Source organism: Rhizobium sp. Root482 (assembly GCF_001426565.1).
GTDB lineage: Bacteria > Pseudomonadota > Alphaproteobacteria > Rhizobiales > Rhizobiaceae > Pararhizobium.
Genome location: NZ_LMFA01000007.1, coordinates 14,683 through 72,353, shown reverse-complemented (window position 1 = coordinate 72,353; position 57,671 = coordinate 14,683). Strand labels below are relative to the sequence as shown.

The following is a 57,671-nucleotide window of genomic DNA, read 5'->3' as shown; positions in this document are numbered from 1 at the left end:
ATTGAGAATTGAGCATGTGAACCTTCCCCCAACGCGGTGAGCGACGGGGGCAACGGAGTGATCCACATGGGACTTTTAAACATCATCCGTCGGATGGCGCTGCGAGAGAAGCAGTCGATCCGTGAGATCAGCCGGCGCACCGGGCTGTCGCGCAACACGATCGCGAAGTATCTGAGCGCTGGTACGATCGAGCCGACGTTCACGATACCAGAACGACCGAGCAAGCTTGATCCTTTTGCTGACAAACTGGCGGCCTGGCTGAAGAAAGAGACCGGAAGATCGCGCAAACAGCGCAGGACGTTGAAGCAGCTCCATGCCGATCTGGTGGCTCTCGGCTTTACCGGCTCCTATGGCCGGGTCGCGGCCTTCGCCCGTGATTGGCGGGCTGATCGGCAACGTGAGCAGCAGACGACGGACCGCGGCGTATTCGTTCCGCTGTCTTTCCGCCCAGGTGAAGCATTCCAGTTTGATTGGAGTTAGGACTATGCCGTGATCGGCGGCGAGCGCACGAAGCTACAGGTCGCTCACATCAAGCTGTCGCACAGCCGCGCCTTTTTGGTCAGGGCCTACCTGCTGCAGACGCATGAGATCACCCGATTTGGCGTCCGTTTCCTGGCTCTATCCGCCCATTGGCCCACGTTGCGGAGCCAGCGCCTGTGTCTGCGCATAAGCAAGCGGTGAACGGTTGCCCGGGAGATTGGCGTCGAGGACGAGCGTCTTGACGTCGTCGGCACGGATGTCGAGCGCAACGACCACATCGAGCTTGTCGATTTGCCATACGGCATATCCGAGCTTGGGCTCGTATCCGCAGTCGCATCCGCAATCGTCCTGCACGATGGTGCGAGCCTCTTCCGGCAAGAACATGATTTGCGGTTTTGGCAACCGGTAGCAATGGCCTTCATAGGCATATCCGTAGATGACGCCGATGCTTTTCATGCATTGCCGGACTTGCTTGTGGAGCGTCTGACCACCAATGGTAATTGGCAGCGCATAAATTCCGTCGTCACCAAGCGCAGTGAATGTTATTCTTCCGTTCAAGAGGGAAAGGATGACGTCCTCGCCGGTTTTTCTCTCAATCTCTCTTATTAGGTCGTCGATTATTCCACCGACTTCTTTTTTTGCTTCCGGATTCAGGTTGTTTATTGTTTCGTTCGAGTTCATCGCGGCATAAATTTTCTCCTTTAGCATGTTGTCGTTGATTGCAGATAGAAGAGTGGCAGGTCGGCCATACAGTTTCACTTCTCCTGGGTTGTAGGTACTGTAGTCAGGAACCTGCAGGCCTTTCGGCTCCTCCCCCACGCCCGGATAGGGACCGCAAAAGTCGCTCATTGTTTGCCCTCCTAGAGTTCATCTTGGACCGATGATTTCACGCCACACAAAATTCGCTTCGAGCGCATCGGCGCCGCCACGGCTGGCAGCTTGGATGACGGCCCGTGCTACTTGCTCGAGAGTCATGGTGTTGGGATCAAGTGTACGCAGCGACGCGGCGAGTGCACTGCCGACCTGGTCACGCGCGGTCTCGAGCGCCAGCTTGAAATACAGCGGCCGGTCGCGAAATGACCGTTCGGTCAGCGAGCGGAACTCGTCGAACTCGCTCAGCGTCAAGTCACGCAAATCGGCGTTCAAAAGGCGCCTGTCGGCAAAGCCGTCCCTGACCAATTGCCGATGATAGATCTCCACGATGCTGTCGAAGATCGCGCCGAGGAAGGGGAGCGAGCGGTCGTGCGGCTCGCGGGTGGTTTCCGACATGCGGCGGAAGTTGGTGGCGAGACGGATTTGCGTCTCGGGACTGGTCTCGGCGAAGCGGTTGAGCTCGTTGGAAAGTAGGAGATTGCCCTGTGTCCGACGCAGCAGCCGGTCGACGGCGGAACCGAAATGCAGCAGCGAAATCAGCGACACGCAGTCGGAAAAGGCTTCGGAAAACGGGAAGAAATCGGCCTCGCGCGACGTGATCATCGGTATGCCGAGTTCCGCCAGGCTGATGAAATGGCCGACCTCGTGTGCGATTGTGTCGAAGTTCAGCGCATAGGGCCGCAGCACGCCGCCGACATCGGAGGCTCCCAGCTCCAGATAGCCGTAGCCGGCATGGGCGTTGTCCCAGTCGACCAGGGGAATGATTTCCAGGCGGCGAAAGGCCGGGTCGAAGAACCAGCGGATGCGATGACCCAGATAGCTTTGCCAGATGTCGAGCACGAAATGTACGCAGGCATAGACGTGGACGCCGAGGTAGGCCCGTGATTTCGGGTCCATATTGTCGAAGTTGCGATCCGGGCCAGATCGTGCCGCCGGGCGCCGCTCGCCTTCGAACGGCGGCAGATCGTCAGGACCATAGGGCTGTTTTTCGATCAACGGATCGACCACGTATACCCACTGGTCGCTCGGTCCGTCACGGATCTCGTCGGGCAGGATCGAGAGCCAGACGCGATCGGGCTCTTCGTAGCCGGGGATGAAGGGAGGTTGGGGGAAAATCCAGAATCGTGTTCCGATGCGTGGGTTCACGCGTTCCGTTACATTGTTCGGATACGGTTCCATGTCACAATCGCTTTCGAAGAAGAAGGATTGAGCAACCACACGTTTATTTAGTAATTTCGTATCAAGTCGATGTCAATATGCGAGGCTTCCAAATCTCTCATGAAAGTATTGGTCGCTACCCAGGCGCGATCAACGTCGTTGCCCTGCCGCTCTACTATTAGGGAAGGCGCCTTACGTAACGTAAGGAGGGCGTCCTGGCGCTTTTGCCCGGTCATGTCTTTCCGAAATGCCGAAATACGGTCACTGGAAAATCCCCCAGCCCGCAATAGGGCTGCGAGCGAGCGATCGCGAAAGTTCGTCCCGCGCGCCAATGATGTAAGCTGGTCGCGCTCATCGGATGTCATCATATTTTGGCGGGCAAGCTTCGAGAACGTCCGTTGAAGGTCGACCAGTGCGTCCGTGAGCGGCAGAAAGCCCAGTTCGGCGGGCCCTGACTGCACGGCGACCGCATCCTCCGCCGTCAACGGCCAGCGCCGGTACCACCTATAGATCAGGCCGACGCCGATCATGCCATAGGGCGCAAGCTCGGCCGCCCGCAAGGCTCCCATGCTGGCCGCGCCGATCATGACGATGCCTTGTGCCATCGCCCAGAGAATTTCCTTATGGCGGACGGCGGGACGGTCCTCGAACTGTCCGTCGATTAGCACCATCGCACGTGGGCGGAAGGCATGGGCGGCGAGTATGACGTCCCCTTGGGATACGGGCCGAAGATAGATCGCGTCGAGCACCGCCTGCACCTCGTCGAGACGCAGCGTGGGGCCGAGAAAAACCAGAATTGGACCTTCCTTGCCGGCATTCGTCATCGGCAACCCCTCAACGCAAAATTGAAAACGGCCGCGCACCCGCAAGAATGGTTCGCACGCAGGCCACGCCTGCTTCGGCGTCCGCTCCGACCGGTACGGCGAGAACAGGTCCAAGCCCGCAGGCGGCAACCCGGTCGACGACGTCGCGCAGGCATGTTGGGGCGAAGGGCGACGCTGCCGTGCCAGCAGCCGTGGATTCGAGGATCAGGCGGCGGGCGTCCGCGGCGAGCGGGTCGGTGCTCTTGCGATAGTGTTTGCGCGTCTGGTCGTCGCGCGCGCCGGAAATCGCCCCGGCGCGCGCCGACAATGCCTCCAGCATCGCGCTCGCCGCGGCTGTCTCGACGGTAAGGTCCGCCGAATAGCCCTCCGTCGGCAACGCCAGGGTCGGCTCAGCCGCGCCGGCCTCGATCGCCTGGCACCAGATCACCGGTAGGTCGGTGGGCGAGGGAGCGTGCCAAAGCGCGAAAGCGATGCCCTGCGTCCGGGTGACCGAAAGGATATGCTCGACCTTCGGCCCGATGTGCGATGTCGCTATGCGGCGACGATCGAAAAAGCCGTGGGTGGTGAAGGCTCGCGCGATCGCGTCGCGTTCGATGCATTCGAACAGTCCATGCGCGAAGGCATCGCGCGTTGTGCTGTGGCAGGCAAGGCCGGTGGTGGTGCGGATGAACAATCCGTCGCCCTGTGGCTCGGGATCGGTATAGCAGGTGTGAACAAGTTCGAGCGGCACCGGCTGCAGCGCTCCGCTCGCGACATCGACAGCCAAGGTCCAGGGAATTGGCAGCGATCGCCATGCGGTGCCGGCGTGGGGAAGCAGCAGGTTTTCGAGCAGGGCCGCATCGATCAGAAGCTCGTCGGCGGTCGCAAGAAAGCAGTCCGAGGAGGGAATACGCTCGGCGAAGAAACGCTCGAGACCCTCCATGATCGCCCCGACCGCCGCCTCCATCAGGGTGAGGCCGCGGCCAAGCGAGGTCACCTCGGAAAGCGCGGCCGGCCGGATGGCCTGCGCCACCGGCAGACCGAGACGGTCGAGCCCGGTCAGGTCGGCGAGACGGGAGATGCCGGCCCGGCGGCTGAAAGGGAGTAGCCTGCGAAAACATGCCTCGGCGGCGCCGAGGTCGGCCGGCGTATCGAGCGGTTGCCTCAAGCCGGCGGCAAGCTCGTCGCGAAAGTCGGCAATCCGTCCGTCGATCGCCGGCGGGGCAGGGGTCAGGCCTTCGGCCGTGTCAGCGTCCGATAACAACGCCCAGCTCCCGGGTTGAGCGGCTCGCCCTTTGCAGCAGAGCCATGGCACCCTGGCTTTCGGCGATGGTCACGGCGGTCAGCAGTTCGGCGGCGACAAGATTGGTTTTCACGTTTCCCCGAGCGCGCAGCACGGCCCGGCAACGGTAGAGTTCGGCGAGCCAGTAGGCATGACCGGTTTCCTTGGCCTGCCGGATGGCGTCGGTGACGACGTCGATGGCCTGCTCATACTTGCCGGCAAGGCCGAGCAAGGTCGCGTGCATGTAGAGATAGATCGGCAGGTCGGCGACGGCGCCGAGATCCTTGAGCAGCGCCAATCCCTCGCCGAACATCTCATGGCCGGCGAAGAGGTCGTCGCTGTGGGCTTTGGCCCAGCCGCCGAAAAGCAGCGACATGCCAGCGAGCGACTGCATCTCATGTTGCTGGGCAAAGAGCTGCATCCGGCTCGAAACATCCGCCAGCCGCTCGAAATCGTCGCGGTAGAAGGCGGAGACCGCCTCGGTATCGAGCGAATGGGCGGTACTCGGAACATGGCCGATGCGCTCGACCAGGTCGACCATGTCCGCAAGTGCTGTGTCCGAGGCCGAGCGCTGTCCCGTCAGCCAGAGCGACAGAGCGAGTTGTCCGAGGCCGCAGACCTTGGCGTCGTGGCCGCCATAGAGCGTTCGCGCGGTTTCGGCCGATCGCTCGTCGTAGAGCGCAAGCCCCGCCGCGATCGCCTCCTGCGTCTCCTTGTGCCAGCCGAGATTGAAGTCGATCGCCCAGATGCAATGTTTGACCTGCAGGGCGATTTCGCGATCTTCGGTGCCAAGCATCATCATCTGCACTTCGAGTGCGCGGTCGTGCATGACGAGAAAGTCAGGCCCGGTCAGCCACCAGCCCCAATAGATCGGAAACCACTTTGGCTGGTCTTCCTTCGGCTGGCGGCGGGCGATGGCGACACCGTCTTCGTACAGCTTGCGGGCGGGCGGAGAATTGGCGCCGACAAGGCCAGTGAGGATCGAGCCGAGCCTGGTGAAGGCGGAAAGCCGCAAGGCGTCGACCGCCTCGCTTTCGTCCATCTCGGCGCAAAGGGCCAACGCGTGCTCCAGATGGTGGCGCGCCTCGATCATCGCTGAGCGGCCGGCACTCTCGGAGCCGGCGGCGATGAACAGCCGAATTGCCTCCTCCGTAAGCCCGGCGCGTTCCGCCTGGTCGGCGAGCCCGCCGGTGTCGATCCATTCCGCCAGCCCACGGTCGTCGCTGACGGCGTTAAACAGCCGCCGGTGCAGAACCTGCCGTTGCTTGCGCAGCAGTGCCTTGTAGATCGTTTCCTGGATCAGGGCGTGGCGGAAGCGGTAGATCAGGGTTCCGCCGGCTCGGCCACGCGTCAGAAAGCCGGTTTCGCACAGCACATCCGCCGCACTCGCAAGCGACCGCCTGGCGAGATCCGGCAAAAGCGCGTGAAGCAGCGGCATCGTCGTGCGGCCGCCGGTGATCGCCGCGGCTCGCGCCACGTCCCGCGCCGGTCCGAGGCGCGCGAGCCGTTCGTCGAGCATCCCTTCGAAGGCAAGCGCGTGCGTGTGAGAGACCTTGGCCTCGCCGTCATGCGCGATTGCCTCAGGAATATTCGCCGCATCCGCAGGCGCGATCTCCGTGATCCACTGGCAGATCTCCTCGATGAACAGCGGAACGCCGCCGGAAATCCGCTCCGTCGCCTCCAGAAGTTCCGGAAGTGCCGCGCGCTTGTGTGCCGGCCAACTCGCTTCGATCGCCTGCTTCGTCTCGTCGCGATTGAGTGGCTTCAACGACAGGTGCACCACGTCGGCACCGTCGGCCCAATCCATCGCGGCGCCGGGGCGCAAGGTGATGACGAGAAGGATGGGAAGTCGTGAAACTGTGCGGGCGATTTCCCCAAGAAGGTCCTGCGACGTCGGATCGATCCAGTGAATATCCTCGACCGCCATGATCAGCGGACCGCGGGCGCCGACGGTCTCCAGCGCATGGATGGTCGCCCGCCGCGCCCTGTCGCGGATTGCCTTGGGATCGCTGCCGGAGAGGGACTCGTTTCGGCCCGCAGCGCCGAGCAGATACGAAAACAGTTCGGCGACGTCTGGCTCTTCTATGCCGTGGCGCGCGAACGCGGCGGCGACGGTTGTCGCTGTCAGGCGTGAGGGGCCAGCCGCCTTGGACGCCGTGCCGGGAAAGCCATGCATGAGCGGGTGAAGCGTGGAGCGCGAGCCTCCGGGCGCGCACTGAAACAGGAAGGCCCTCGATCGCTCCTTGCGGGTAAGCTCGCGGATCTCCCGCAAAAGCCGTGATTTGCCGATGCCGGCGTCGCCTTCAATCGCCAGGATCTGGCCTTTTCCGGCCAAGACCTCTCGCCAGCAACGACCAATTGTCTCAAGCTCGGCGGCACGGCCGATGAAGGAACCGGCAAGCCGTCCGAAGGCGTAGAAGCGGGTGACTTCGGCACGATGTTCGAGCGCCCGCCAAACCCTTTCGGGCTCGGCAAATCCCTTTAGCGACCGGCTGCCCTCGAAGATGAAGGCGTAGGCGCGTCCAGCAAGGGTCTTCGTTTCCTCCGAGACGAGAATGCTGTCAGGGACCGCGAGCGCTTCCAGCCGCGTCGCCATGGCGAGCGCCGCCGCCGTCACCGGCTCCTGCGAAGGGACTTCCTCGCGCGGTTCCTGAACCAGCGCGATGGAGGTGGCGATGCCGACGCGGACATGCATGTCGCTGCGCCGCGCCTCGCGGCCGATGCGCCGGCAGGCCTCGACAACGTCGAAGCCTGCGCGAATCGCCAGCGACGCGGCATCGCGCGAGCCAAGTTCCGTCGGGAAAATGGCAACACCGCCGTCACCGGCCTCGACCCGCATCACGCCGGAACGCGCGACGATCGCCGACCGCACCGCCTGCTGAAAGGCGGAAATCAGCTCCTGGAAGTCCTCGATATCGAGTTGATGGAAAAGATTTGTCGATCCGACAAGATCGTAGCAGAGCGCCGTGATGAGGCGCCGCTCGCTGCCCTGTTCCGCCGGCCGCGCGCCCCCGCCCGGCGATTTTCGTGGGTGCTTCGGTGAGTTGATAGGACTTTCGCTCGCCATCGCCGCCCCTTGCGTGTCCGCTATGTCCTGCACCTGACAGAGCGACTATAACACAGGCCGACACGATGTGTCGGTAGCCAAAAGTTGAAAGAAGATCGGATTGTACGCGTCACGAAATGCCGTGTGGCGGGGCAGACCCGCACGTCGAAATTACGCAACGATTTCAAAGAGAGTGGCACGCCCCAGGGGAGTCGAACCCCTCTTCCCAGAATGAAAATCTGTTTCTGACGCTGACAAGCAGTGGCACTTTGCGACTTCCCCATGCGCCTACAACAGCCCAGCGGCACCCGAGGCCATGGCACGGATCGCGGCGGCGATCGGTGCGTCCGACGCGTCGATCGGGCTGGACCGGTTGGCAGTCAGACTTTGCGTCCCCACAGCACTGCGCGACCTCGGTGTGAAGGAATCTGACCTCGAGCGCGCCTGCGAGATCGCCCTTTCTAATCCGTATTGGAACCCGCGTCCAATCGAAGCCGCCCCCCTTGCGCGATCTGCTACAGCGCGCCTGGGAGGGAGCGGAACCCAAGCCCTGAGGGAAGCGGCGTAGCGCGACATCGCTCCTCGCCCGGCGAAGAAAATGGATATGAAAGAGCCTTGCATAGTCTGCGTCGCGATCACCGGTTCGCTTCCGCAAAAGACCAACAACCCATCTGTGCCGATCACGGTTCCTGAGCAGATCGAGTCCACCCGAGAGGCCTTTGAAGCAGGAGCGAGCATCGCCCATTGCTACGTCCGCAATTCTCACGGGTCGGCGACCTCCGACCCCGAGAAGTTCGCTTCGCTGCTTGAGGGATTGCACACGCACTTCGCGGCCTGATGTTCAGTTCTCGACCGGCGGACGCTCGGGCGCGGGCCCGGAGCGCGGCGGCATGTTGCCGCTGCGGCCGGTCACGGGGCCGGTGCTTGTCTTAATCCGCCATCAGGGGATTAAGCCGCGCAAAGCCCTGTTGCCGTTGGTACGGGGAATGGGGATAGGGCGCCGTCACGGCGCTGGCCTCGTCCAGCTTTGCAATCTGATCTGACGTGAGCTTCCAGCTCGCTGCGCCGAGGTTTTGGCGGAGCTGTTCCTCATTGCGCGCGCCGACGATGACCGTGGAAACGGTCGGGCGCTGCAGGAGCCAGTTCAATGCGACCTGTGGGACCGTCTTGCCGGTTTCCTCCGCCACCGCGTCGAGCGCATCGACCACGCGATAGAGATATTCGTCTTCCACCGGCGGGCTGAAGCTGGCGGTCTCATGCAGGCGGCTGCCTTCGGGTACCGGTGTGCCACGGCGGATTTTACCGGTCAGACGACCCCAGCCGAGCGGGCTCCAGACCATCGCGCCAAGACCCTGATCCTGCCCCAACGGCATCAGGTCCCATTCGTAGTCGCGCCCGACGAGCGAGTAATAGACCTGATTGACGACATAGCGCGGCCAGCCATAGCGGTCGGCGACGGCCAGCGACTTCATGATCTGCCAGCCGGAGAAGTTGGAGACGCCGACATAGCGGACCTTGCCAGACCGCACGAGCGTATCGAGTGTCGAAAGCACTTCCTCGACTGGCGTGAACGCGTCGAAAGCGTGAAGCTGGAAGATGTCTATACGATCCGTCTGAAGACGGCGCAGCGCGTCCTCGATGGCACGGATCAGACGGAAGCGGGACGATCCGGCATCATTCGGCCCTTCGCCCATCGGCAGACTGGCTTTGCTCGAGATCAGAAGGCTGTCGCGCCGGCCCTTGATGGCCTCGCCGAGCACTTCTTCCGACGTGCCGTCCGAATACACATCGGCGGTGTCGAACAGGTTGACGCCGGCTTCCAGGCAGATGTCGACGAGCCGGCGCGCTTCCGTGGCGTCCGAGTTGCCCCAGTTGCTGAACAGTGGGCCGGAGCCTCCGAAGGTGCCTGCGCCGAAGCTCAGGACCGGCACCTTGAGACCGGATTTGCCAAGAGTGCGATATTCCATGGGATGTTCCTTTCGTTATGGCGAGGATGGTCCGCGGCCGATCAGCGCATCGAGATCGATGGCGTCGGCCATCGCTCGATTGCCCTCGTCACTGGGATGAAGGTGGTCGCCAGAGTCGAACGCCGGGTTGATCCGCGCCGGGTGGTCGGGATCGCGCAGCACGCATCGAAATCGACGATGGCGTCGATGGCGCCGCTCTCCCTGATCCAGCGATTGATTTCCTGACGCAGCGCATCCTTGTCGGGATGGTAATAGTTGCCGAGCGGCGTTCCGCCGCGGATGGTGACGAGATCGAGGTTCATGATCGCCTCCCTATGAGACCGAACCCTGCGCCGCCGCCGATGCCATCTGCCGACTTGAGCTGACGGCGACGAGCGCGGTGGCGATGGCGAGAAGCGGGAACAGCGCAGCCGTCATCGGGACGAGGGCGAGACCGGGCCCGTGGTCGATGACCAGACCGCCCGCCCATGCGCCGATGGCGTTGCCGAGATTGAAGGCGCCGATGTTGAAGCTGGAGGCAAGGCTCTGGCCTGCGCCCTCGGCCTTGGACAGCACCCACATCTGCAAGGGGGCGACTGTGGCGAAGCCGGCTGCGCCGAGCAGGCCGGTGAAGACGATGGCGGCAATCTGGTTGTCGAACGCGAAGGTCATCAGAGCGAGCGCGAAGGTGAGCGTCGCCAGTGTGCCAACAATGGCGCGAGTCAAGTTGCGGTCGGCAAGCCTTCCACCCAGCAGATTGCCCGCGACGAGTCCGCCCCCGAAGACCAACAGGATCGGTGAAACCGCGCTGTCTTCGAACCCGCTGATACGGGTCAGGAGCGGCGCGATATAGGTGAAGACGGCGAAGACGCCGGCATAGCCCAGCACCGTGGTCAGCAGACCGAGAACAACGGGACGGCGGGCTATGGCGCGCAGGTCGGCCCGCCAGTCAGAGGCTTCAGGCTTGCTCCGGTCCTGCGGCACCAGCAAGGCCAGAACGAACAAGGCGACCAGGCCGACCAGCGTCACCGCCCAGAATGTCGCGCGCCAGCCGTAGTGTTGACCGAGCCATGTGCCGAACGGCACACCGAGCACGGTTGCGACCGTCAGGCCGGTAAACATGATGGAAATGGCCGAGGCACGCTTGTCTTCAGCGACCAACTCTGTTGCGACCACGGCCCCGACGCCGAAGAAGGTGCCGTGGGTCAGCGCAGTCAGCACGCGCGCAGCCATCAGCCAGCCATAGGTCGGCGCAAGCGCGCAGGCGGCGTTCCCGATCACGAAGATCACCATCAGCCCGACCAGCACATGCTTGCGCGGCCAGCGGGCCGTGAGCGCAGTCAGCACGGGAGCGCCGATGGTGACGCTAAGTGCGTAGCCGGAGATCAGCAGCCCGGCGGCGGCGATGGTGGCGCCGAGTTCACGGCTGACCTCCAGGAGGAGGCCCATGATGACAAATTCGGTGACGCCGATGCCGAAGGCTCCGGCCGTCAGGGCGTAGAGCGCGACGGGCATGTTGAATTCCACTCAGTGATACTTCGACGACAGACATAGACACTGAACGGGGGTTGAAATAGAAGGAGGAAAGGAACATCAGATGTGAAATGAATTCATCATGGCAAGGCCTGACGTCAACCGCTCTGGCGAAATGGACGTGTTCGTGCGCGTCGTAGAACTCGGAGGTTTCTCTCCAGCGGCGCGCGCGGCCAATTTGACGCCATCGGCAGTCAGCAAACTGGTCTCACGTCTGGAAGCGAGACTGGGCGCACGGCTTCTCAATCGTTCGACGCGGCAACTGCAACTTACACCGGAAGGCTGTGCATTCTACGAACGAGCAATGCGTATTCTTGCCGATATCGAAGAGGCGGAGCGCGCAGCGGGAAGTAGCGAGGAGGCCGTTGGTCGCGTTCGCCTCAACACGAGCGCATCCTACTTCAACCACATCCTCGCGCCTGCGATGCCCAAGTTTCTGGCTCTTCATCCGCGCGTAACGCTCGACATCGTCCAGACAGATGCCGTGGTCGATCTCCTGGCAGAGCGTACCGACGTTGCCGTCCGCGCTGGACCGCTGAAGACGTCCAGTCTTATAGCGCGCAGGCTCGGTGCGACGGCGCTTTCCATCGTTGCCGCGCCGAGTTATCTTGAGCGCTGCGGTGAGCCGCGCTCCATTGCCGACCTCAAGCGCCACAATCGCCTCGGCTTCGGCTATGCGCGCGTCGTCGACGGCTGGCCGCTTCGCGAGGAGAGTGAGACGACCGTCCTTCCTGCAAACGGTCAGGTTCAAATCAGCGATGGCGAGGGGATGCGTCAACTCGCCCTGGCGGGCGCCGGTATTGCACGTCTTGCTGCCTTCACTGTTCGCGAAGACGTAGCAGCCGGACGGCTGGTTCCATTGCTTGAAACTCTCGACACCGGTGAGACGGAAGCCTTCCACGCCGTCTATGTCGGCCAGGGCGGTCCCTTGCCTTCACGCGTGAGGGTATTGCTCGACTTCCTCGCCGAATATGGAAGAGTGCGCTGACGCCGGACGGCCCGTTGCGAATGCCGTCTCCGCGACGCAATCGGCTTCCCAATGCATCGTCAGCTCCTCGCAAACAATCTTGTACAAGACGAGATCTGGCGATGGCTCTATATACTCTGGGCCGACAGCGGAAATGATTTCCGATTTGCGCCTCCATTTCAGACGCTCCGACAGCTTTGGCATCCATCCGAAAGCTGACATTGGGTTGAATGGGCCTTGGTGGCTAAGGGTAGAGAGGGGATGAGAAGTTTTAGGGCTTGAGCCCCGAGGAAGCCACCAATCTGATCCTTAATGGAACGCCTCGCCCGCGACAATCGGACGAGGCATCTGAAACCTACGGCACCCGAACGGTGACCCGCAAGTAAGAGGCGGGGATCGTCGTGGCGTCATTGGTCCTGGCCTGGTTCTGCCGGTTGAACAGCAGATCAAGCTCATTTTGCAATTCCTCGCCCTTTCCATTCTTGGCTGCCGCCTCGAAGGCATTCATGGTGGGACCATAGAAATTGCGGAACTGACCGAGGAAATTCGTAGCCGGGCCCGGGTAATTGAATGTGTAAGTATCTTTCTCACAGGTGATGTTATCAGGAGGAATGCCGGCGGCTTCGAAGCGCTCAATCACATTGGCTTCCACGCCCCAGGTCATCGGACTGACGAAGCCTTCGCGCTGCGGCGGTGAATAGGCCGAGCTGATCCTGAGTATCTGCGCCACGAGGGTAGGGTCGCCAGGGATCCAGTTGCCCATGACGATCCTGCCGCCGCGCTTGGTGACGCGCACCATCTCTTTCGCTACATCGCCGGGCCTGGGCGCGAACATGGCGCCGAAGATCGAGACGACGACGTCGAAACTCCTGTCTTCAAGGTTGACCAGATCGCTCGCGTCGCCCTCTTCGAAGCGAATGTTGGAAAGTTGTAGGGCCTTGGCACGGGCATTGCCGGCGGCGACAAGATTGCGGGCGATGTCCACGCCCACAACATTTGCGCCGGACTGCGCTGCGGGTATCGCCGTCGTACCGTCCCCGCAACCGAGGTCCAGCACCCTCATGCCATTTTCGACACCGAGCGATTTAACGAGGGCCTCACCGCTCTCGCGCATCGCAGCAGCAATACGCGTGAAGTCACCCTTTTCCCAGAGCGCCTTGTTGGGGTTAGGAACGGGAGTGGTGGTCAGATTGACATCCATGGGGGTCTCCTTCGTGGTTTGAACGAGACCAACCAATCACTGGCTCGACCCGCCAGATAGTGCAGAAAATGGAGCGCCCCGATACAGATTGTGAAGCGGTGGCTCTGGCTGCTGGTGCTCCGGAGCGGCGGCATAGCTGCTACGCACCATCCATGTATCCAGCGTGGCAATCAGCTTGCGATCGCCGATCAAGACGACAGCGTTTGCATTGATTTCACCGCGAAGAGTTGACCATCCCATCCACGCCGAGGTCATCGCCTTCAGATCAGCCCTGATGAACAGATCGACGTCGCGGCCTGGATCGAGCAAACAGAGATCGACAGGCTGGCCCGGACGGGCCACGAGCCAAAAGTGCCGCTCGCTCTCGATCAGTTCCGGATAGGTGAACTGAATGACCGTCGTCGTGCCACGCGGAAAGGCGTTGGTATCGATCTTCTGACGCATGTTCCACATCAACAGACGCGCATCGAGTTTATTAAGCGAGACTTCCTTGTCAATATTTCGATACGCCCATCTGCCTAAAGCCTGCACCACGGGCTTCAATTCTTCAGCCATGGGGGTCGTGGTGTAGCCCGCCTCACCGGCATCGCTTTCGACACGACGAACCAAGCCGTGGTATTCCATTTCCTTCAGGCGTTTCGACAGCAGAGTAGGAGAGATACCGGGCACACCGCGGCGGATCTCGTTGAAGCGCGTGGCGCCGTGCGACAGTTCACAAAGGATCAGCAGTGTCCAGCGCGGTTCGATGATGTCGCAAGCTTTTGCCACGGGGCAAAAGCTATCATAGTAGTCGGAAGACATGATTACCTCCCAAAGAAACCATTCTTAATACGGTGTTTGATGGAGTCCAGTCCTGAAAGTGTAGCACTTTCTGGCACCGCGCGTCAGTTGTCTGGAGTGCCAAGAACTAAGCTGCTCCCATCGCCGTGGCAAAGACGTACTGTTGATTTTCGCGTGGGTTTGATCCATTTTTCCATTTCGCCGTGATCCACTTTGGCCGAATAAAGTTGTTTGTAGACAATTCGCTACACCGGATCTGGTGGGCTAACGCGACAAAAAGGCGGGTTAAATCCTGCCGAAATTCAACAGACGACGTTTCGTCGCTGGCCGGTACCCTGCCGTTTCGTGAATGTCCCGAACACGGTTTCGAATTGCACCGGTTGCGAGCAGATCCGTCCACGCCTCTATCCTTGATGCGCTACGCCTCTGCGTTCAGTTTGACGGCGGGTCCGACGGGCCGCTGCCGCCCGGTCGGCATGAGCCTCGTCGAAGCTCAAGAGCTCGCGCTAGTTTACGCGAGGAGGCGATACGTGCCAAGCCGAGAGGCCTCTCTGGCAGCTAGTCGATCCAAAATCGAAGCAGCGGTGTCAAACATCCTCGGGCGCCCGTGCGGGACGGGCGGCGCGGTAAATTTCCTCCAGGCTCGTCATGTTGGAGAGATCGACGCTCATGGCTGGCGCATGCCCAAAAGCGCCGCGTATCAGGCAGGTTCTTGCGGCCGCCTTCGCGGCCTCCACCAGGATCGCTTCCGGTTTGTCTCCGTCGAGCAGGCCGACGAGGACGTGGGCAATATAGGTATTGGCCTTCGCACGCCGGAAGGATCTTGAAGTTGAGCCGACAGATCTTTCTGAACTTGTCGGCAACATGCAGGAGCTGCTGGCACGGTCGGTCGGGTCTTCCGTTGAGACTACCACAAACGTTCCTGGCGACCTGCCCTCAGTACTGGTCGACGGAGACCAAATCGAGCTGGGTCTGCTGAACCTAGTGGTCAACGCCCGTGACGCCATGCCGGATGGCGGCAAAGAGTCCATAAGCGTAACGACACCATCATTACGGACATTGTAATGATGGTGTCGTTACGTTATATGAAGTGAGCACATTGGAGTTTCTCATGTCGACGTCACACACGAGTAAGAGAATGGACGCAAGCGTTCCACTAAACATGCGGATTAAGCCGGCGACGCGCAATTTGATTGACCGTGCGGCTGAGTTGCTTGGCAAGACTCGCACAGATTTCATGTTGGAGGCGTCTGAACGTCGAGCTGAGGAAGTGCTGCTCGATCGTTCGATTTTCACGGTGAGTCCCGAAGTCTATGCCGAGTTCCTTGCTCGCCTTGATGCGCCCGCACAGATCAATGTGCGTTTGAAGCGCACCATGTCTACCAAGGCGCCGTGGGACAACGCGTGACCATAACTGCGCCTTCTCCTTTGGCTGATTATCATGAGTTGGCCGAGTTCGATTGCGGCGTTTCTGAGCTAGACAATTGGCTTCGTCGACGAGCCCGCGCGAATCAGGCAAGTGGCGCGTCACGTACCTTTGTTGTTTGCGAAGGAAGTCGTGTCATTGCCTATTACGCGCTTGCCGCAGGCGCGGTGAAGCCGCCAGAAGCACCCGGTCGTCTTAGGCGCAACATGCCAGATCCGGTCCCAGTCGCCGTGCTAGGCCGACTAGCTATTGACCGGTCATATCAAGGCCGAGGTATCGGTCGCGCGCTGGTCCGCGATGTGGGACTACGCTTGCTCAATGCCGCTGAAATACTGGGTATTCGTGGCGTGCTCGTGCATGCAATTTCAGATGAAGCACGAGCTTTCTATGAGGCCGTCGGCTTCCTGCCTTCCCCGTCAGACCCAATGATGCTGATGATAGGACTAGGAGACCTCAATTGTGCGCTTGAGGCCTAGTATGGAATCAATCACTCCGCGCAGGGTAATCTCAACCTTCCGCTAATATGCCGGATTGCTTTAGAGTGTCTGGCACAGAATCACGTGGCGTCGGTTCGTATCCTCAAGGCGAAGACTTCGATTGGAATCGCACTCAATGCCAACTGCGGATCACGTTTAACGACGGCTTTGCGCCCCCATTTCAGTCGTCCACACACCCTCCAGAGTTTCAGGAAGCAGTCGGTTTGCTTCGACAGTCGCCCGATGAGCTTGGCCAATCCCTTGGAGCGCTCGCTTCGCGCTGTATTTGATCATGCCACCGACGTGGTTGAGGCCAACCGCACCGAGAAGCTGTGGAATGTGTTCATCGAAAAGCGTCATCTGACGACGTCGAGATCAGTGGCGTCATCGAGCAAAAGCCGGCGCCTAGAACCCGGCCGATGTCCGGACAGGGGCTGAAGGAAGGAATCTATAGACATTAGAACAGACGCCACTCAACCAGTCGTTGGCGAAGCCTACATCTTCCACAGACTGACGGCGCTCCTTGGACCGACAACAGGTTCTGCCGACCGGACAACCGGCGACCGAATTCTCGATGAACTGGCCCTGAGCCTTTCGCCGTGGGATCGAGGCTGTGATGACGCGCAACGACGAGAGGATGGCCACAGAAGACGAGGCCTCTCATCAAGACGACCTGACGCAAATATCGGCCACCATTCCATTCTACGCAAGGTAACCGAAAGTTGTCTTCATCTCCGGCTGGAGAAGCGATGTACCGAAGCAATCTTGCGAGGTGAGGGAAAAACTTCGTCTTCTATGAGACCCGTTTCACACCCGGCGGTCGCCATGTCCCTTCGCCCGCAGGCAAGATCGAAGGCGCTTCTGTCTTCGGCCAATACAGGCGCATCACCAGATAGATCGTGTCATCCGGAGCAGGGAGCCAATTGGATTCCTTGGCCGCACCGGGGCTGTCTTTTTGGATGTACAGCGTCAGCGAGCCGTCCGCCTCCTTTTTCATCGCAGGCACCATCGGAGAGTTGATGAGGTAGCGATTAATCGGGTTCTTGACCAGGAACTGGCTCTTGCCGTCGTACATCGTCACGGACCAGAACGAATTCACTGGGGGCAACTGGCCGGGTGCAAAGGTGATAGTGTATTTGTGCCTGCTGCCGTCGAGCGGCTCCCCGGTGGTATCAGTCCGGGTGAAGGGATACATGGCCTCCGCTGCGTTGTTGCCGTAGAGGCCTGCCTTGGCCGCCCCGGCCCGCATCAGCCAGTCGCCATTGTAGAAGGCCTCGTCACCAAGAAGCGAGCTGACGTTCCAGCCGTTGATAGGCTTGTTGCCGCTGGTCAGCCATTTGTTGATTTTATCGTCGCCCTGCTTCATGCCTATCAGCATTTCCGCCCTGTGTTCGAGCGGTAAATCCTTGAACTCAAAGGCCTTGCGCGGACCGACGCCGATCTTTGCAAGCTTGGCACGAATCGCCTGGTCCCTTGGTGTCTCAGGTACGAATTCCAGTGCGAAGTCCAGATATTTGAAAAAGTTCTCCTTGATCCCGGCCGTGGTGGCGGGAAGGAACGCGATTTCCGGCGCGGCGGCTGGGGCGGGCTGCTCGAGGAGGGCGGAAAGCGGCTGCGCCTTGTAGCCGGCTTGGACCTTCCCGACATTCGGCATGTCGTCGGGGTTGAAGAGCTGGGTGCGGAAGTTGGCGAATACGAACGGTGTGGTCGATCGGAAGACTTGCTTGATCCCGTTGGGCTTCTCCCCTTTCCAGTCCGGCCCGACAACGAGATAGTCGCCCGGTTCGGTCCCCGTGGCGCGCGAGCCGATATAGCCGAAATTATAGGTGTTGCCGTCGATCAACTGAACCGAATAGTAGCGATCCTTCTCGACCGCCGGCACGGAGACGACCATCGGTTCGGCGCGCAAATCCAGCCAGAGGATCGAGTAGGGCGTGTCGCTGTTCGGCGTGATGACGGCCGTATCTTCGGGGCTGGCGACCTGGTGCATGCTATTGATTTCGTTGAACGGCGCCTTGAACTGACCCGAGTTCCGGTTGACCGCGAATTCCTGCATGACCGCATAGTTCATCACGAGCGGCAAGCCGTAGATAAAACCTTCCTCGGCAATGTCCTTGGCCTCCAGCAGGCTCGGCCATTCCGCCTTGTCTTGCGCGAAGACGGAGCGAGGCTTCATCACTGTCGCGGTGAGTGCCGCCATGGCAACGGTAGAGCGGAGCAGATCGCGTTTCGTAAGCATTGAATGTCCTTTCGGTTCGCAGCGCGGGTTCAAGCATGCATGGGCAATAGGAGGCGGTATGCGACTGAGGACATCGATCGAACTCTGCCGATCGAGTTCCGATCATGACTACGCGCCCTAAAAGTCTCTTCGCAGTGCCTCGCACCTATTTGGGAAACAGGAATGTCAGCCCGAGCCGGACGCCCAGTCCTTCGGGGCCGTTGTCCGGAGCCGCCGCCCAGTATCGCAGACCGGCGGTCAGGCTGATCGGCTGTTCATTCACCTTCACCAGCTTGGAGACGGTCAGGTTGATGGGCACCGACCAATCATTCCCCTTCCAGTCGTAGGTGGATTCCGTGTTCAGCGCGAATGTCCAGGCGTCCGGCGTCGTGTAGGAGAGAAACGGCTGAAGGAAGGTGTTGCTGATATCGTTGCGGTCCTCGTCGCCGGCGAACGACCAGATATGATTGGCCAGCATGCCATAGGTCCAGGGGCCGTCCTGCTTGAGCGCGACGATGGTCGGCCCGGCGCCCCATTTCTCGCCGCCCAGCAGATCGTCGGTTGCGGTGGGAAACAGGAAGACGGGGCCCGCGCCCCAGATAAGGCCGCCGTCGGTCGGCTTGGCAGGCGAGAGGAAAAAGCTTTGCACGACGTCGCCGAGACCGAATTGCGATCCGGATGGCCCGGCGATGTCGTGCTGGTAGGTCACGGGCAGGATCGTACGGGAGATCAGGTTCCAGTCGGCGTTCAGCGAGATCGGGATCACGGGCTGGATGTTCAGCGTGGTCTTGTCGCCATCGAGCGGCCCGTAGCCGTGGTCATAGTTCAACTGGAAGGGAACGCTGATGAGCGAGGCGATCGGGTTCGACAGCTTCTTGGCAAGATCAGCGCCGGAATCCTGGGCGTAGGCGGCCGCGCCGAGCATGGCTGTGGCGGCGAGTGTCACGGATGTCTTCCGCAACAGCATGCGGATCGATGCGTTCGTGGCCATTGCCTTGTTCCCCGTTCGATCTCCAGGCGGGCGGTGGCACTAGCTTGGGGGCCACCTCGTGCCGGGAGAGTGACGGATTCAGGCGGAAAAGGAACGTATGTTACCGTAGCATACGGCGTTCACTGGCTGTCCGAGGCGTCGGAAAGCCTGAACCCGGTTTCGACATCTGCCACGCTCGGCACAGGCAATCCGACCTTTCTGAGTGCCGCGATGATGCGCATGCTGTCCTGCGGCGGCAGGTTTCTCTTCCGGTTCTCGGCCACGATGTTGGGCAGATAATCGGGGCGCATCTCCATGAAGATTTCGCCTTCGCTCTTTGCCTCCGCAAGCAGCCCGGCCTCGGAATAAATAAACGCCGCAACTCCGTGGAAGAGCGGAAATTTCTGCAGGTCGGCTTTGCGGATCAGCCGCACCGCCGTCTCATGGTCCCGGAGCATGCAGGCGATCAGGGCGCGCGTCCCGAAATAATATCCGGCTCCGCCTGGATTGAGTCTGATCGCACGGTCCAGAAGATCGGCACCACGTTTCCACTGCCCCGAGAACGCGACGCGCGTTCCCAGTTCCCCAAGAAACTCCGTATCGTTCGGGTTGGCGATGAGCGCCTTCTCGCCGACCTCGAATGCTTCCCTCGCCTGGCTGTTGAAGAACAGCGCGGTCATCAGCGCCTGGAGGGCGCGCGTATTGTCGGGTTCGAGCGACACCGCCCGCCGCGCCGTACCGAGCGCACGTTCGATCGCCGGAGCCTGGTCACTCTGCGGATTGAACTCGAACCGGCCCTCGTCGAGATGGACGATCGAGAGCATCGACCAAGCTGTCGCGTAGGCGGGGAAACGCGCCACCGCGCTCTGCAGGCAGTTGCGGGCGATCAGGTGTGCTTCCGGGTTCAGTTCCTCGCGGTACGCGTAGAAACGCAACATGCAATCATGGACGCCAAGATCGTCCGGCGGCGGGTTGGCCGCCAATGATTTGGCGATGACGCCATAAGGCTGGGCGATGGCCGTCGCGACCTTGCTGGCGACATCGGACTGGATGGCGAAAAGTTCGTGCGCGTTCAATTGTTCGTCATAGGTCTGTGCCCACAGGATTGAGCCGTCGGACGTATCGACAAGGCGCGCGGTCACACGGAGCTTATCGCCCCCGACGCGAACTCCGCCTGCGAGAAGGTAGTGCGCGCCCAGTCCCTCGCGCACCTGCGATGCCGCGACGCCGGGAGATAGTGCCTTCGACGTCTCGCGGCCGAAGACTGTAATCTCCTTGAATCGGGGAAGGGCGGTCAGAAGCTCCTCGGTCAGTCCGGCGGCATAAAGTGCGGCCTGCGCGCCGTCGCCGAGGTCCGCGAAGGGCGCGACCACGAGGGTCGGCTCGTCCGGGCTCAGCCTGAGGATCGATTCGTCCCGGCTTTGTGCGCTTGACCGATCTGGGGATGATCCCGTCAGAAAGCCCGCATAATAGCCGAGCCCTGCGCAGAGGAATGCGACGAGCATGGCCAGCATGGGACCGCCTGGACGCCATCGGTCGAAAACCCGGTGTCTGATGACAACTTCGTTCGGCTCGTCGCCGACCTCTTCTGTCGATGCGTCATTCCACGTAAAAACTGGCACATAGCCGCCCTTGGGAATGTCAATGCGGATCGGATCGTGCTGGCCTGCGACGAGATAGTAGCGTTCGATGAAACGGCGCAGATGTCCGGCCTCGATTCGGACGACGGGATCGTCCTGAGAAAAGCCCGCGCTTCGGTCGAATACTTCGATGGCGACCGAGTATCCTTTCAGGCGATGACCGCGGCCTTCAAGAGTTTCCTTCGTGACATATTTCAGGAAGGCGGCGCTGCGTCCGCCGCTGGGAAATTCACGGCTGGAAAGGATTCGTTCAAGCTGCGCCATGACCTCTTCACGGGTCGGACATGGACGCTCGACAGTACCGTCCGGCGGATGCGCCGAGGCCTTCATTGTATTCCTCCCCAGCGCCACGAACACGCGCGACGCTGGCGGCTTGTATTGGAGCCCCTGATGCAACCTACTTCCCGCGGAACATTTCGTCTACATTCGAGAGATGCTTTTCGCGGCCGGGGGTGACTTTGTCGGGACGACGTTCAGGTAAGGGCGCGGTGCTCCTTCAGTCAGGGCGGCATGTCCGACGGAAGACTCCGGGCACGCGTCGGGCTACGGCCGCTTTGTTTGCCAACGCTGTCGCCGTCGTAAATCCCACCCCGGTGCCACAGCCCTACTATCGCGGGCAGACATCCCAGAAGCCCGTCTTCTTCGTGCTGTCTGTGTAATACCAGCACATGCCGGACTGTGGCAGCGTCCCTGCGACCGAGGCCGCCGCGGCACCTGCGATGAACCCTACGGCAGCCCCTGCGGCTATCGCGCCTCCCGCGGGCCAATTACGGCGAGGGTTGACGACGACGACGCCGCGCATGGTTGGCGGGCGGCGCACGGCGACAGCGCCGCGATCGCCGACGGCCGCACATCCTCTGGCTCCGCAGCCAGCTACCGCACGGCGGGCTTCGGCCTCGGTCGGCACAAGCAATGGGGCGGCCATCATCATTAAGAGGGCTGTGGCCGCGGCGGCTTCCTTAAAGAGCTTGATCAGCTTCATGGTTTCCGTCCTGGTTGAGGGTGTGGGGGAAACTTCGCCTGGCGAATTCCTGACAAGACGCACCATGCCTCAACCACCGCTATCTCCGCAGTATGTTACTGTAGGTTACGGGGTAGCGACGGCGGTCGGGGATGGAACGCCAAAACGGATTGCCCTGGAAAATTCGGGCGACAGACCATCCGCCTGCGCCCTCTCATCGATTTTGGCAATCTCCCGCAACCGGGCAAGCGGCATCGACGTATCGATCGCTCCCCGGTCATAGGCATAGTCGGGAAGATAGCCGTTGACGATCAGCCGCCAGTCGAACGGCACCTTGTCTCCGGCGACCCGCATCAATTTGGCGACGCTCGTCGTGCAGTTCGTCGTGATCGAGTTGTAGAACCGCGGGGTCTTGGCAAGGGCGTTGGCCTCGGCGACGTATTCGAGCAGCAGTTTTCGTGCCTGCTCGGGACTCGCTCTCAGGCGATAGATTTGGACGTCTTCGCCACGCATGTTGGAGCGGACGCCGACGACGTCGCGTTCGTCCGCGGCGAGGATCACGAGCGGGTCGTTCTTGAAAAGATCGGCAAGGGGAGAGAACGCGCCCCCGGCCTTGTGGCGTACCTCGATCGACCAGGGGAGTTGTTCGCCGCCTTCGAAACCGAAGCTGAAGATGACATGCGCGATCTTTGGCCCTGCCCAGTACGACATGAACAGGTCGACCGTTTTAACCTTGCTCACATCGTAGGTCCGGGTCGTCCAACGCTCCGTAAAGTCGGCATTGCTTCGCCACGCAAAGTCCCTGACATCGGTCAAAGTCAACGAATTCCCGTTTATGCTACCCGTGACCTGCCGGGCGACGTCCGGTGACCATGCAGCGCTCGCTTCCGGCTTGATCGAACCCCACCACACGATGATCAGGGCGAACACGACCGTGAACGAAAGGATGGCCCTTATGCGCAGCCGACTTGTAAGCGCCGCCACGATGAAGAGACCGAAGACGAGAAATACTCCAGCGCCAATTGCCCGTCCGGCACCGGGCAGGGGCAGGCGATACCATAGAGCCAGAGAACCCCAGGCGGTCACAACCACAACGATCAGGGCGACCGCGAGGATTAGGACGAACGCGATTGGTCGCGGCATGTTGTTCCCTTTTTCTGTAGTCGCCACAGGGCAGCAATCACGCCGTGATCCTGCATTCACCGGGAAACGGGGAATGGCACGATCTTGGCCAAGCTCAGCATGACGCCGATTTCCTTGCTAAGGCCATCCATGAGTTCGAGCGCCTCGGCGTACCGTTCGTCTCGCTCCGGAGCAGTAGACGATTTCCATTTCTGCACGAGATCGTCCGCGATTGAAAAGTCGTTACACAGCTCTCGAAAGCTCTCGTCGCGGGAGGCAAGCGCATCGATTTCGATCGCCTGCTTGGGAAACCAATGCTTGGCGAACCCGATGTCGTCTTCCATTCATTCGCCTCCACGGCAGGCGAAGTGACGAGTTTCCGGTCATCCGCTCATTGTCACTGAATGGCACAGAATCCGGGCGAAACCACGTAGGTTACAGTAACATACTGCGAGTTTCTTGCGGTCTGCAGCGCATATGTGGTCCATTCGGACATCGGTCCGTGAGCGGACCCGCCATGCGAGGACGTTCCTGTGAAGACTATCGTGATTTCCGTTACGGCTCTGTTGATCCTGGCCGGATTAGCGAGCGCAGCCGATCCAATTGTCGGGAATTGGAAGACGACGCTCGGCGACACGGCCGCCATCGAGCCTTGCGGCAGTGGGTTCTGCATCACGCTCACGAGCGGCAAGCACTCGGGCGAAAAGATAGGCGCGTTCCGGTAGCGGTGGCAGATATTCCGGCGAGATCACTGATCCCGACGCGAAGAAGACCTATAACGGTAGCATCAGCGTCTCAGGCGACACGGTTACCCTCAAGGGGTGCGTAATGAAGGTGGTATGCGAGTCGCAGAAATGGACACGTTAATAGTCGGCTGTGACAGTGGTTACAGTAATATACGGGCGTTTATGCCAGCTTCCGGCATTCTCGTACCGGGAATGAGTTCCTGCGAATGCCGGAACACGTGAGATCGGGGATTGCTCGCATGATCAAAATGAAAAGCGCATATTGCGGGTTGGCTCTGGCTTTTGCATCTGCACCTGCGGCCGCAGCCGACATGACGCAACCTCGCCCTGTTGTCGTCGAGAGCGGCTGGAACTACCAGGTCACGCTCGACGGCTGGTTGGCGGGGTTGAACGGCGACGTCGCGGTGCGTGGCCTTCCCGCCGCGGCGGTTGACGTATCGCCTTTGGAGGTGCTCGAGGACCTGGACGGTGTGTTCGCCGCATCGTTTCAAGCCGTCGGTGATAGCTGGCTTCTCTATACGGACTTCATGTGGGCCAAGATTTCGACTGACGCCGATGTCGGGCCGTTCGGCGGAACCGCTGACTTCGAGCAGACGCAGATCGTCGCGACAGCGCTGGTCGGCTACGAGATCCCGATCAACGTGGAGAACATGCAACTCTACGCGACGGGCGGCCTTCGCTACCAGCATAACAGGGTGCAAGTCGACTTCGATCCAGTTTTCTTTCCGGCAGTCAGCCGCAGCAGCTCGCAAAGCTGGGTCGATCCAATTGTCGGCCTGACTATGCACTATGACATCACCGACAAATGGTTCGTGGACGTCATGGGCGACGTCGGCGGCTTCGGCGTCGCTTCGGACATCACGCTGCAGGGAACGGCTGTGGTCGGCTACAACTGGACTGACACAATCGCCACGTCGTTCGGCTACAAGGCGCTTTATACAGACTTCCAAGATGGCGGCTTCCGCTATGACGCCACCCAGCACGGTATCTTCACGCGACTGGCGGTGAAGTTCTAACTACCTCTTCGGCTTGCTGAAGTCCGTATGCTACGGACCGTGTAACCGTAACATACTTCCTTTCGCGCCGCGGAAGCGCAACAGATGTCCGCTTCGTACGTCACCCCCCTCCGGTGTGACGCGCCGGCCTATTCGGACGATATCTTATCTTCGAAAAATCTGACTCTCGTAAAGGAACCCCACAATGATTTTATCAATGAAAAACTTGCTTGGAGCGGCATCAGTGCTGGTGCTTCTTGCCGGGATCGCGCACGGGCAGACGGCACCGAAAATGGAGATGACGACGCCGATACCCGGTGCCATCGTCACGCCGGAGAGTGTGGACACCAGGATTGGTAAACTGAACTTCTTCGACGGCTTCCCGGACGACGCCACGTCGGAGAAGATTTACGACAATCTCGATTTCATGCGCGGCGTCGATGCCTTTCTCAACGCCATGCCCGGCGCATCCGTCGAAGCCATGCGGGTTGGCCTTGCCAGTCAGGGGGCCGACAATAACCAGACCATCCTGATCTTCGAAGACCTCATGGACTCGCATTCGCTGTTCCTGACCGGGAACACCGAAAGCATCTACAATCTGATGTGGCTGGACACCAAGGCCGGCCCGCTGGTCATCGAGACGCCGCCCAACATCCTCGGCATGATCGACGATCACTGGTTCCAATATGTCGGCGATGTCGGCAATGCCGGCCCCGACAAGGGCAAGGGTGGAAAATACCTGCTTTTGCCGCCTGGTTATGAGGGCGAGGTCCCCGAGGGCTATTTCGTGCTTCGAACCTCGACCTACGGAAACCTGTTCTTCTGGCGCGGCTTCCTCGAGAATGGCAGCACCGCGACAGCGGTCGAAAACACCAGGAAGTTCGCCAAGGTCTACCCGCTGTCGGAGGCCGGCAACCCGCCGCCGATGAAGATCGTCAACGTCTCGGGCAAGGAGTTCAACACCATCCATGCCAATGATTTTCACTTCTACGAGGAAGTGAACGACATCGTCCAGTACGAGCCGAACGAGGCTTACCACCCGGAAGTCTTGGGGCAACTCGCCGCCATCGGCATCGAAAAGGGCAAGCCCTTCGCACCCGACGAGCGGATGAAGAAGATTCTCACCGAAGCGGTGGCCGTCGGCAACGCGACAGCGCGCACCATCACTTTCAAGACCCGGATGAAAGACGCCTATTATTATCCGGACAGTGCCTGGTTCACCGGCTTTGTCGGCGGTAGCTACGAGTTCCTATCGCAGCCGGGCGTTCGCTATCTCGATGCCCGCGTCCTGTTCCACTACTACGCAACGGGCATCACGCCGGCCATGGCGATCAAGCGCGTCGGCATCGGTTCGCAATATGCCGGGGCCACGACGGACAAAAATCGCAAGCCTCTCGATGGCAGCAAGACCTATAAAATACACCTGCCGCCGAATATTCCGGCAAAGGAATTCTGGTCGTTCGTCGTCTACGACAATCAGACGCGTTCGATGCTGCAGACGGACCAGAAATTTCCGAGCATCGGCAGCGACAAGAAAGACATTGTCGTCAATGCCGACGGTTCGGTCGATGTCTGGTTTGGCCCGACAGCGCCAGAAGGACATGAAGCCAACTGGGTCCAGACGGTTCCCGGCAAGGGCTGGAATGTCCTTCTTCGCCTGTATGGCCCGCTGGAGTCATGGTTCGACAAGTCCTGGAAGCCGGGCGAGTTCGAATCCGTCGAGTGACAACAGAAGACGGTGAATAAACTGATCGGCACGTAGACGCTCGTCCATGTTGATCTGCCTACACAATCGATCCGGCTCGCATGTCGGATCGGCATCAGAGGGGGCATTTACCGCCGTATTTGAAAGCGGCGTCGGAGTTAAACCTGAGGGCGGGCTGGGTCAAGTTTACACTTCCGACATGCTTCGGAGACCGTCAAAGAATCGCTGGAAGACGTCTTCCGCGTTGGGCGCAAAGCAGAGTCGCTGACAGCTTCGTAAACGGAATAGAGACCGGCCTTCTTGCCGTCCGGAAGACGCATGTTGTTTATTCTGCCGAGGACATCGAATTTCTCGGCTATTGGACACCCGTGGTCAGATAGATACCTGCAAGAGGCGGTCCAATGTCAACAACCTTAGGCGTCGAATTCGGCCCGGCGTCGGAACGGCTGCTTGCTGCTGAGTTAATGCGAAAGCCGCTTGTCCGCTGACGGCCCAAATGCAGTCGGTCATGAAGGTTGTGCCTGACTAGGCGGGACAATCTTTCAGAGAGCAGAAAATCAACTACCGGGTCGTCAGTTCACATTCCTTCAAGGCGGACGATATGGGTGCCTCGGGCCCAATGGGCCCCTTGAAGATTTCTATTGTCCGGTAGCGACGGGTGGCGGGAAATCAACCGATTTTACAGCCATGACTCCTAAACCTAAGTTTGGATTACCGGCGCTGGAGGGCGGCTGTAGTGTTGTGGAGAGCCGCCCAAGAAGCGCTCGAAAATATCCGGAAACATCGGTTCGAGCGTCGGTCCGTGATCGTATGCGATATTGGCGTACCATCGAATGGGCAGTGACGGTTCGTGTCCAACAACACAGGAGTGCGTCATGCCGCAGTCAGCAACAAAAGCCCGTACCTTGGCTCCGCAGGAGACAAGGATTCCTTCGGAAAACGCTTTTCACCCCGGTAAACCGGGTACCGAAGAGCTGGTTCCATCGCGCTATGCGCTACGGATCGGCGAGATCGACGTGATGATCATCAGTGATGGGGTGCTACCGCTCCCAACTCAGATGCTGGGACACAATGCCGATCCCGCAGTCCGGGCGTCATGGATGGAAAACATGTTCCTGCCGGCGGATGCTTTCGACTGGCCGCTGAATGCGGTGGTGGTGCGTAGCGGTGAGCAGACCATACTTCTCGACGCCGGGCTCGGCCTGGACCCGGATCTGAACTTGCCGCGGGCCGGGCAGCTGGTCCAGCGGCTGGCGGCCGCCGACATCGATCTTGCATCCGTGACCGACCTTGTGCTCACGCACTTGCATATGGACCATATCGGTGGGCTTGTCGTCGAGGGGGTGAAGGAGAAGCTGCGTCCGGACTTGCGGATCCACGTCGCAACGGCGGAGGCAGAATTCTGGGAATCCCCCGATTTTTCCCACACCCAGATGCCACAGGGTTTCCCGGACGCACTTCGGGCGACCGCCAAGAAGTTCTTGTGCGAGTATCGCGGCTATCTTCGGCTGTTCGACGAGGAGTGCCAGGTTGCGCCGGGTGTGGTTGCCCGTCGCACGGGTGGGCATACCCCCGGCCATTGTGTGATCCGCGTAGCGTCGGGAAACGATGCGCTGACGTTCGCCGGTGACGCGGTATTTGCCGTCGGCTTCGACCAGCCGGACTGGCACAACGGGTTCGAGCACGACCCCGAAGAGGCGGCTCGCGTCCGGATCGATCTTTTGCGGCAGTTGGCGGCGAGCGGTGAACTCCTGGTGGCCACTCACCTGCCGTTCCCCTCCATCGGCCGGGTGGCCGTCGCCGGCGAAGCCTTTCGTTGGGTGCCGGTTTTCTGGGACTACTGACCAACTGCCGGGTTAGGCGCATCAGGGAGCCTACGCATTGTGTCGATGCCTAGGCTCCCTCGACGCTGTTCTGTCGAAATCAGCCCGGAAATCCGGTTCAAGGCTAATTCCGCTCTACTCTATATACGGGGGGCCGCTGATGGACCGTCCGGGGAGATCGTCCGGAGAGCGTGAACTTCCATGGCATGATCGAACCCCGAAAGAGTGTGAAATCCCAGGCATTCCGTTTTCTCAAAGCAATCGGCGGCCCTGACAAAATCATTGGAGATCAAGACGGGGCGATGGAGTTTCTTCGTCAACGCTTCCAGTCTGGACGCCAGATTCACGGCCGGTCCGATCACGGTAAAATCAAGCCTCCGCTTTGATCCGATATTGCCATACATGACCTCGCCGACATGAATGCCGGTCCCAAATCGAATTTGATAGCTCGACGATTCCCTTCGCGAGGCCGCGTCATGGGCTTCAAAGACCGCGCTCAACAAGCGATCGCACGCATTCGGACGGTCCAATGGAAAAACCGCAAGGAGACCGTCGCCGATGAATTTCAGAATCTCGCCTCCGTGCTTCTCGATCGGATCGGCGATGAGATCGAAATACGCGTTGAGAATGTCGATGACCTCATCGCGGTGGCGACGATCTGCAAGTTGAGTGAAATTCCTCAAGTCGCACATCATGACCGCTGCGTTTACGGTGACACCGCTTCCGCGCGTTGTCGCGCCATCCAAAATTTGCTCGCTGGCGTGAGGACCGACATAGGTCTGCAAAAGCGTACGCGCAAGTTGGTCCTTCACGCGGATTTCGGTCACCAGGGAAAACAGCGGGAGTACTTCACGGATAAGCGCGATTTCGCTGTCCTTGAACCCTCCCTTGCGGTCTGTGGCGAAGGTGATGAGATGTCGTCGGCCTTGCGTATGATCGAGAGGCCATGCGGCATAGTCAGTGTGCCCCTGCTGTCTCAGTTCCTCGTAGACAGGAAAAATGTGAGCTCCGCAGATCTGGATCTTTTGCCGGACATTTTTGCCGGTTTGGATCACAAGGTGAAATGGACTTCGCAAGAAGGCATCGGTTGCTTCAACGTCGTAGGCTACCGTGTGAACCTCCGCTTCCGTCTGGCCTCGCGCCCAGATTATTCGCGTGCCAAGCCATTGAGGGTGATGAACCCGAAAATGCAGGGAGCATCGACTGAGTGAGACGCCGCAATCAGTGAGCCGGTTGCAGAATTCGAAAAATATCCGCTCAGCTGTCGGCTCTTCACGAAGACCGGTAGACAGCCACTGGAAAAGAGCAGGCCGTTTTTGGTTGTCCTTGTCGGTCATTTTTGTCCTTCAAGCATCGTGACTAACAGCATTCAAGGCCGACAGCTTGCAGAGGACCAACCCCAAGAGCGCGGATGGGGCCGCGACAGGGCGCCGTTCGCCTCGAGCACGCTTCCATCTGCGTCCCATCTCGAAAGTACCAGGAATCAAAACCCAATGCCCGCCGATACCGGGCTCGGTCCGCTTCCCGATAATATCCATCCTTGCTCCTATTCACGTCAATGCAAACCAAAGTCTGGCTGGTTGCGTGCCGGCTTTGCGCCAATATGCCCGTATCCCGGATTTCCCGACGAGCCGGGCGCATCAGCTCTGAAACGAGATAATCGCAAGCAAGGGGTTTGAATATGCACACGGCAAATATACGAATAGTTGCAGGCATCGTCGTTCCCCATACGCGCATAGTCGATCGGGCGATCAACCATGCGCGTGAGACCTGTGAGCCTTATCTGTTCAATCACGTCATGCGATCCTGGTTGTTTGCAGCCAGGATCGCCGCACTACAGAATACTGCACATGACGAAGAAGTCGTCGCCATCGGCACGCTGCTGCACGACACCACCCTCAATGACAGATTTGTAGGCCCGCGTCGGTTCGAGGTGGAAGCCGCCGATCTGGCGCGAGATTTTGCAACGAAAGCGGGGTTCGACAGGCATCGTGCCCAATTGATTTGGGATAGCGTTGCGCTGAACTCGACACCATCGATCGGGCTTTACAAGGAACCGGAGGTCGCTCTTTGTACCGCCGGCATCTGTTTCGACGTCGTGGGTCTGAAATACAGCCTTATCCCATCATCCGAAGTGAAGGCGATCATCGCCGAATTTCCTCGGCTCGAGATGAAGAGGAGAATGACCGACTGTTTTTGCCATATCGCGAAAACGCAGCCGGAGACGACCTATGACAACTTTGTGCGGGATTTCGGCGAACGTCTGGTGTCTGGCTATACGCCCATTTCATCGGTCGACTTCGTCGCTGCCGCTCCCTTCGATGAGTAGGGCATGCGTAGGCGTCGGTCGAAACTCGATGACTGCGCGCCTCCATGGAGTTCGATCTCACACTCAAACTGTATAATCCTTTCCCGATTTCCGAGCTTATCAACTGACCGCGGCCACGGCATGTTTTCCTCAGCTTCCAGCCGAAGGTCAGGCAATGGCAAAGGTGCCTTGTTTGCATGGGGACTGTTATGAAAGACGCTGCAGATCGCTCAGAATACATCGCACGTGTTTGTCTCCTGCTTGGGGCATCTCTGGCTGCCCTGACCGAAGCGATCGCAGGCACGGTCCTGTCGTTCGCCCGCCTGGACATGATGGGCGACATTGCTGCGACCTCCGATGAATTTGCGCGGATAGATTATGGTTATACCGCCGCGAAGCTCCTTGCATTTGTCGTGGCCGCGGGGCTGGCCGGCAGCTTTCCTCTTGGGCTCTCGCTGGCTGCGGTGACGATAATAATGACTGTCACATCGGGGCTTGCGGCTCTTACCGATGATCTGAACACGCTTTTCGCATTGCGCCTTCTCCAGGGGTTCGTGGGCGGGATGATACTCGTCAACGCGCAGTCGCTGCTGCTGAAGTCGTTTGGCTGGCCGAGCCAACCCCTGGTCCAGAGCGTTTTTGCCGTCGCGGCCGTCGTTGCACCCGCAACACTTGTCCCTTACGCCCACGGCTGGCTGTTGGATAGCCATTCCTGGACGTGGATATTCCTTGCCATTGTTCCGATTGGACTGGCCGCTCTCGCATTTCTGAAATTCGGATTGTCGTTCAAGGAGGAAATTCCGCAATCCGTCAGGATGAATTGGCCGTCTCTCGCCTTGTTCATGATCGCAGTGACATCGCTGACCTATGTTTTGAATCAGGGCAACCGCTGGGATTGGTTCGAAGAACCTTCGATTGTCGCGCTTGCGCTCGTCGGCATTCTCGCGCTCGCCGGTTCTCTCGCCTGTCAGTTCCTCGGCAATCAGGATCGGCGCCTGATGGATGTCTCGGTCTTCATGAATGGTGGATTCAGCTTTGGCTTTCTTGCGAGTTTCGCAGCAGGCTTCGCGCTGCTCGGCAGCAGCTACCTGATCCCATCCTTTGCCATTTCGGTGCTTCGGATGACGCCGACGCAGGCTGGGGCGCTGTTGTTGCCGAGCACGGCCGCATTTATCACGACGCTCTTCTTCACTGCGTTCATCATCAGACGCGGCGCCTCGCCAGCACACACCATTCCCCTTGGTATCCTGGGTCTCATGCTGTCCATGTGGATGCTATCGGGCTCGACCAGCGAGAGCGGCATACCGGATATGGCGGCCGGTGTTCTCGTTCGTGGATGTGCGCTCGGTTTTCTGTTCCTCTCGATCACTCTCATAACGATGTCGGGGCTGCAAGGTTCGTCCGTTGTCGTCGGTGTCGCCCTGTTTAATCTCGGGAGGCAGACCGGGGGTCTTATCGGGATATCGTTCCTGCAGACCTTCGTGGAGAATCAGAGCGCGCTGAACCGCGCCGTGCTCGCCGCCTATATCACGCCAGGACGTCCGGACGTGATCGACCGGTTGTTGAGCGTCGCGCATTATCTCTCGGCCCACGGACTAGCGGCGGGGGCCAACAAGGCGTCGGCGCTTCTCATCGGCAAGGCCGTTGCTGTGCAATCGATGACGATCGCGTTCAATTCGGCCTTTTTCTCGGTGGCGCTCTTCTTTCTGCTGGCCGCGCCGATACTGATCGTTTCGAAGGTCATGGTCGGAAAGCTAATCGCAAGGCGACTGCGGACCTTAGCTCGCGTTGCAGGAACTTAAGCCATCCACTTCCGGTGCTCGGAAAAACGCTCGACGAGCAGATCGATGAACAGTCTGACTTTGGTTGGAAGGTGATTGCGTTCGGGAAACAAGACGTCAATGGAAAATTCGACGCCGCGATAATTGGGCATGTTGGAGACCAGACGGCCCGCTTTGAGATCGCCGAAGACGAGGAAGCTTGGCGCCAGGAACATGCCACGCCCGTCGATCGCCAGTTCTCTGAGCGCCTGGGCGCTGTCGGAGACGACGTTGCCGTCGATCTTGACCTGTTCCTGGACACCCGCGGCATTTTCGAAGTGCCACGACGTGCCATAGGCATAGTGCGAATATTGTAGGCAATTATGGCCCGCCAGATCGCTCGGCCGCTCGGGTGCTGGATGGGATTTGAGGTAGGCCGGCGAGCAGACAACGAAGTGCCGCCAAGGCGTCAGCTTGCGCGCGATCAGCCGGGAATCTCTTAGCGTCGTTCGAATAAAGAGGTCGTAACCCTCTTCGATCATGTCGATCATCCGTTCACCGGTATCCAACTCGATCACCACGGCCGGATACTGCTGCATGTACTCGCTCATCAGGGGGACCAGGAAAGGTGCGATCGCCGTGCTTGTGTAGATTTTGAGTTTCCCCCGCGGGGTGGATACCAGTGCGGCTGCGAACAGGTCCGCTTCTTGGAGGTCGGCCAGGATTTGAGAGGAGCGATCGTAATAAAACTTTCCCGTTTCGGTCAGGCTGACTTTGCGGGTCGTACGGTTCAGCAGTCGAACGCCCAAGCGGCTCTCAAGCGATTGTATGTGGTTGGCGACCATTGTCGTCGACATGTTCATGCGCCGTCCGGCAGCAGAAAATCCGCCGCATTCAACAACTTGACCAAAAACTGTCAGGCTTGTGATCCGATCCATGGCTCCTCCTGATTATGCTCTCATAGTTTATGATCTTCACATAATTTTCAAGATTATCAGATCTGGGACGAAGGTGCATTCTCGTTCTTGCACACTAAAACGCGCCCTTTTGGCTGTAGAGAAGGAAAAGCAATGGTCGAGTTGTCGCGCAATCACACCCTCGAGGTTGTCCCAAGGCCGCAGGTAGAAAAGGTCGCCGACCAGCCCAGTGCGTCGGTTGTGGACGGTAAAGGCGCAGGACATACCATCAAACGCGGCATCATTGCTTTGGTGGTGCTCGTCGGTGCGGCGTATGCTGCCGATTACAGTTATGATTACTGGATGGTCGGCCGCTTTGTCGAGATGACGGATAATGCCTACGTCAAAGCCGACTTCACGGCTGTCGCCCCCAAGATCCCGGGCTACATCAAGGAAGTCCTTGTAAGGGACAACGAAACGGTGAAGGCGGGTCAGGTTCTGGCGCGCATCGACGACAGGGATTTCCAAACCGCATTGAGGCAGGCGAAAGCGGATGTGAAGGCAAGCCAGGCGGTCATTGCCAATATCGATGCGCAAATCGCTCTCCAAGAATCGGTCATTCTCCAGGCAACGGCCTCGCTGGATGTCTCGAAGGCGTCTTACAAATACGCTCACCTGGATGCCGTGCGCTCGGTGCGTCTGATTTCCAGCGGCGCAGGCAGCCAGTCTCGTGCAGAACAGAGCCAGTCGCTCCGCGAGCAGGCGTCAGCCGCGGTCGAGCGCGATGAGGCTGGTCTTGTTGCAGCCCGTAACAAGGTTCCTGTCTTGGCAACTCAGCGCGATCAGGCTGTGGCCCAACGCGACAAGGCGGCCGCCGCGCTTGCCCAGGCCGAGCTGAACCTGTCCTACACTGCGATCGTGTCGGCCGTGGACGGGACCGTTGGTGCCCGAACCATCCGTGTCGGCCAGCTTGTTGCGGCGGGAACGCAGCTCATGGCAGTCGTTCCTCTGGACGCCGTCTATGTCGTGGCCAACTACAAGGAAACCCAGCTCACCGACATACGGCCCGGCCAATCGGCTGAAATCGAAGTGGACGGTTTGCCCGGTTTGAAGATCAGAGGCCATGTGGACAGCATCTCTCCTGCCAGCGGACTCGATTTCTCCCTGATCCCGCCGGACAATGCCACAGGCAACTTCACGAAGATTGTTCAACGCATCCCCGTAAAGATCGCAATCGACGATACGGGCGTAATCGGGGCGCTGCGGTCGGGGATGTCGGTCGAATCCTCAATCGATACTCAAGCGGACGGCTCTCTGTGAAATGACGGATTGCAGCAGCGCGTGATGTTGAGCGTTCGCCGAGATTGCACGCCGACCTCGTTTCATCGTGATCTTCTTGGAAGGAGGCCCGCGTGGGCCGGCGGGTCCATGAAAAGGGGTGATTGCCGGCGCACCCGGGTGAACGGCGGGAAGTCCGCACGCGGATGGTGAAAAAGCTTTCACGACATTGGGCGGCTTCTCCACTCCGGAGGTTTAGTCAAGGCTATACTGAAATACAGGTTAGATAACCGCCCACTTGTCATAGATTTCCATAGGGTGCGGTGAACGCACGCTAAGATTAGGATAGTGCTGCTACCTCACCAGTCCGGGTACCAGGACAAGTGCTACATTGAGCGCTGACAGTGGCTTTCCTCATCTCGCAGGAGAAGGCAATGACTAAGGCGTTCAATTTACCTGGCGAAATCGAGGTCGAAACACTGCAGGCGGTGCGAATCATCGAGAGCGTGATAGGCAACGCATGGGCGGCCGATGCAGCTGGAAGAATCACCTATGTCAGCCCCACTGTCCTGTCGCGGCTCGGTATGACGCTTGAGGAATTCAATTCGCCAACGGATGACGGACTCTCCGGCTGGAGACGAATGATCCATCCGGACGATTATCGGATCGTCATTTCCACATGGCGTCGCTGCTTGCAAACGGGCGACCACTTCAATGTCGAGCATCGTGTGCTGCGCCCTAGCGATGCCTACGGTTGGAGCCGAAGTTCGGCACAGCCGATGCGCGATTGCGACGGTCACATCCTGGGCTGGTACGGCACCGTTATCGATGGTGATACCTCCGTTGCCAGCGAGAGGTTTGCCAATGTCGCAAGTGCTGCACTTGAGCAATATGGCGCCTCGGATCTGCCGAACTCGCTGAGCCTAGTTCACCCTGATGACCGGACCACAGCTGCCCATGCGGCCGCCCGCGCTTTTTGGACCGGTGTTCCTCAGGTCACGAGACATCGCCAACTTCAGGTTGACGGCAGTTACCGCTGGACGGAGACCCGTTCGGAGCCGGGTTACAGTGTCAGCGTCGATATCGACGATCTGGCAACGGACAGGAACCCGCGGGCTGGAACAGCCGAGCAACTGTCGGGCGAAAACGAAGAACCACTCCGCTCTGCAAGGGCTGTCGAAAGCATTTTCGGGAATGGCTGGGCATTCGATACTGCGGGTCGCTTCATCTATCTACATCCGTTTGCGCAGAATTCCCTTGGGGTGACGCTGGAGGAACTCAACGCTTCCGTGACGGAGGGGCATACCGCGTGGAAGATCTTGCTTCACCCGGACGACTATGACCGGACTGCCTCTATGTGGCGCCACTGCCTTGAGACAGGTGATGATTTCAATGTTGAATTCCGATTTCGGCGGGTAAGCGGAAACTATGTCTGGGCCCGAACGGCAGCACGGCCGGCGCGCGACAGTCAAGGTCGCATTGCGGGCTGGTTCGGCATCGCACTTGATATCGACGTTTACAAGAAAACGGTGGACGCCTTGCGCGGCCGTGAGCGTGAACTCTCGCAGCTGGTAGACATGGTTCCCGTTCAGATCAGGCGTCTGACAGCCGAAGGCGAACCCGTTTTCTTCAACAGGCGCTTGCTCGATTTTTACGGTTTTACTGACATGACGCAATTGGACCGGCCGGACATTGATCGCCTGGCAGTTGCCATGAGGGAACTCGTTCATCCCGAGGACTCGGAAGGCCTCCTGGGGGCAATTCACCACTCGATGGCGACAGGCGAACCCTACGCCATGAAGTATCGCCTGCGGCGAGCGGACGGCGCATTCCGTTGGGTTGACGGACGCGGAGAGCCGTTGCGCGATCAAGCTGGAGGCATTTCGCAATGGTATGCAATCTCGATCGACATCGATGACGAGATGCGTGCGCAGGAAGCCCTGCGCGACCGCGAGCGTGAGCTCTCGCAACTAGTCGATATGGTTCCAAGCCTGCTCTGGCGGCTGAATCCGGATGGCAAGCCGACCTTTTTCAACAAACGCCTGATAATGTTTCTTGGCCTAGGCGGCGGCGCGGATCTTGGGGGCGCAGGCCGCCTGACGGACGCTCTTTGGTCGGCACTTCATCCCGACGACGCGTCCGGACTCAATGAAGCACTCAAGCGTTCGCTTGCCAGCGGCGAAAGCTTTTCGGAAAAATTCCGTCTGCGGCGCGCCGATGGCATTTATCGCTGGGTGGAAAGTAGCGCTGAGCCGTTGCGTGATGAAAATGGCCGGATCGTGCAATGGTATGGCCTGTCGCATGACATCGACGATCAGCTAAGCGTCGAAGATGCGCTGCGAGAACGAGAGCGTTCGCTCTGGCAGCTCGTGGAAACCTTGCCCGCGCTGATCGACTGCGCTGCGCCAAATGGCGAGCCGGTTTATCGCAGCCAGCAGCTTCGCGAGTTTCTCGGCTACAACCTTGAAGAATTGGATGGTGGCGGAAAGTCCCGGTTGAATGGCACGCTTGAAGCCGGCGTTCATCCCGATGACCTGGCGGCGGTCAAGGAACACTATGCTCATTGTCTGGCCACCGGCGAGCCCTATGCGCGAAAGCATCGACTGCGGCGTTTCGACGGTGAATATCGCTGGGTCGAGACGCGCGCCGCTGCAATGCGAGACCAGGAGGGGGCCATCGTCCAATGGAACGTCATTTGCATGGACATTGACGGTGAGGTCCGGGCACAGGAGCAACTTCGTTTGGCCCAGGAAAGTCTTTCCAGAGCCAGTCAGGCCGCAAGTCTGTCGGAATTGTCGGCCTCCATCGCCCATGAGGTCAACCAGCCTCTGGCGGCCATCGTTGCCAATTCCAACGCATGCCATCGCTGGCTGTCCGCCGAGCCACCGAATGTGGAGCGGGCGAAGATCACCGCCGAGCGCATTATCCGTAATGCCAACTCGGCGGCCGATGTTGTCAGCCGCATACGAGCGCTGTTCAGGCAGCATGTCGAGCCGAGGGGCAATACCGAGCTTACCAGCGTGATTGGCGAAGCGCGTAGCCTTATCGCCGAGGAAGCATTGCGGCGCCGTATTCGCATAGATGTTGATATCGAGCGCAATATTCCGCCTGTCGCTTTGGATCGTGTGCATATCCAGCAGGTTCTGGTGAACCTTATCAGGAACGGCATGGATGCAATGGACGCGGTTGCCAGCGAACGGGTTGTCGCCGTGCGGGTTCATACCGCCGGCAACATGATCAGAACCGAAATCAGTGATCGCGGCACAGGCGTCGAGTTTCCGGATAGAATTTTCGAGCCTTTCTTCACGACGAAAGCCAATGGGATGGGCATGGGCCTGGCGATATGCCGTTCCATCATTGAATCGCACGGAGGACGATTGTGGGCGGAGAAGAACAAGCCGAGTGGGGCAATATTCCTGTTCACGCTGCCGGTTGAAATGGAAGCGGCGGCATCATGACGGACGAGCAGATTGTTTTCATTGTCGATGATGACGAGCGGATTCGAAAAGCCCTGTGCGAGCTTCTGGCTTCTCACGGGATACAGGCAATCGCATTCGGGTCCGCCGGGAATTATGTCGATGCAGACAAGCCGGATGCGCCTGCCTGTTTGATACTCGATATCGAGTTGCCGGATATCAACGGTCTCGATCTGCAGAGGGAATTCATTGAGGGGGAGCACCCGCCGATCGTTTTCATAACCGGCCATGGCGACATTCGCTCCTCGGTACGCGCAATCAAATACGGCGCTGTGGATTTTCTGACCAAACCTTTCACCGACGCAGATCTGATGAGTGCCATCCACGCGGCAATCGCGCAGGATCGACAGAAGAGAGCCGAGCGCGCCGAGTTCAGCCTGTTGAAGCGTGGCTATCTTGAGCTCACTCCGCGCGAAAGGGAGGTTCTGCCGCTGGTGGTGAGCGGACTTCTCAACAAGCAGGCCGCTGCCCAGCTGGGAATCAGCGAGGTTACCCTGCAAATTCATCGACGCAATGTGATGCAAAAAATGGAGGCGGCTTCCCTTGCTGATCTGGTTCGTATTGCGGAACGGCTGGAAGTACCCGTCACCCACTCTCGCAGAAGCCTAGCCAGGTCCAAAGTGAGCAAACATAGAAAGGTCGTCGCGATCGTCGATGATGATCTGGGGTTGCTTGAATCGCTGGAAGACCTTTTTGAATCCGCCGGATATTCGGCGCGCAGCTTTTCATCGGCTGGATCACTCCTTTCTAGCGGGCTCTCGGGGCTTGATGTCCTGATCACGGATATTGGTATGCCCGACATGGATGGCTTCGAACTCCGCGATATCGCGAAAAAGCTGCGTCCGAGTCTGCCGGTTTTCCTGATAACCGGCCGTCACGAGATTGCAGATCAGGGCATAAGCGGTTGCTTCCGCAAACCGTTCGACGCGCAGGCTATGCTCACGGCTGTCGCCGACGCCTTACGTGATCGAGGCGCAGAGGGCCGTTGTGACAACTGATCCGATTCTTTAGCAAGTGACGAAACAGAGCCGGCACTCGTCCCTGTTGTCTAGGAAGATACTTCCCGTTCCGGGAGCGTTGCACGTCATCATGGTTTCGCATCCGGGCGCAGTTTCCAGGCTCATCGAAGAGGCGGCCTTGTCTAAGTGATCTGCTCTTCAACCGGTGCCGGGCAGTCTGGCGCTGGTATCAGCGAGCGATCCACGGTTTGAAGTTGCATTGCAGCGGGTTTATCCCGGGTCGTTCCTCGATCGCCTTGGCAGGTCGTTTTCGGATGCCCTCCGAAATCTCCACAGACTTCCTAAACCTTGGTTTGGGAAGTCTCGACCAAACGGCGGTGTTACGCTGATGCTTTCTCGAAAAGCAGGAGATGGAAAATGCGAGCCCTGAAATACGCTGTCTTCGTTATGGTCTGGTTCAATGTTGCGCTTGCCGCGTGGCTGGCGCTTTACATGCTCTATGACCCAGAAGGATGGTATTACTTTGTGCCCGGCGTAACCGATACGGGCTTCTACAATCAGCATTTTATTCGCGACATCGGCATCATCCAGGGCTTCGTCGCCCTCGCATTTGCGATCGGCTGGTTCAGGCCCGATCGACGTCTTGAACTCTGGACGGTCGGCACTCTCTGGCTGACCGCACACGCCCTCTTTCATCTCTGGGAAGTGGCGGTCGGAATATGTTCCTCTTCCGTTATCTTGCGAGATTTTCCGGCGGTCAGCTTGCCGGCGATCTTCGGCATCGCCGTGACGGCCTGGGCCTGCAGTCGCGGGGAGGAGCGTGTTGCTCTGCTAGAGGTAAATGACGCCGCCTAGGATTCGATGGTTGACATCAAAAAGGGCGGTGCCACGTCGCGCCGCCCTTTCATCTGTTGTGTGAGCAATGGCGTTGCGCCGGTCGGATGTTTAAGTGACAATCGCCCTTGAGGGGGCCGCGGAACGAGCGCTTTCCGAAGATGGCGCCAGTCTTGCCGATCAAAGCTATTCTCACGCCGGCTCCCCTGAAACAGCATGCCGACAATACCAATGCGATGCCCTTGTCGCTGGAGATCATGAAGACATGCCCTCGCGTATAGTGTGTTCTACACCAAGGTCTACCGTCACCCGCGACCTATTCCGTGATAGATATTGCTCCGTCGGCACGGCGGCGATCGCAATCGGTTCAGCGCATGCGAGTTCAAGCTGTCGGCCGCGTAATGCGCCATAACTTCAATATATGTCCGGCGTTTTCGCGCGATAGAAATTGAGGCAAATCCAATGCAGCACGCCCAAATCAAGGCGGATGACGCCGTCGAGCCTATTGTTTATGTCGTAGACGATGATGAGGAAATGCGGGAATCGTTGCTTGATCTGTTCATGGTCACAAAGAAGCGGGCGACTGCATTCTCCAACGGCCCGGAATTCCTGGAATCGGCTGATATTCGTGCACCGGGTTGCCTGGTCCTTGATCTCAGAATGCCGGGCGGAACAGGGCTGGATCTGCAGCAGCATCTCACCCTCGCCGGCAGTCGAATGCCCGTCATATTTCTAACGGGGCATGCCGACATTCCGACGAGTGTCAGGGCAATGAAGGCGGGGGCTACCGATTTTATAACCAAGCCTTTCGCCAGCCAGGATCTTCTCGATGCTGTAGATCGTGCCATAAATCTGGACTTCGAACGGCGAAAGATTGACGCGGAGCGGGACGGAATCCAATCGCTTGTCGATACTCTCACCCGTCGGGAGCGGGAAGTGATGTATGCGGTGGTCAGTGGACTTATGAACAAGCAGGTCGCCTATCAGCTTGGTATCAGCGAAATGACCGTGAAGCTCCATCGCATGAGCGTGATGCGCAAAATGCAGAGCCGGTCGCTCGCAGACCTGGTTCGGAAGGTCGAGCATCTTCAGCGCGATTAAACGCTGCGATTGGGCAAACCATGGCGTCCGGGATGAGATCGCTCCATGGACCGGGAATAGGCCGCATTTCCCAGGAATGGCGCCCCCAACCTAGGTTTATCTATTCACCAGATAGAAATCCCGTAGCGTTGCGTCACGCCTTCCGTGGCCAATCGATTTCACCAGCACAACCTCAAGGAGCGAACAATGAAGATCGTCGTTATTGGCGGAACCGGGCTGATCGGTTCCAAATTGGTGAAGCGGCTTCAGGCCAGGGGGCATGAGGTCATTGCAGCATCGCCGGCATCCGGTGTGGATACAGTCACCGGCGAGGGGCTCGCCGAGGTGATGGCTGGCGCGCACATCGTTGTGGACGTTGCCAATTCTCCGTCCTTCGAAGACAAGGCGGTCATGGATTTCTTCGAGACATCCGGACGCAACCTGATGTCGGCCGAAGCTGCGGCCGGCGTGAAACATCACGTGGCGCTGTCCGTCGTCGGCACCGACCGACTTCAGGAAAGCGGATATTTTCGCGCAAAGCTGGCTCAGGAAAAAATCATCAGGGGGGCGAAGATTCCTTACACCCTGGTGCATTCGACGCAGTTTTTCGAGTTCATGTTCGGGATCGCCCAATCCGGCGTCGAAGGCGATAAGGTTCACCTCTCTCCGGCCATGATGCAGCCGATCCTGTCCGATGACGTGGCCGACGCTCTCGCTGATCTGGTCCTCGGCAAGCCCCTCAACGCCGTGGTCGAAATTGCAGGTCCGGAGCCCATCAAGATCGCGGATGCGGTCACGAAATATCTGCGCCAGATCGGGGACAACCGAGACATCGTCGTTGACAGCCAGACGCGATATTTCGGCGCGCGTCTTGACGATGCGACCCTGATGCCATCTGCGGGCGTGCATGTCGGGAAAGTTGCGTTTTCGGAATGGGTAAAGACGGCTACCCCGCCGCCGGCGCGTTGACAAATACAGCCGGAGCCGATCGCGGCTCCGGCATCTGCAGGATGTCCATAATGCGGCCCTAACTGAAGGCTGTCGGCGAACAGATGTTCGCAGCGCCTGTTTGAACGGCGCGGATGAAAGCAATCCAATCCAATTACGGCAGTCGCCGGAACCTGCATTGCCGCACATCTCCAAAATCAAATTTCCGGCACTCGGATTCCGTCTGCAGCTCGCCGCTGCACGAGTTGGTATCGCGCTGTCCGTGCCGGGGACGGGCGGGTCGCGTTCGACGAAGTATATATTTGGCAAACGAACGTATAGCTACTGCATTCAAGTAAGATTGCTAACTTAATAAATCTTAACATAAGGCCTATCGAAATTATACGCTGGGTCTTCTTGGGAATATTTCCAATATTTTCTCAAACAGGAGACGACTATGATTCTGCTTTCCACTGCGTCCACCCGGCGCGATATGATGACGGCAACCCTGGGGCTCGCCACCGCTACGGCGGCTGTCAGCACCGTGTCCGCGAAGACCAGGAACGTCGCCGCGGCGACGGACGATCAGCATGCCGGCAGCTACATCACGTCGAAAGATGGCACGGAGATCTTCTACAAGGATTGGGGATCCAAGAGCGCCCAGCCGATCGTGTTCCATCATGGCTGGCCCCTCAGCGGCGACGATTGGGACGCCCAAATGCTTTTCTTTCTTGGCAAGGGTTTTCGCGTTATCGCGCATGATCGCCGCGGCCACGGCCGCTCGGCCCAGGTAAGCGACGGTCATGATATGGATCACTATGCGGCAGATGTCGCCGCGGTCGTGGAGCATCTTGGCTTGGTCAACGCAGTTCACATCGGTCATTCGACGGGTGGGGGTGAGGCGGCCCGCTATGTGGCTCGCCATGGAAAAGAGCGGGTTTCCAAGCTCGTTCTCATCGGCGCTGTCCCACCCGTCATGGTCAAGTCGGAAGCGAACCCCGGGGGCCTGCCCATCGAGGTTTTTGATGGGTTCCGAAGCGCTCTGGCGGCCAATCGCTCCCAGTTCTATCTGGATGTCGCCGGCGGCCCGTTCTTTGGTTTCAACCGTGATGGAGCGAAACGTTCCGAAGCGATGATCCAGAATTGGTGGCGCCAGGGCATGACCGGCGCTGCGAACGCCCATTACCTCGGGATCAAGGCGTTCTCCGAAACGGACTTTACCGAAGATCTGAAGCTGATCGACGCACCGACCCTCGTGCTCCATGGTGACGACGACCAGGTCGTTCCCGTCGCAGACTCGGCGCCTCTTTCGGCAAAGCTCCTGAAAAATGCGACATTGAAGATCTACAAGGGTTTTCCCCACGGGATGGCGACGACCCACGCCGACATCATCAATGACGATCTCTTGCAGTTCATCACGGGATGATCGGAAGGAGGGGGCAGCACCCCCCTCCTTCACTTTGGGATGATCCTGACCAAGACCCCTTGAATGGCGAACAACCAAACAGACATCTAGCTATTCGCTTAAGGAGGTCTTCGTCACGATCTGTTTGTTCCACGCCAGGTTCGCCTTTGCGTGGCTAGTTTCAATTCTCAGCAAAGGATGACGGACAATGACCCAACGCCTCAATTACGCTCAACTCTCGCCTGACCTCTTTAAATCTCTGATGACACTGAGCGGCGAAGCAAAGAAAGGCACTGTGGAGCAATCGATACTCGATCTGGTCGATATTCGCGCTTCGCAGATCAACGGCTGCACCTTCTGCCTCGACATGCACACCAAGGAAGCAACAATCCACGGGGAACGTCCGTTGCGCCTTTACCATATCGCCTCCTGGCGGGACTCGCCGCTTTTTTCGCCCCGGGAGCGTGCGGCTCTTGCATGGACCGAAGCCCTGACGAAGCTCCCCGAGGGCGGTGTATCCGATGAACTCTATGAACGGGTTCGGGGACAGTTGTCCGAGAAGGAAATTTCCGATCTCACCTTCCAGGTCATGGTGATCAATGCATGGAACCGCGTCAGCATCGCGGTCAAAGCGGTGCCCGGCTCTGCCGACAAGGCTTACGGCCTCGACAAGGCCCAACTGCAGTAGCAGTTCCAGAGGCGGCTGATCACTTGTCGCCAATATTGGCCGCCGCTTCCAAGCGCGCGATATCGATAGCGAATTCGACCGAGGTGGGTCGCATTGCCCGCCCCGGAATATTTGACTAACCGATGATGTCGTTAAATTCAGAATGCCGAGACATATCTCGACATGAATCCGATAGCGCTTGATCCGTCAAATCTTTCCCGGCACTGCACCCTCAGGCGGGCGCCTCCAGGCTATCGGGCGGCCGGAGGGCTTGGCCGCATTCCGGATCTTCAGATTGTCGCGGTTCGCGGGGTCCACGGGGCTGGTGGGCCTTGCCTGTCACCGCCTCCGTAAACGAAAAAGGAGGGGTCGTTGCCGGAAGCAAACGACCCCTCGAGTATGCCGGCATCGACGGTTGCACCACGTGGGAGGGACATCGCGGCACACGATCATCACTGTGGGGAGGGGGTCAGCACGTGATGATGAACGGAAATCTACGCCTTCTTTATCATCTGTGCCACTATACACGTGTTTAGATCGGTCGCCTCTTCCATGTCTCCAAGACCGAATGTCTCCGATTGAAAATATGTTTATTACAAATCGAGGGTGCTGGATTTGGCCAAATCCGTGAACAATCGAGTTCATTTTCCCTGCATTCGTAATGTATGTTGCTGGAACTGCCCAGGAGCTAGCTCAGCGGCGGCGCCTGAAGAGGCGCCTAGTGCTGGAGCAGAGGGCTGGACCAGCTACGGGCGATATGGCGCTACATGTGGGATGGCAAGGGGAAAAGTATGCACGCATCATCTTCTACGTTGGAGGATAGGCCGATAGCGCTACTGGTTGATGACGATACCAATGTCAGCGATGCCATGAGCGATCTGCTCAACTCCGTGGGGATCGAGACGATTTCATTTTCCTCCGCTCGCGAGGTTCTCGAGGCGAAGCTTCCCGATCGGCCGAGTTGCTTCGTGCTCGACGTGCGAATGCCCGGATTAAGCGGGCTCGACCTGCAGCGTCATCTCCACGTGAACGGCATCGATATACCTATCATCTTCCTGACAGGGCATGGCGATATAGCCATGAGTGTAGAGGCCATGAAAGCCGGCGCTGTCGACTTTCTGACGAAGCCGGTACGCGACCAGACATTCCTGGATGTCGTCACCAAAGCTATCGCGACTGATGTCGCACGACGCGAGGTTGCCCAGGCATCACGCAAGCATGCCGTCAGCTTTGATAGCCTTACCATGAGAGAACGGCAGGTCTTGCGCGCAGTCGTTGGTGGCGCCTTGAATAAGCAGATCGCTTACGAACTCGGCATCAGTGAAATCACCGTCAAACTTCACCGAAGCAATATGATGAAGAAGATGCATGTAAAATCCCTGACCCAGCTTTTCGCCGCCTGGCAATTCCTTCCTGAAAGCGTACGGCTCGGCGACGATTGACCGATTTCGGAATTGTCCGTTCGATATCGAGGTCGTTGCAGCGCATCTCCAAACCGGCTGTCATGCGCTAAGGCATGGTTTTTAGGCGGGCCTCGCTCGATATGCGGGTCTCTGCGGTCTACCGCTGTGTTGATTGCGGTTGAACGACGGCGCCGCAGCATCGGCGCGATCTTTCGTCGAGCCGATGCTGATGACCCATTTCCTATCGAAGGGGCCGGTCAATCCGGCCCATGGAGACTTTTAGGGTGGAGTTGAAACCCGCCGCGAATTCCTCCTCGTTCAGGCTTTCCTTGCCGGCGCTGCTGATTTTGTTCCAGAGCTTTGTAACGTCCCCAAGGCTCGGCTGATATCCGCTTTGGCCTGTTTCCATGTTTCGTTCGGTAAACTCGTCGCGAGAAACATAACCATCCCCGTTCAGATCGTTCCGCTCGAAATTCGATTTGGCCAGACGTGCCTGGAACTCCGCGATCTGGACCTCGGAATCCTTGCCGACTGTTGCCGGAGCGCTCGTCGCTGGCCGAGGCATGGCGTTACCCGCGCCCTCCGCGATCGAAGGCATTTTCTTCCGCGGGCTGATGAGATCGTAGATCGATGTGTCGCTGGAACTGATGCGCATTGAATGGGTCCTCGTGCTTGTGTGTAAATGCAACCTGAACCTGCGGAGCGACGCTTGTGCCTGGCTGGCCGATCGGCTTGTCGGCTTCTCTTTCTGGTTACATTTGTAACAGACGAAATTCCCGCGCCGCCACCTTTTGGTCGGGAAGATTGCTGCCGGCGGCTTGCAGACAGGCCAGGTTGCCGATGTCGTCTGGACCTCGGCCCAGGGTTATGCGGGATCGGATCGCCTGTTCCTCCCCGGAAATGCGCTCCGCCATGTGAATCCCAACCGCGCCCACCGGCGCTTGGGTCGCGCCGCCGGAAGGGGCTCTGTCGGTTGTCGTTTTTCCTCGTTCGGAGACTGATGTCCCTCTTCGGTCCACTCGAAAAACCGTGATCCCGGGCGGTGATCATGGACCATCAGTGCATCGTCCACCGCGAGGGAAAATTCTGCATGCACCACGTCTGTAAAGCCAATGAACAACATCCTTTGCTTTTTGGCGAGACGGCCTCTGCCCGTGACGACCACGTCCACCAGACCGATCGTTGCATCCCAGTGTGCGTTCCGCAGCGGGCTCTGGTCGAGGGCGAGCACCCGATCGGAATAGGCGTATATTTCCGGTAACTGGAAGAAGTGCTCGATTTCCTCCCGGCTGGCTGTGCCGTCGTCTTGCTTCCAAGTGTCGCCCTGTATCGGCCCGATCCGATAGCTGCTTGCCAGGCATCGCTGTTGCAGGAGATCGGTGCTCTCATAAGAAAAGCCGTTCCGGCAAATCGCGAGCTGTATCGTCGCGCTCTCGAACATCGATGGTTGCCGGCGGACCTGGTCGATCGCCGCCTTCAGATCTCTGACATATTGCGTATATGAGGTTACGGTCATGTCAGCTGTCCAGTTCGGCTCAATGGCCGGCAACGCGCGGCCGGCAACAGGTCATGCATGCCAGGCATTGGCAGATTTAAAGGATAGCGGGATCAATCGCATATTTTAGCTATACCTATGTTTGATCGAGGCTTTTCGAGTTTTGTGCCCGGCCTGTGTGCTATCGGTTTGTTCGCCATTGGGAGAACAGGCCCGGCGTGGCCTGTCTCGGAAAGCCATGTCCGCGCTGTCGAGGTCAATAGACCTTGTGTTTAGTTTTTCGCGGGCCCGCGACCAGCTAGAGCTCCAGAAACATATTTCTGGAGTGAAAAATGAAGCATGTGGTGGTGATCGACAGCGACCATGACATGCGTCGCATAATCGCGGACTACCTCTCGCAGCATGCCTTCCGTGTCACCGCGGTCGCTGACATGCAATCGGTAGCAAGGATCGTCGCAACGGAGGTTATCGACCTCCTTGTCGTTGACCCGGGATCCGTGTCCGGGAAGCCGCAGGAGGCCATTCAAGACTTGATTGCGCTCTCGGATACACCGCTTATCGTCATCAGCGGCGACCGGATCGACGAAATGGACAAGGTGGCCGCCCTGGAGCGGGGCGCCAGAGACTATATTACGAAGCCTTTTGGCATGCGCGAGTTTCTTGCCCGCATCCGGGTGGCTGCCCGGGAAGGTGTCATTGTGAAGGTCGAGCCTGATCGTCGCGCCTACTGTTTCAACGACTGGACACTCCTTGTGAAGCAAAGACTGCTTTGTCGGCCGGCCGCCGAGGAGATCAAGCTGACCGCAGCGGAGTTCAATCTCCTCGTCGCCTTTCTCAATTCTCCCCGGCAGGTGCTGACGCGCGAGCGGCTGCTGGCCGCTACCAGGCTGAATGGGGTGGAGATATTTGATCGAAGCGTTGACGTTCTCATCCTGCGGTTAAGGCGCAAGCTTGAAGAACAACCTTCAAACCCGGTATTGATCAGGACGCAGCGCAGGATGGGGTATGTCCTTGATGCCGAGGTCACCATCGTCGATCGCATCAGGCCTCGCCGCTAACGGATGGCTTCTTAAATTTCGGCCGGGTGTATCGTGCCTGTTTTGCCCGCTTGCTATTCACTGAAGCAGTATGGATTTCCTCACAAGATCGCTGAGGGAGCGTGCTTGCATCTTTCTCATCGCGCTTCCGCGGTGAAGCTTGACCATGATCTCGCTGATCCCCAGCTCGTAGGCGACCTGCTTGTTCATCAGGCCGTCTGTCACAAACTTCATCACCTGTCGTTCACGCGGGGTAAGACTTGCCTCGCATTCGAGAACGTGTTTCCGCCGGGATGCTATTTCGCGCTGCCTCCTGCCTTCCTCGATTGCCACGGTGACAGCTTCAAGCAGGTCGTCCGCGAGGAATGGCTTCAGCAGGAAATCGATCGCACCCGCTTTCATGGCGGAGACGCTCGTGTCGATATCCCCATCGCCCGTCATGAAAACGATCGGTACGTCGACCCCCGCCTCGGACAGCTTTTTTTGAAACTCGATACCACCGACGCCCGGCAGCCTTACATCGAGCAAAAGACAACCGGCGGCTTGCGGGTTCGCCCGGCAACTGAACTCGGTGGTGTCGACGAAAGCCTCCGCCTGAATTCCTGCTGCCTCGAACAACTCGAGCAATGCCGAGCGGATCTGTTCATCGTCGTCGATAATGTGAACCACTGCGACGGTATTATGTGGTTCAGCCACTTCCGGATATTCCGGCATCGCATCACCCCCAGACGGTTAAAGGCCCGACAATTCCTAAGTGACATCCTATCGAAAGTGTCCGCACTGGCTATAGAACCAACGTTTGTCTCCAGCGCTTGCCTAAAAATGCTGACAGCCGCCCCGGTTGTTGCCGGCGAGGACGGTTCCTGTGGCTTCGCTGCCGTGACAAGCTGTACTTTCGTTTGGCTTTCGCCGCCCGCCTGGCAGTACTACAGAAATTTTGGGCGACTCCCGCCACGTCAGGGGTCGCGCCGGCGCGAGGCGATCGTCCTTCGCGCATATTGCGGCAAGCCGCTAATCCGGAGCATCCATGGTGACGGTGATTCCCCCCATCTCGCTGCTCGCGTTGAACTTTCTCGGATGGGCCGGCATTATCGCATGGCATTTGCAGGGGCGAACGCGTCCTAATGCACGGCTGGTTGTGCAGATCATCTTTTTCGCTGCAATGACGCTCCTGCTTACCGCGGCGCAAATCGTACCCTTTCGATTTGAGAGGAATCATGAGGATGAGCTGGACCGGTTTCTCGTCGATGGCGCGAAGACCCTCTGGTGGACGCATCTCGCCTGGGCAACAATCGGCTTCACGCGAATTTATATCGTCTTGGAGAAACGCCCGCGAGAGGCGAGGCTCATTCAAGATCTTCTGATCGCCGTCATCTATCTCGGTACCTCGCTGTCGATCATGGCTTTCGTCTTCGGCGTGCCGATCGGCACACTTCTCGCGACCTCCGGCATCTTCGCTATCATCCTCGGCCTGGCGTTACAAAATACTCTGTCGGACGTTTTCTCGGGTCTGGCACTGACGGTAGGGCGCCCTTACGTTCTGGGTGACTGGATCTTGTTGGGAGATGGTACGGAGGGTAGGGTCGCTGCCAGCAACTGGCGATCGACCAGCATTCTGACGTCGGCCCACAATCTCATCGTTCTCCCCAATAGTGTGCTCGCAAAGCTCGGCCTGACAAATTTCAGTCGCCCGACCGAAGCGCACCAGCTTGAACTCTCGATAAGAATCGCACTGACCCAGCCACCAAATTTATCGATGGAGATCCTGCGTCTGGCGTTGTCGAGTTGCAACTTGATCTCCCGGGAATTTCAGCCAACGGTTTCGCTCCAGGGCATGGATGCCATGGGAATAGATGTGCTGCTGCTCTTTCATGTCTCAACGATCGGTGAACGCACCGCTGCGCGCAACGAGGTCATCGATCTGGTTTTCCGGCATTGCAGAGCAAATGGGGTAGCGCTCGCCATGCCCACCGGTTCTAATTGGATTGCAGACGGAATGTCCTTCGGCCCACATAGGTGGTCAACGCTCCAATCGCCGCAGGAACTTCTTCAAGCTGTACCCGGTTTCGGTACATTAACGGCAAGCGAACGCCAAACACTGATTGGTCGAGCAACGACGCGGCAGTTTTCGGCCGGCGCGCTTATCGCGGACGAGAGCGAAACGCTCTCGAGTCTGATGATCATACAAGCAGGAATCGTATGCCGGCGCCGAGACGGGAACGACATTGAGCGGCTTTCTCCCGGTGACTGCTTCGGCGTCCGAGGCGTTTTCGGCGGCCGGCCCGAAAACGGCAGTTTATGCGCGTTGACGAAGGTCACCTTGTGCATCTTCAACGAGAATGTCTTGCGTGACCTCACCAGCTCTCGGCCGGAACTTGCGGAAGAGTTCGAGTCAAGATTTCCCAAGGCTGCTTCCGAAGTGTCGGACAATCATGTTCATCCGTCACCGGCCGCAAAAGAGCCCATCGCGCATAAGACCCGATCGCTGTTCGGTCATTAATTTGCTCCCGCGAGACGCAGACTTACAAGCAGCCGGCGACAGGTGCATGTAGGCGTCATGGTAGCGGTCGAGGCCGCCCGTACGGCAGCGGGCGGCCTCCAGCGGATCGCATGATCCGCGGTTCGGCGCAGGGGGAGGCACCGAAGAGCAGATAGGCTCGGTTTGTTGGGCGGCGTGGCGAGCCCACAGAGGAAACATATTCCTCGTCTGTACGGGAGAGAACTATACATAGGTGTATCCGCCTGGGCGAGGACCGAATGGTTCGGACAGGCTGATGAAATCTCCACAGCGCCGGTCTTGGGGAGGCGGCGAGGATGGCCGCACTTCCGGCCGTGATCGGTGAAAATGGCCCGGTGGATTTCGTCATATCGAGAACAGCGGCTCTTCCACGCCGCGAGACCTATTCTTGAGAACAGGTATTCAGCCCCTTTGTTCCCAAGTATTCTGCCGGTCGGGGAAACCGGCCTCCTTTGGGCTTCGCCAGGAATTGCACAACAGCGATGGCATGATGGGATCGATCTCGTACGTGAATAGGGGACCCGCTGCAGGTCTGGCGGCGATCAAGCCATGCGTTCATCGTACCAGGTTTGTGACGTCTTGCGGGAGGAATCAACGATGATCGTCTGGTCGCATCGTCCCAAACTCTTGCACCTGGCTCTCTTTTATATGGCCTATGTCTTGGGCTGTGGCTTCGCCCAGGCGCTTGCGATCGTGCCAGGAATAACTGTTTCTATCTGGCCTCCGGGTGGCATTTTCTTCGCGACGCTTGTTCTCACAACTCCATACAGTTGGCCGTGGTGGATATTGGCGGGCTGTCTGGCGGAGATGTCTGCGCAATTCGCTTGGTTCCATAGTCCGTTGCCTGCGGGCTTTCTGATTTATGTCGGCAACGCCCTTTGCGCGGTTGTCGGTGTAGGGCTCGTCAACCGGGCATGCGGACGCTCGGTTCGATTGGAAAGCCTGCAGGAGGTTATCGCGTTCGTCGCACTGGGCGCTGGCGTTGCGCCGCTCATCAGCGCGACGGTGGGAAGTGCTACGCTTGCCTGGTTCGGCGTAAAGTCACAAACCTTCATGGCTGTATGGCCACTCTTTTGGATTGGAGATGCGACTGGAATTTTGCTCGTGGCGCCGCCGGCGCTGGTGGTGGTTCAGTACTGGCGCAGCAAATCTCGGCTCTCTCCCGTGCAGTGGTTGGAAGCCGCAGTCCTGGGCTTGATTTTTCTGACGATCGCTGCCCTTTGCTTGACCGACGGCTATCTGCCCACACCCTATATTGTCATGCCTCCGCTTCTTTGGGTGGCCGTGCGCTTCGAGTTCAGAGGCACTGCCGTCGCTTTGACATTGCTCGCGATGATTACCATGACTCTGACACTCTCCGGGGATAGCCAGTTTATCGGCGATCTCGAGTCCCAGAGGCAAAGGCAAGTCATGCTGCAGCTGTTTCTGGCCATCTCGGCATTTTCGGCCCTTATCGTGGCGGCCATATCCCGGCAGCACCAACAAGCGATGCTCGCATTGCATCAAAGCGTCGAGACATTACGCGAACGCGAGCGCGAACTCTCCCAGCTCGTGGACATGGTTCCTGTCCACATCAGACGCCTGACGCCCGAAGGCGAGCCGACATTTTTTAACAAGCGATTGCTCGACTTCTTCGGACTGAACGACCTGGCGCAGATGGATAAGTCTGACATGAGCCGGCTGGCGGCAGCCATTCAGACGTTTGTTCATCCGGACGATGCCCCTAAGCTCTTGAGAGAGGTTCGGCAGTCCCTCGCGACCGGCGATCCCTATATTATGAAGTATCGAATGCGTCATGCGGACGGCATCTACCGTTGGGTTGACGGTCGAGGGGAGTCGCTGCGGGACGAACGTGGTGCGATTGTGCAATGGTTTGTCATTTCCATCGACATCGATGACGAGGTGCGCGCGCAGGACGCTTTGCGCGAAAGCGAACGGCAACTCCGGCAGCTGATCGATGCGGTGCCCGCTCTAATCTGGAGCACGACGCCTGAAGGAACGCCGTCCTATATCAACAAGCGGATTCTGGACACGGTTGGAGTCACCTTGGAGGATTTGACCGCGCCGGATGCCTCACGGTCCCTGGCCGACGTCCACCCGGACGACAGGCAGACGGTCGAGCGCGCGCTCGCGCATTCGTTCGAAACAGGCACTGCTTTTGCGATGAAGTATCGTCAGCGCCGCTCCGATGGCAGCCATCGATGGACCGAGGGGCGCTTGGAGCCTCTGTGCGACCCGGCAGGACGGATCGTTCAGTGGTATGGCGTTTGCCTCGACATCGACGACCTGGTGACGGCGCAAGAGGCCTTGCGCATGAGCGAGCGTCGATATCGTGACCTGTTTCACTATATGCCGATAGGCCTTACCCAGATAGACGCCAGCAAGCTCGTTCCTCTCTTTAAGGAACTGCGGGCGCAGGGCGTGGCGGAACTCGAAACCTATATCGATGAACACCCCGAGTTTCTGGTGCGCGCGGTCGAGGCTCTGGAGGTTGAAGAGGTTAACCGGCACACCATTGAAATGTTCGGCGCAGACAGCGCGGAAGAAATGCTGACACCAATTACCCGCTACTGGCAGCCGGGCATGGCTACGATACGTCGTTCCATCGAAGCACGCTATCGTGGAGAGGAGGTCTTCCAGGAAGAAACCAAAGTGGCACGAATGGACGGCAGCGTCATCGACGTCCTGTTCACGACCGCCCGCCCAGGCGCCGTCGCCGACAAGAGCCTGGTCGGCTTTATCGACATTACCGAGCGCAAAAAGGCCGAGGAAGCATTGCGCAGCCGGGAAAGGGAGTTTTCGCAGCTTGTCGATATGGTTCCGAGCCTGCTGTGGCGGCTAACGCCAGACGGCGAGCCGGTCTTCTTCAGCAAACGCATGGTCGAGTATTTCGGTTTGAACGTCGGAGATTACGATGGGCCGAGAGTGAGTGGACTTGCTGCCGCCATTGCAGCCGTGGTTCATCCTGATGATGCGATCCATCTGGCGGAAGCTCTCAACCACTCCTTCGCAACGGGGGAGGCATTCTCCCTGAACTATCGCCTGCGTCGCGCTGACGGTGTCTATCGCTGGATGCTGGGTCGCGCGGAACCGTTGCGGGATGAAAGCGGATGTATCCTTCAGTGGTACGGCCTATGCCACGACATTGACGACCAGTTGCAGGCCGAAGACGCGCTGCGCCAAAGCAAGCGGCAACTGGAGCAAATGATCGATGCGGTTCCCATCAATATCCTGAGCTTTGCGCCTTCGGGCAAGATGACCTACACCAGCAAGCGATATCTGGAGCAAGTCGGTGTACCGATGGCGCACATCGATGACTTCGATGCACTGGCTGAGGACGTCGCTCACCCTGAAGATTTTCCGATAATGTTTCAGAGAGCATCCAACGGATTTGCGACCGGCCAACCTTTCGTGAACCGGTTTCGGCGGCGCGATAGAGATGGCGTCTATCGCTGGATCGAGGCACGTGCACAACCGCTGCGTGATGCGCATGGCGCGATTGTGCAATGGTATATTGCTTCAATCGATATCGAAGACGAAATGCGAGCGCAGGAGGCCCTACGCGAAAGAGAACGTTTTCTCTGGCAATTGGTCGAAACGCTGCCGGCAATGATCTATTGCGCGGCACCCGCTGGCGAGCCGGTCTATCGCAGCCAGCAGCTTCGTGAATTCCTCGGCTATGAGCTTGTGGATTTGGACAGCGCGGGAAAAACACGCCTGAACGGAACCCTTGACGCCGGCGTTCATCCCGATGATGTCGCTGGCGTCAAGGAACATTACGGCCATTCGTTGTCCACCGGCGAACCCTATGCGCGAAGACATCGTTTGCGGCGCTTCGATGGTGAATACCGTTGGGTGGAGACGCGAGCCGCGCCGATGCGAAACGCCGATGGCGCCATCGTGCAATGGAACGTCATCTGCCTTGACATCGACGCCGAGGTGCGAGCGCAGGAAAATCTACGCCTGGCACAGGACAGTCTCGCTCGCGCAAATCAGGCCGCCAGTCTTGCCGAGCTTTCAGCATCGATTGCGCATGAGGTTAATCAGCCTTTGTCGGCCGTTATGAATTATTCGAGCGCTTGCCAGCGTTGGCTGACAGCCGAGCCGCCCAATCTCGGAAGGGCGCAAAAGACGCTGGAGCGTATCATTCATAGTGCAAACCTGGCTGCCGACGTCGTCAGTCATATGCGCGCGTTATTTAAACGATCCACCGACACAAGGAATTGCACAACGCTTGAGGACGTTGTCGCCGAGGCGCGCGATTTGATGGCAGAGGAGGGCCGACGGCGGCGGATACGCATGGATGTCGACGTCGAGAACAGTCTTCGGCTCGTCGTGTTCGATCGTGTTCAGATACAGCAGGTGCTGGTGAACCTCATCCGCAACGGTATGGATGCGATGGCCGCCGTCTCGCATGACAAAGTTCTGCAGTTAAGCGCGCGCCAGGAGGAAAATATGATCCGAATAGAAATCAGCGATTTTGGCCGAGGCGTCAAATTTCCCGATAAGATATTCGAGCCATTTTTTACGACCAAAGAGCAAGGCATGGGTATGGGGCTCGCGATTTGTCGGTCAATCGTGGAAGCACACGGCGGGCAGCTATGGACCGAGCAAAACGAACCGCAGGGAGCGACATTCGTGTTTACCTTGCCGGCAGAAACGCAGTCGGCCCATGATGACCATTAGTCAGTGCGTGCTCAGCGTAAACCACGCACTTGTCCGGATACTCCGTCCAGCTACGCGACGGTCCGACAGTATCAAGAACGGGATTGTGCCGCACCCGTACCTATCAGTGCACAGCGTGGGCATATTACTGCGTGAGAAGAAGGCGCTGAGCCCGATGTGGAGCGCAATCCACACGTCCCGCCTCATTTCGAAATGCGAAAATCAACTCGTTAATGCAGCAAAATCTGCGCACGGAGCGTTATGCAAGGGATAATGGCGTTACAAAGTCTAGAAACTCACCCGCACCAGGCGGGAGGGAGCAGAGCATGAGCAAGAAGATACCTGTCGTGGCAATCGTCGATGACGACCCGATCGTGCTCGGATCGTTGGAGGAACTGCTGGAATCTGCCGGATATGCTGTTCGCAGCTTTTCGGCCGGGGGATTGCTGCTCGCAAGCGGATTGTCAGGCGTGGATGTGCTCATAACCGATATCGGGCTGCCCGGCATCGATGGCTTCGAACTCCGTGACGTGGTGAAGGAGAAATATCCAGAGCTTCCGGTGTTCCTGATTACCGGTCGTCATGAGATCGCTGATCAGAGTCGCGCCCAACGCGCGGACGGCTTTTTTCGCAAACCCTGCGATGGGCAGGCCCTGCTCACCGCCGTTGGCGACGTCCTGCGCGACAATTGAGTGTTATCCCCCTGCAGCCGGCCCGTAAGCCTATGCCTGAAGGTCGCAGGCGAAAGGAGCCTGGTCCGGGACGCTTGTGGCTCACATCGCGGCTATGGCCTTGGCTTCGCCAGCCATGAAGTCGCAGAACAGCTTTACCCGCAAGGGCACGGTGCGGCCGAAGGCGTGCAGAGCGTTGAAGGGCAGTCTGGGAAAGGCGATTTCTGGTGCGAGGCTGAGCAAGCTGCCGTCATTCAGTTCGCGTGCCACCAGGCATTTCAGGAGAAAGGCCGCCCCAAGTCCACTGCGCGCGGCGTAGATTAACGCCGCACCGGAGTCACAGTCGATGCGCCCTGAAGGCGTGAACGTCCGTCCGTCGGCCAGACGCAGAGAGGTTACCACGCCGCCCGACGTAAATCGGGCGAACGGTACATCCGCCAGCGCTTCGGCGGACGTCGGCATGCCCCAACGCTTCCGGAAAGACGGAGATGCGACCACGGTCATTGGCAGGTCTGCCAGAGGGCGCACAATGAGATCGCCTTGTGTTGGATCTCCGACGCGCAAAACGACATCATAGTCTTCCCTGATCAGATCGACCAGGCGGTCCGTCAATCCGATATCGAGATGCAGCGCCGGATAGGCGTCTGCAAAACGGTCAAACAGGCCAGGCAGCAGCAATGGTGCCAGTTCTCCCGGCATGCTGATGCGCAGCCTCCCGGACGGTGCAGCCTGTGACCCGATCGCTTCGTCGCTGGAATCGAGGTCCCGCAAGAGCGGTCCCACACGATCGAAAAAAACCTGACCGTCCTGGGTGAGGGTGAGTGCACGGGTGGAGCGGAGAAAGAGTCGCGTTCCAATTTTTTTCTCCAGCCGACCTATGCTCTTCGAGACAGCCGATGGCGTCGTGTTCAGATCGCGTGCGGCGGCGCTGAAGGATCCGGCTTCCACGGTTCGCACAAATGCCATCAAACCCGATGTCTCACCCAATAGATTTGGCATTTGCATCTCCCCGGCACAGCTCATGTGCCTGACTTCGATCTAATGGTGCAAGGCGCTCGCGTTTATCTCAGCTTCATCAGAAAATGGAGATAAACAATGCAATACCTGAAGGACAAGGTCGCCGTGATCACCGGCGGCAACAGCGGCATCGGAAAGGAAACTGCGCGTCTGTTTGCAAAAGAAGGCGCGCATGTCGTCATCACGGGTCGACGGCAGGATATTGTCGATCAGGCGGTGGCCGAAATCGGAAATGGCGCCATGGGCGTTGTCGGCGACGTTGCCGACCTCGAACACCACCAGCGGCTTGCAGAGATAGTGACGAGCCGGTTTGGCAGGCTGGATACCTACATGGCCAATGCCGGCGTCATCAATCTCACCGCTTCCGGGAACGTCACGCCGGAGGACTACGACAGGCATTTCGCGACCAATACGCGCGGTGTGTTTTTTGGCGTGCAAACGATGGAGCCGCTGATCCGCGATGGCGGCAATATCATTATCACGAGTTCGCTCGCCGCGACAAAGGTCCTGCCGAATCACACCGTCTATGCAGGCTCCAAGGCCGCGATCGCCGCATTTGCGAAGAATTGGGCGATCGAGTTCAAGCCCAGAAAGATCCGCGTCAACATTTTGAGCCCAGGGCCGGTGGATACTGCCATCCTCGGCAAACTTGGGATTTCGGACGCCGATCGCCCGGCTCTTGAGGATCACATGGCCTCCATCATCCCGGCTGGCCGTCTCGGACAGCCCGAGGAACTGGCGCACGCCGCTCTCTTCCTCGCTTCCGAGGCCGGCAGTTTCGTCAATGGCGTGGAACTGCATGTTGATGGCGGCATGTCCCTGGCTTGAAAGTAATAAAGAGATGCAACAGTCACATAATCCCGAAATCGTCGCCTTCATCAACCGCCTGGCAGAAACCGGCAGCAATTACCGAATGGAGGAGATGGAGAGCCTGTACACCGAAAATCTTGGATTTCTTGTCCTCACGCCGGAAGGCACGATCGCCCGGTTTTCCAAGGAGGAGATGTTTGCGGAGTTCAAGGCCCGTCGCGACGCCGGTGAACAGCCGTTGTCGACAGAGAAGAAGATTCTGCACATCGAGGAACAGGGCGATGACGCCACAGCCATCCTCTATCGTAGGATGA

The 57,671-nt window shown here is 58.9% G+C and carries 46 protein-coding genes and 5 pseudogenes; 28 read left to right on the top strand and 23 right to left on the bottom strand.

Annotated features, from left to right (window positions below):
- Positions 1-66: 66 nt before the first annotated feature.
- Positions 67-591 (top strand): annotated as a pseudogene (locus tag ASD31_RS06690) (IS21 family transposase); the annotation flags it as partial.
- 27 nt (positions 592-618) lie between these two features.
- Here the strand turns inward: ASD31_RS06690 and ASD31_RS06685 are convergent.
- The 5 genes from ASD31_RS06685 to ASD31_RS06665 are packed head-to-tail and all read right to left on the bottom strand — an operon-like array spanning position 619 to position 7,663.
- On the bottom strand, positions 619-1,329 hold the full coding sequence (locus tag ASD31_RS06685) for a hypothetical protein (protein WP_056331156.1): 711 nt from the start codon (positions 1,327-1,329) through the stop codon (positions 619-621).
- An 18-nt stretch (positions 1,330-1,347) separates the two neighbouring features.
- Entirely contained in the window at positions 1,348-2,532 is a 1,185-nt protein-coding gene (locus ASD31_RS06680; RefSeq protein WP_056331154.1) for a hypothetical protein, read from the bottom strand.
- A 47-nt stretch (positions 2,533-2,579) separates the two neighbouring features.
- Positions 2,580-3,335, bottom strand: a complete 756-nt coding sequence (locus tag ASD31_RS06675) for a TfuA-like protein (RefSeq protein ID WP_056331151.1) — start codon at positions 3,333-3,335, stop codon at positions 2,580-2,582.
- A gap of 10 nt (positions 3,336-3,345) precedes the next feature.
- The gene (locus tag ASD31_RS06670; protein ID WP_413813801.1) at positions 3,346-4,527 is read right to left on the bottom strand and encodes a YcaO-like family protein; all 1,182 of its coding nucleotides are present in this window, start codon (positions 4,525-4,527) and stop codon (positions 3,346-3,348) included.
- A 34-nt stretch (positions 4,528-4,561) separates the two neighbouring features.
- Positions 4,562-7,663: an ATP-binding protein gene (locus ASD31_RS06665; protein ID WP_056331148.1), complete on the bottom strand. Its 3,102-nt coding sequence runs from the start codon at positions 7,661-7,663 to the stop codon at positions 4,562-4,564.
- 277 nt (positions 7,664-7,940) lie between these two features.
- Here ASD31_RS06665 and ASD31_RS27070 point away from each other — a divergent pair.
- Together ASD31_RS27070 and ASD31_RS06660 are read left to right on the top strand one after the other, a co-directional pair.
- Positions 7,941-8,210: pseudogene (locus tag ASD31_RS27070) on the top strand (maleylacetate reductase); the annotation flags it as partial.
- 30 nt (positions 8,211-8,240) lie between these two features.
- Complete coding sequence (locus tag ASD31_RS06660; RefSeq protein WP_320409385.1) at positions 8,241-8,480, top strand: 3-keto-5-aminohexanoate cleavage protein; 240 nt, start codon at positions 8,241-8,243, stop codon at positions 8,478-8,480.
- Positions 8,481-8,571: 91 nt separating this feature from the next.
- Here the strand turns inward: ASD31_RS06660 and ASD31_RS06655 are convergent, their stop codons facing one another.
- From ASD31_RS06655 to ASD31_RS06645, 3 genes are read right to left on the bottom strand one after another with little or no spacing between them, the layout of a single operon-like run.
- Positions 8,572-9,609, bottom strand: a complete 1,038-nt coding sequence (locus ASD31_RS06655; protein WP_056331145.1) for an aldo/keto reductase — start codon at positions 9,607-9,609, stop codon at positions 8,572-8,574.
- A gap of 41 nt (positions 9,610-9,650) precedes the next feature.
- A complete protein-coding gene (locus ASD31_RS06650; protein ID WP_056331142.1) occupies positions 9,651-9,911 on the bottom strand; it encodes a hypothetical protein in 261 nt (86 codons plus the stop codon).
- Positions 9,912-9,921: 10 nt separating this feature from the next.
- On the bottom strand, positions 9,922-11,103 hold the full coding sequence (locus ASD31_RS06645) for an MFS transporter (protein ID WP_056331140.1): 1,182 nt from the start codon (positions 11,101-11,103) through the stop codon (positions 9,922-9,924).
- Positions 11,104-11,203: 100 nt separating this feature from the next.
- On the opposite strand from ASD31_RS06645, the gene ASD31_RS06640 reads away from it, so the two are divergent.
- Positions 11,204-12,109, top strand: a complete 906-nt coding sequence (locus ASD31_RS06640; RefSeq protein WP_056331136.1) for a LysR family transcriptional regulator — start codon at positions 11,204-11,206, stop codon at positions 12,107-12,109.
- Between the two features lie 334 nt (positions 12,110-12,443).
- On the opposite strand, the gene ASD31_RS06635 is transcribed toward ASD31_RS06640, so the two are convergent.
- The 3 genes from ASD31_RS06635 to ASD31_RS06625 all read right to left on the bottom strand — a co-directional run bounded on the left by ASD31_RS06635 (position 12,444) and on the right by ASD31_RS06625 (position 14,983).
- Positions 12,444-13,289 carry a class I SAM-dependent methyltransferase gene (locus tag ASD31_RS06635; protein ID WP_056331133.1) on the bottom strand — a complete coding sequence of 282 codons (846 nt, stop codon included), beginning with the start codon at positions 13,287-13,289 and terminating at the stop codon, positions 12,444-12,446.
- A 36-nt stretch (positions 13,290-13,325) separates the two neighbouring features.
- Complete coding sequence (locus ASD31_RS06630; protein WP_082520448.1) at positions 13,326-14,090, bottom strand: winged helix-turn-helix transcriptional regulator; 765 nt, start codon at positions 14,088-14,090, stop codon at positions 13,326-13,328.
- Between the two features lie 566 nt (positions 14,091-14,656).
- On the bottom strand, positions 14,657-14,983 hold the full coding sequence (locus tag ASD31_RS06625) for a hypothetical protein (RefSeq protein ID WP_210168916.1): 327 nt from the start codon (positions 14,981-14,983) through the stop codon (positions 14,657-14,659).
- On the opposite strand from ASD31_RS06625, the pseudogene ASD31_RS26675 reads away from it, so the two are divergent.
- The 3 genes and pseudogenes from ASD31_RS26675 to ASD31_RS25280 form a co-directional block, all read left to right on the top strand.
- A pseudogene (locus ASD31_RS26675) lies at positions 14,865-15,107 on the top strand (hybrid sensor histidine kinase/response regulator); the annotation flags it as partial. The gene ASD31_RS06625 and the pseudogene ASD31_RS26675 sit on opposite strands and share 119 nt — an antisense overlap.
- 73 nt (positions 15,108-15,180) lie before the next feature.
- On the top strand, positions 15,181-15,477 hold the full coding sequence (locus ASD31_RS06615; protein WP_056331125.1) for a DUF1778 domain-containing protein: 297 nt from the start codon (positions 15,181-15,183) through the stop codon (positions 15,475-15,477).
- Entirely contained in the window at positions 15,474-15,971 is a 498-nt protein-coding gene (locus ASD31_RS25280; protein ID WP_082520447.1) for a GNAT family N-acetyltransferase, read from the top strand. The genes ASD31_RS06615 and ASD31_RS25280 overlap by 4 nt, the downstream gene beginning before the upstream one ends.
- Before the next feature lie 793 nt (positions 15,972-16,764).
- Here ASD31_RS25280 and ASD31_RS06605 read toward each other — a convergent pair.
- From ASD31_RS06605 to ASD31_RS06580, 6 genes are all read right to left on the bottom strand, one after another.
- Positions 16,765-18,210 carry a DUF1254 domain-containing protein gene (locus tag ASD31_RS06605; RefSeq protein WP_056331119.1) on the bottom strand — a complete coding sequence of 482 codons (1,446 nt, stop codon included), beginning with the start codon at positions 18,208-18,210 and terminating at the stop codon, positions 16,765-16,767.
- Between the two features lie 145 nt (positions 18,211-18,355).
- A complete protein-coding gene (locus ASD31_RS06600; protein ID WP_244483781.1) occupies positions 18,356-19,114 on the bottom strand; it encodes a transporter in 759 nt (252 codons plus the stop codon).
- A 185-nt stretch (positions 19,115-19,299) separates the two neighbouring features.
- Positions 19,300-21,129: a hypothetical protein gene (locus ASD31_RS06595; RefSeq protein WP_056331114.1), complete on the bottom strand. Its 1,830-nt coding sequence runs from the start codon at positions 21,127-21,129 to the stop codon at positions 19,300-19,302.
- 277 nt (positions 21,130-21,406) lie between these two features.
- Positions 21,407-21,781 (bottom strand): hypothetical protein, encoded by a 375-nt coding sequence (locus tag ASD31_RS06590; RefSeq protein ID WP_056331111.1) that lies wholly within the window; start codon positions 21,779-21,781, stop codon positions 21,407-21,409.
- A 105-nt stretch (positions 21,782-21,886) separates the two neighbouring features.
- Positions 21,887-22,903, bottom strand: coding sequence for a DUF4105 domain-containing protein (locus tag ASD31_RS06585; RefSeq protein WP_056331109.1), 1,017 nt, complete (start codon positions 22,901-22,903; stop codon positions 21,887-21,889).
- 56 nt (positions 22,904-22,959) lie between these two features.
- A complete protein-coding gene (locus ASD31_RS06580) occupies positions 22,960-23,226 on the bottom strand; it encodes a hypothetical protein (RefSeq protein WP_056331106.1) in 267 nt (88 codons plus the stop codon).
- 189 nt (positions 23,227-23,415) lie between these two features.
- On the opposite strand from ASD31_RS06580, the pseudogene ASD31_RS06575 reads away from it, so the two are divergent.
- The 4 genes and pseudogenes from ASD31_RS06575 (at position 23,416) to ASD31_RS06560 (ending at position 28,172) form a co-directional block, all read left to right on the top strand.
- Positions 23,416-23,749: pseudogene (locus ASD31_RS06575) on the top strand (DUF2147 domain-containing protein).
- Positions 23,750-23,867: 118 nt separating this feature from the next.
- Positions 23,868-24,644 carry a hypothetical protein gene (locus ASD31_RS06570; protein WP_056331104.1) on the top strand — a complete coding sequence of 259 codons (777 nt, stop codon included), beginning with the start codon at positions 23,868-23,870 and terminating at the stop codon, positions 24,642-24,644.
- A gap of 196 nt (positions 24,645-24,840) precedes the next feature.
- Positions 24,841-26,349, top strand: a complete 1,509-nt coding sequence (locus tag ASD31_RS06565; protein ID WP_244483778.1) for a DUF1254 domain-containing protein — start codon at positions 24,841-24,843, stop codon at positions 26,347-26,349.
- A gap of 854 nt (positions 26,350-27,203) precedes the next feature.
- On the top strand, positions 27,204-28,172 hold the full coding sequence (locus tag ASD31_RS06560) for an MBL fold metallo-hydrolase (protein WP_082520446.1): 969 nt from the start codon (positions 27,204-27,206) through the stop codon (positions 28,170-28,172).
- A 119-nt stretch (positions 28,173-28,291) separates the two neighbouring features.
- On the opposite strand, the gene ASD31_RS06555 is transcribed toward ASD31_RS06560, so the two are convergent.
- Positions 28,292-29,488 carry an adenylate/guanylate cyclase domain-containing protein gene (locus ASD31_RS06555; RefSeq protein ID WP_056331099.1) on the bottom strand — a complete coding sequence of 399 codons (1,197 nt, stop codon included), beginning with the start codon at positions 29,486-29,488 and terminating at the stop codon, positions 28,292-28,294.
- A gap of 344 nt (positions 29,489-29,832) precedes the next feature.
- Between ASD31_RS06555 and ASD31_RS06550 the strand changes: the two genes are divergently transcribed.
- Together ASD31_RS06550 and ASD31_RS06545 are read left to right on the top strand one after the other, a co-directional pair.
- A complete protein-coding gene (locus ASD31_RS06550) occupies positions 29,833-30,480 on the top strand; it encodes a hypothetical protein (RefSeq protein ID WP_056331095.1) in 648 nt (215 codons plus the stop codon).
- 188 nt (positions 30,481-30,668) lie between these two features.
- Positions 30,669-32,261, top strand: a complete 1,593-nt coding sequence (locus ASD31_RS06545; protein ID WP_056331092.1) for an MFS transporter — start codon at positions 30,669-30,671, stop codon at positions 32,259-32,261.
- On the opposite strand, the gene ASD31_RS06540 is transcribed toward ASD31_RS06545, so the two are convergent.
- A complete protein-coding gene (locus ASD31_RS06540; protein ID WP_056331089.1) occupies positions 32,258-33,157 on the bottom strand; it encodes a LysR family transcriptional regulator in 900 nt (299 codons plus the stop codon). The two genes, ASD31_RS06545 and ASD31_RS06540, sit on opposite strands and share 4 nt — an antisense overlap.
- A gap of 132 nt (positions 33,158-33,289) precedes the next feature.
- Here ASD31_RS06540 and ASD31_RS06535 point away from each other — a divergent pair, with 132 nt between their 5' ends.
- The 10 genes and pseudogenes from ASD31_RS06535 (at position 33,290) to ASD31_RS06495 (ending at position 45,183) form a co-directional block, all read left to right on the top strand.
- Positions 33,290-34,435 (top strand): HlyD family secretion protein, encoded by a 1,146-nt coding sequence (locus tag ASD31_RS06535; RefSeq protein WP_056331086.1) that lies wholly within the window; start codon positions 33,290-33,292, stop codon positions 34,433-34,435.
- Between the two features lie 392 nt (positions 34,436-34,827).
- The gene (locus ASD31_RS06530) at positions 34,828-37,851 is read left to right on the top strand and encodes a PAS domain-containing protein (protein ID WP_056331084.1); all 3,024 of its coding nucleotides are present in this window, start codon (positions 34,828-34,830) and stop codon (positions 37,849-37,851) included.
- Positions 37,848-38,471: pseudogene (locus ASD31_RS26215) on the top strand (response regulator transcription factor); the annotation flags it as partial. The gene ASD31_RS06530 and the pseudogene ASD31_RS26215, both read left to right, overlap by 4 nt.
- Before the next feature lie 18 nt (positions 38,472-38,489).
- Complete coding sequence (locus ASD31_RS26670; RefSeq protein WP_244483780.1) at positions 38,490-38,867, top strand: response regulator; 378 nt, start codon at positions 38,490-38,492, stop codon at positions 38,865-38,867.
- 378 nt (positions 38,868-39,245) lie between these two features.
- Entirely contained in the window at positions 39,246-39,683 is a 438-nt protein-coding gene (locus ASD31_RS06520; protein ID WP_056331081.1) for a hypothetical protein, read from the top strand.
- Between the two features lie 441 nt (positions 39,684-40,124).
- Positions 40,125-40,763, top strand: a complete 639-nt coding sequence (locus ASD31_RS06515; protein WP_056331078.1) for a response regulator transcription factor — start codon at positions 40,125-40,127, stop codon at positions 40,761-40,763.
- 186 nt (positions 40,764-40,949) lie between these two features.
- Positions 40,950-41,711, top strand: a complete 762-nt coding sequence (locus ASD31_RS06510; RefSeq protein ID WP_056331075.1) for an SDR family oxidoreductase — start codon at positions 40,950-40,952, stop codon at positions 41,709-41,711.
- A gap of 415 nt (positions 41,712-42,126) precedes the next feature.
- Positions 42,127-43,095: an alpha/beta fold hydrolase gene (locus ASD31_RS06505; RefSeq protein ID WP_056331072.1), complete on the top strand. Its 969-nt coding sequence runs from the start codon at positions 42,127-42,129 to the stop codon at positions 43,093-43,095.
- A gap of 187 nt (positions 43,096-43,282) precedes the next feature.
- On the top strand, positions 43,283-43,762 hold the full coding sequence (locus ASD31_RS06500; RefSeq protein WP_056331069.1) for a carboxymuconolactone decarboxylase family protein: 480 nt from the start codon (positions 43,283-43,285) through the stop codon (positions 43,760-43,762).
- A gap of 770 nt (positions 43,763-44,532) precedes the next feature.
- Positions 44,533-45,183 carry a response regulator transcription factor gene (locus ASD31_RS06495; RefSeq protein ID WP_056331066.1) on the top strand — a complete coding sequence of 217 codons (651 nt, stop codon included), beginning with the start codon at positions 44,533-44,535 and terminating at the stop codon, positions 45,181-45,183.
- 202 nt (positions 45,184-45,385) lie between these two features.
- Here ASD31_RS06495 and ASD31_RS06490 read toward each other — a convergent pair whose 3' ends face one another.
- Together ASD31_RS06490 and ASD31_RS06485 are read right to left on the bottom strand one after the other, a co-directional pair.
- Positions 45,386-45,799, bottom strand: coding sequence for an EF-hand domain-containing protein (locus tag ASD31_RS06490; RefSeq protein ID WP_056331063.1), 414 nt, complete (start codon positions 45,797-45,799; stop codon positions 45,386-45,388).
- A 210-nt stretch (positions 45,800-46,009) separates the two neighbouring features.
- Positions 46,010-46,660: a hypothetical protein gene (locus ASD31_RS06485; protein ID WP_056331061.1), complete on the bottom strand. Its 651-nt coding sequence runs from the start codon at positions 46,658-46,660 to the stop codon at positions 46,010-46,012.
- A 311-nt stretch (positions 46,661-46,971) separates the two neighbouring features.
- On the opposite strand from ASD31_RS06485, the gene ASD31_RS06480 reads away from it, so the two are divergent.
- Positions 46,972-47,697, top strand: coding sequence for a winged helix-turn-helix domain-containing protein (locus tag ASD31_RS06480; RefSeq protein ID WP_056331058.1), 726 nt, complete (start codon positions 46,972-46,974; stop codon positions 47,695-47,697).
- Positions 47,698-47,754: 57 nt separating this feature from the next.
- On the opposite strand, the gene ASD31_RS06475 is transcribed toward ASD31_RS06480, so the two are convergent.
- On the bottom strand, positions 47,755-48,390 hold the full coding sequence (locus ASD31_RS06475) for a response regulator transcription factor (protein WP_056331054.1): 636 nt from the start codon (positions 48,388-48,390) through the stop codon (positions 47,755-47,757).
- A 313-nt stretch (positions 48,391-48,703) separates the two neighbouring features.
- On the opposite strand from ASD31_RS06475, the gene ASD31_RS06470 reads away from it, so the two are divergent.
- The 3 genes from ASD31_RS06470 to ASD31_RS06460 all read left to right on the top strand — a co-directional run bounded on the left by ASD31_RS06470 (position 48,704) and on the right by ASD31_RS06460 (position 55,551).
- Positions 48,704-50,176 carry a mechanosensitive ion channel domain-containing protein gene (locus ASD31_RS06470; RefSeq protein WP_056331052.1) on the top strand — a complete coding sequence of 491 codons (1,473 nt, stop codon included), beginning with the start codon at positions 48,704-48,706 and terminating at the stop codon, positions 50,174-50,176.
- 615 nt (positions 50,177-50,791) lie between these two features.
- The gene (locus tag ASD31_RS06465) at positions 50,792-54,880 is read left to right on the top strand and encodes a PAS domain-containing protein (protein WP_056331050.1); all 4,089 of its coding nucleotides are present in this window, start codon (positions 50,792-50,794) and stop codon (positions 54,878-54,880) included.
- A 305-nt stretch (positions 54,881-55,185) separates the two neighbouring features.
- Positions 55,186-55,551: a response regulator gene (locus tag ASD31_RS06460; protein WP_056331047.1), complete on the top strand. Its 366-nt coding sequence runs from the start codon at positions 55,186-55,188 to the stop codon at positions 55,549-55,551.
- 81 nt (positions 55,552-55,632) lie between these two features.
- On the opposite strand, the gene ASD31_RS06455 is transcribed toward ASD31_RS06460, so the two are convergent.
- Positions 55,633-56,529 carry a LysR family transcriptional regulator gene (locus tag ASD31_RS06455; RefSeq protein WP_056331044.1) on the bottom strand — a complete coding sequence of 299 codons (897 nt, stop codon included), beginning with the start codon at positions 56,527-56,529 and terminating at the stop codon, positions 55,633-55,635.
- A gap of 96 nt (positions 56,530-56,625) precedes the next feature.
- Between ASD31_RS06455 and ASD31_RS06450 the strand changes: the two genes are divergently transcribed.
- A complete protein-coding gene (locus ASD31_RS06450) occupies positions 56,626-57,375 on the top strand; it encodes a glucose 1-dehydrogenase (RefSeq protein WP_056331041.1) in 750 nt (249 codons plus the stop codon).
- Positions 57,376-57,671 lie beyond the last annotated feature (296 nt).

Excerpts from the sequence above, each read along its gene's own strand:
- ASD31_RS06475 (WP_056331054.1), bottom strand. The coding sequence starts at position 48,390 with ATGCCGGAATATCCGGAAGTGGCTGAACCACATAATACCGTCGCAGTG.
- ASD31_RS06540 (WP_056331089.1), bottom strand. The coding sequence starts at position 33,157 with ATGGATCGGATCACAAGCCTGACAGTTTTTGGTCAAGTTGTTGAATGC.
- ASD31_RS06550 (WP_056331095.1), top strand. The coding sequence starts at position 29,833 with ATGCACACGGCAAATATACGAATAGTTGCAGGCATCGTCGTTCCCCAT.
- ASD31_RS06665 (WP_056331148.1), bottom strand. The coding sequence starts at position 7,663 with ATGGCGAGCGAAAGTCCTATCAACTCACCGAAGCACCCACGAAAATCG.
- ASD31_RS06530 (WP_056331084.1), top strand. The coding sequence starts at position 34,828 with ATGACTAAGGCGTTCAATTTACCTGGCGAAATCGAGGTCGAAACACTG.
- ASD31_RS06565 (WP_244483778.1), top strand. The coding sequence starts at position 24,841 with ATGAAAAACTTGCTTGGAGCGGCATCAGTGCTGGTGCTTCTTGCCGGG.
- ASD31_RS06485 (WP_056331061.1), bottom strand. The coding sequence starts at position 46,660 with ATGACCGTAACCTCATATACGCAATATGTCAGAGATCTGAAGGCGGCG.
- ASD31_RS06500 (WP_056331069.1), top strand. The coding sequence starts at position 43,283 with ATGACCCAACGCCTCAATTACGCTCAACTCTCGCCTGACCTCTTTAAA.
- ASD31_RS06635 (WP_056331133.1), bottom strand. The coding sequence starts at position 13,289 with ATGGATGTCAATCTGACCACCACTCCCGTTCCTAACCCCAACAAGGCG.
- ASD31_RS06455 (WP_056331044.1), bottom strand. The coding sequence starts at position 56,529 with ATGCCAAATCTATTGGGTGAGACATCGGGTTTGATGGCATTTGTGCGA.
- ASD31_RS06490 (WP_056331063.1), bottom strand. The coding sequence starts at position 45,799 with ATGCGCATCAGTTCCAGCGACACATCGATCTACGATCTCATCAGCCCG.
- ASD31_RS06535 (WP_056331086.1), top strand. The coding sequence starts at position 33,290 with ATGGTCGAGTTGTCGCGCAATCACACCCTCGAGGTTGTCCCAAGGCCG.
- ASD31_RS06480 (WP_056331058.1), top strand. The coding sequence starts at position 46,972 with ATGAAGCATGTGGTGGTGATCGACAGCGACCATGACATGCGTCGCATA.
- ASD31_RS06675 (WP_056331151.1), bottom strand. The coding sequence starts at position 3,335 with ATGACGAATGCCGGCAAGGAAGGTCCAATTCTGGTTTTTCTCGGCCCC.
- ASD31_RS06615 (WP_056331125.1), top strand. The coding sequence starts at position 15,181 with ATGTCGACGTCACACACGAGTAAGAGAATGGACGCAAGCGTTCCACTA.
- ASD31_RS06495 (WP_056331066.1), top strand. The coding sequence starts at position 44,533 with ATGCACGCATCATCTTCTACGTTGGAGGATAGGCCGATAGCGCTACTG.
- ASD31_RS06555 (WP_056331099.1), bottom strand. The coding sequence starts at position 29,488 with ATGACCGACAAGGACAACCAAAAACGGCCTGCTCTTTTCCAGTGGCTG.
- ASD31_RS06515 (WP_056331078.1), top strand. The coding sequence starts at position 40,125 with ATGCAGCACGCCCAAATCAAGGCGGATGACGCCGTCGAGCCTATTGTT.
- ASD31_RS06520 (WP_056331081.1), top strand. The coding sequence starts at position 39,246 with ATGCGAGCCCTGAAATACGCTGTCTTCGTTATGGTCTGGTTCAATGTT.
- ASD31_RS06450 (WP_056331041.1), top strand. The coding sequence starts at position 56,626 with ATGCAATACCTGAAGGACAAGGTCGCCGTGATCACCGGCGGCAACAGC.
- ASD31_RS06630 (WP_082520448.1), bottom strand. The coding sequence starts at position 14,090 with ATGTCTTCCGACTACTATGATAGCTTTTGCCCCGTGGCAAAAGCTTGC.
- ASD31_RS06570 (WP_056331104.1), top strand. The coding sequence starts at position 23,868 with ATGATCAAAATGAAAAGCGCATATTGCGGGTTGGCTCTGGCTTTTGCA.
- ASD31_RS06590 (WP_056331111.1), bottom strand. The coding sequence starts at position 21,781 with ATGAAGCTGATCAAGCTCTTTAAGGAAGCCGCCGCGGCCACAGCCCTC.
- ASD31_RS06640 (WP_056331136.1), top strand. The coding sequence starts at position 11,204 with ATGGCAAGGCCTGACGTCAACCGCTCTGGCGAAATGGACGTGTTCGTG.
- ASD31_RS06585 (WP_056331109.1), bottom strand. The coding sequence starts at position 22,903 with ATGCCGCGACCAATCGCGTTCGTCCTAATCCTCGCGGTCGCCCTGATC.
- ASD31_RS06680 (WP_056331154.1), bottom strand. The coding sequence starts at position 2,532 with ATGGAACCGTATCCGAACAATGTAACGGAACGCGTGAACCCACGCATC.
- ASD31_RS06600 (WP_244483781.1), bottom strand. The coding sequence starts at position 19,114 with ATGCTCGGCGCGGCCGCCTACGCCCAGGATTCCGGCGCTGATCTTGCC.
- ASD31_RS06595 (WP_056331114.1), bottom strand. The coding sequence starts at position 21,129 with ATGAAGGCCTCGGCGCATCCGCCGGACGGTACTGTCGAGCGTCCATGT.
- ASD31_RS06650 (WP_056331142.1), bottom strand. The coding sequence starts at position 9,911 with ATGAACCTCGATCTCGTCACCATCCGCGGCGGAACGCCGCTCGGCAAC.
- ASD31_RS06560 (WP_082520446.1), top strand. The coding sequence starts at position 27,204 with ATGCCGCAGTCAGCAACAAAAGCCCGTACCTTGGCTCCGCAGGAGACA.
- ASD31_RS06505 (WP_056331072.1), top strand. The coding sequence starts at position 42,127 with ATGATTCTGCTTTCCACTGCGTCCACCCGGCGCGATATGATGACGGCA.
- ASD31_RS06685 (WP_056331156.1), bottom strand. The coding sequence starts at position 1,329 with ATGAGCGACTTTTGCGGTCCCTATCCGGGCGTGGGGGAGGAGCCGAAA.
- ASD31_RS06655 (WP_056331145.1), bottom strand. The coding sequence starts at position 9,609 with ATGGAATATCGCACTCTTGGCAAATCCGGTCTCAAGGTGCCGGTCCTG.
- ASD31_RS06580 (WP_056331106.1), bottom strand. The coding sequence starts at position 23,226 with ATGGAAGACGACATCGGGTTCGCCAAGCATTGGTTTCCCAAGCAGGCG.
- ASD31_RS06465 (WP_056331050.1), top strand. The coding sequence starts at position 50,792 with ATGATCGTCTGGTCGCATCGTCCCAAACTCTTGCACCTGGCTCTCTTT.
- ASD31_RS06660 (WP_320409385.1), top strand. The coding sequence starts at position 8,241 with ATGGATATGAAAGAGCCTTGCATAGTCTGCGTCGCGATCACCGGTTCG.
- ASD31_RS06605 (WP_056331119.1), bottom strand. The coding sequence starts at position 18,210 with ATGCTTACGAAACGCGATCTGCTCCGCTCTACCGTTGCCATGGCGGCA.
- ASD31_RS06460 (WP_056331047.1), top strand. The coding sequence starts at position 55,186 with ATGAGCAAGAAGATACCTGTCGTGGCAATCGTCGATGACGACCCGATC.
- ASD31_RS06510 (WP_056331075.1), top strand. The coding sequence starts at position 40,950 with ATGAAGATCGTCGTTATTGGCGGAACCGGGCTGATCGGTTCCAAATTG.
- ASD31_RS06470 (WP_056331052.1), top strand. The coding sequence starts at position 48,704 with ATGGTGACGGTGATTCCCCCCATCTCGCTGCTCGCGTTGAACTTTCTC.
- ASD31_RS06645 (WP_056331140.1), bottom strand. The coding sequence starts at position 11,103 with ATGCCCGTCGCGCTCTACGCCCTGACGGCCGGAGCCTTCGGCATCGGC.
- ASD31_RS06545 (WP_056331092.1), top strand. The coding sequence starts at position 30,669 with ATGAAAGACGCTGCAGATCGCTCAGAATACATCGCACGTGTTTGTCTC.